This is a genomic window from Gilliamella sp. Pas-s95 (genome assembly GCF_009795795.1).
Lineage (GTDB): Bacteria > Pseudomonadota > Gammaproteobacteria > Enterobacterales > Orbaceae > Gilliamella > Gilliamella bombicola.
The window spans coordinates 1-57,398 of the sequence record NZ_WTFC01000015.1 but is presented as its reverse complement, the minus strand read 5'-3'; the positions used below and the strand labels follow the sequence as shown (position 1 = coordinate 57,398).

Genomic DNA, 57,398 nt, shown 5'->3' with positions numbered 1-57,398 from the left:
TTAAAGTTGTTTTACCATGGTCAACGTGGCCGATTGTACCAACGTTAACGTGGGGTTTTGTACGTTCAAATTTTTCTTTAGACATTTATCGTCCCTCAATGTAATACAAATCGGTGGTGAGTCACCACATTAACCAAGTATCATATTCAATATCAACATAATACTAACTTAAAATTAGCTCTGAATAATAACAGATAAAGCTACCAAGTGACAAGCTTTAAAGCAGCCAAATTTGATATTTTTAGAAGTTTAGGAAATTAACAAGAATGGTGCTGATAGGCAGATTTGAACTGCCGACCTCACCCTTACCAAGGGTGTGCTCTACCAACTGAGCTATATCAGCAATTGGAGCGGGCAGCGGGAATCGAACCCGCATCATCAGCTTGGAAGGCTGAGGTAATAGCCATTATACGATGCCCGCATGTTCAAACTCGGCTACCTAAATGCTTCAATTAGCTATTGCTAATATTAGATGATGGTGGTGGGGGAAGGATTCGAACCTTCGAAGTGTGACACGGCAGATTTACAGTCTGCTCCCTTTGGCCGCTCGGGAACCCCACCCCGAATCTTTATAAACTGTTTACTTAGGAATATGGTGCCGGCTGCCGGAATCGAACTGGCGACCTACTGATTACAAGTCAGTTGCTCTACCTACTGAGCTAAGCCGGCCTAAGTGCTGCGCATTATGGACTAGAACATTTAACCTTGCAAGCAAAAAAAACGAATTTTATTTTGTTTGATTAAAAAAAAGTCAAAAATATAAAAAAGACCTGAAATATGAGCTATTTCAGGCCTTTTTTTAATCAAAAAAAATTAATTTAGATTATTTCTTTTTAGCGACTTTTTTCTTAGGGGTCTCAGCACCTTTTGCTGCGGTATGTATAGCAACATCCTCATTAATGTCCCCTTTGTCTTGATATGCACGACCATAGTAGGTATCAAGCAAAATTTGTTTTAACTCTGCAATTAAAGGATAACGAGGATTTGCACCTGTACATTGGTCATCAAAAGCATCAACCGCTAATTGATCGACTTGAGCCAAGAAAGTTTTTTCATCCACACCAAATTCTTTGATAGAAAATGGAATATCAAGATCTTTTCTAAGTTGATCTAACCAACCAATTAATTTCTCGACTTTCTTCTCATCTTTATCAGTAGCAGCGGTTAAACCTAAATGATCAGCAACTTCTGCATAACGGGTAATTGCTTTAGGATAACCATATTGGCTAAATGTGCCTTGTTTAGTCGGTTTGTCAGTTGCATTAAAACGCACAACATTACTAATTAACATCGCATTTGCCACACCATGTGGAATATGGAAAGCCGCACCAATTTTATGCGCCATTGAGTGACAAACACCAAGGAATGCCTGAGCAAAAGCAACACCAGCTAATGTCGCTGCACTATGCACTTTTTCTCGAGCGATAGGGTTTTTAGCTCCTTCCCGATAGCTTGCAGGTAAATAAGTTTTAAGTATGCTTAGAGCTTGTAATGCTTGTCCATCAGAAAACTCACTAGCCATAACTGATACATAAGCCTCTAATGCATGCGTCACTGCGTCATAGCCACCAGCAGCACAAAGTGAGCGAGGCATATTCATAACTAAATTAGCATCAACAATAGCCATGTGTGGAGTGATTGCATAATCTGCTAATGGGTATTTTTGACCCGTTGCATCATCAGTAACAACAGCAAATGGCGTCACTTCGGAACCAGTACCTGATGTAGTTGTTACACAAATTAATTTTGCTTTTTGACCCATATTTGGGAAGTGGCAAGCACGTTTACGAATATCCATAAAGCGCAGTGCTAATTCTTCGAATTTAGTTTCAGGATGCTCATATAAAACCCACATGATTTTAGCCGCATCCATTGGTGAACCACCACCTAATGCAATGATAGTATCAGGTTGGAATGCTCTCATAGAATCCGTTCCTTTATGCACAACACTTAAAGTCGGATCTGCTTCTACATCAAAGAAGGTTTCACAAATAACGCCTTGAGCTTCCAATTGATCAGTAATTTGTTTTGAGTAACCATTATTAAATAAGAATTTATCTGTTACCAAAAATACACGTTTTGCGCCTTGCTCAATCACTTCACTTAAAGCTACAGGTAGTGAGCCACGTTTAAAATAGATAGAACTTGGTAGTTTATGCCATAACATATTTTCTGCTCTCTTAGCGATGGTTTTCTTATTAATTAAGTGCTTCGGTCCAACATTTTCAGATACCGAGTTACCACCCCAAGAGCCACATCCTAATGTTAAAGATGGAGCTAAATCAAAATTATACAAATCACCAATACCACCATGAGCTGCCGGTTGGTTAATTAAAATACGACAAGTTTTCATTTTACTACCAAAATAAGCAATCCGTTCACGGTTACTATCTTGATCAGTGTAAAGCACAGAAGTATGCCCCATACCACCCATTTCAACTAATTTTTCTGCTTTATCAACCGCTTCAGAAAAATCTTTCGCTTTAAACATGGCTAGCGTTGGTGAAAGTTTTTCATGAGCAAATGGCTCAGACAAATCGACTTTACTTACTTCACCAACAAGTACTTTTGAACCAGCTGGTACTTTAAAGCCTGCCATTTCAGCAATGTTTGTTGCTGGTTGACCAACAATATTGGCATTTAATGCGCCTTTATCGTTTAAAATAATACCTTGTACTGATTTGGTTTCTTTAGCATTTAAGACATATGCACCATATTGGGTTAATAAACGACGCACTTCATCATACACAGAATCAACCACGACAATTGCTTGTTCTGAAGCACAAATCATACCATTATCAAAAGTTTTAGACATAAGTACAGAAGCCACAGCACGCTTTAAATCAGCTGTTTCATCAATAACAACAGGCGTATTACCGGCTCCAACACCTAATGCTGGTTTACCTGAACTATAAGCAGCTTTAACCATACCCGGTCCACCAGTCGCTAAAATAGCAGCCACATTATCGTGATGCATTAACGCATTAGATAATTCGATAGATGGCTCATCAATCCAACCAATAATATCTTTTGGTGCACCTGCTTTTATTGCAGCATCTAACACAATTCGAGCAGCTTCAATCGTTGATTTTTTGGCTCTAGGATGTGGAGAGAAAACAATTGCATTACGTGTTTTTAGACTAATTAAAGATTTGAAAATTGCGGTAGAAGTTGGATTAGTGGTAGGAACAATTCCACAAATAATACCAAGTGGTTCTGCTATAGTAATAGTACCAAATGGTTCATTTTCAGCCACTACGCCACAAGTCTTATCGTGACGATATTTATTTAAAATATACTCTGCAGCAAAAAGGTTTTTTATGACTTTATCTTCAACAATTCCCATTCCTGACTCAGCAACAGCCTGCTGTGCAAGAGGGATACGTGCAGCAGCAGCGGCGGTTGCTGCTGCTACAAAGATTTTGTCAACTTGCTCTTGAGTATAAGTTGAATAAGTCTCTTGTGCTTTTTTGACTCGAGCCATTAACTCATTTAACTCATTCATATTAGTTACTGCCATAGATTTCTCCTTGAAATTAAAAAATAAACCGGGATCGTTTGGCGTCTTCCATGAAACAATTTAATGCTTAAGCATAATAACAAAACGAAATTGACGTTATCGTAAATCAGATTTTTACTTTATACAATAATATATTGAATAAAAAAAAGCATGTTAATAAAAGTAACTAATTTATTTATATTTTGAGCTACTGAAAAAGAAGAGAAGCCATTAAACAGTAAACGAAAGAGTAGCTACTTGTAATAAATAGTTATCTTTAATTCGATTTATGATAAAGAAAAAAGTGATTAGCTCTAAAATTCTATATGTTACACAATTTATTCAACACATAACTAACAGCCACAAAGCCAAAGGTAGCTGTAACTGTTGTAATAGCTCCAAACCCCGACTCACAGTCCATTTTTTTAGGTCCCTCTGCATCACTTTTTGTAAAGCATATTTGCCCATTTTTAGCTGGATATGTTAATTGTTCCGTCGAAAATACACAAGGAATGGCATATTTACCTTTACTATCTTTGTTCAATTTATAATTATGCTTTAGCCTTTCACGTAATTTGGCCGCTAATGGATCTTGAATGGTTTTTGCTAAATCAGCAATTTTAATTTGTGTTGGATCTTTTTGCCCACCAGCCCCGCCAATGGTAATTACTTTTAATTTTTGTCGCTTACAATATGCAAGTACCGCTGCTTTATCATGTACACTATCAATTGCATCGATAATATAGTTATACCGTGGTGATTGATTTGTTCCTAAATATTCACTGACATTATCTATATTAATAAAGTCATCAATTTCATTCACTACACATTCAGGGTTAATTTGTAAAATACGTTCTGCCATCACGGAGGTTTTAGCTTTGCCTATATTAGATTTTAAAGCATGAATTTGACGATTAGTATTTGTCACGCATACATCATCCATATCAATTAAGGTAATTTGACCAATACCACTACGCACGAGTGACTCTGCAACCCAAGAACCGACACCGCCTACACCAATTACACAAATATGTGCTTGCGAAAAGCGTTGCAAAGCCGACTGACCATAAAGTCTTGCAATACCACTAAAACGTTGAAGATAAGATTCTGTATTCATCGATTGTAATTGATGGTGCTTATAGTCAAACACCTACTCTCCTGAAATTTTTTACAAATTATAACTGCAATATTATTTTATAAACAAGTTATTAATAAGTATTAGTGTTACTATACCTCTTCAAGAATAAAACACTAAATTTCTAGCTCTCATAAAGATCAACTAAATCATCCCGATGATGCGCAATAAGTAGGATATTATTTGTCATTAATTGTATTCGTTTGAGTTATTAATTTTCCCTACAATAAATGTTGTTAACTATAATAAAAGAGGAAATAAAGAATGCGCAAACCCAAAAAACTACTTAATGATCCAAATAATGTAAGACAAGAAGTCATGCAGGGATTACTCTATGCCTATCAGGGTAGATTAACTGCAATTTCAGAACATTGTGCCGTTTATGGTAACCATATTGCTAGCGATCAAGTTGTCATTGTCTCGGGTGGTGGCAGTGGTCATGAACCAACCTTTGCTGGATTCATAGGTAAAGGAGGTATTGATGGCAGTGCACTTGGCGAAGTTTTCACCTCACCATCTCCAGATCAAATTATTGAAGTAACCAAAGCTATAGAAAAAGGAAAAGGCGTACTATTTTTGTTTGGCAACTATTCTGGTGACGGAATGAATTTTGATATTGCAGCCGAAATATTAGGAGAAGAAAATATTGTCATCAAAACGATTCGAGCAACTGATGATATTGCTTCGGCACCATTATCTAAGATTTCCGATCGCCGTGGCGTTGCTGGTATTATGTTTTTATACAAAATTGCGGGGGCTGCCGCACAATTTGAAAAATATGATCTTGAAAATCTCTACCAAGTAGTATCAAAAGCAAACAACAATGTGCGTACCATCGGTGTCGCCCTAGATGGATGTGCATTACCTCAATCAAATCATTTCAATTTTGAATTAGATGATAACGAAATTGAAATTGGTATTGGTATTCATGGTGAAGCGGGGTTGCGTCGACAAGCTATAACGTCATCTGATGAAGTTGTTAAAGAGATGATAGACAACCTGTGTGATGACTTACCGTTTAAAAAAGGCGATCGTGTGTGTGTATTAATTAATAATTTAGGCGCACTGAGTAATGCCGAACTGTTCATCGTAACACGTAAAGTCGGTATTGAGCTGGATACACGCGGTATAGTCAGCCACGATGTCGTTGTTGGCCATTTTTGTACCTCCCTTGAAATGTCTGGTTTTTCAATTAGCTTAATGAAATTAGATGAAGAATTACAACATCTTTATGATTTACCTTGCCAAACACTAGGATGGAGAAAATAGAATGAATTTATTACAAGTTCGTAAAATGATGTTATTTACCGCCCAAAAAATGATCGAAAGTGAACCAACATTAACCGCTTTAGATCAATTAGTGGGCGATGGCGATCACGGCATCGGTATGAAACGTGGATTTACGGCTATCATGGTGCTACTACAAGACGAAAAATTTCAACCAACTAATATAGGTGATTTTTTTACGCAAATTGGTACAAAATTAATGATAAGTATGGGCGGAGCTTCTGGTGCTATTTTTGGTACTTTATTTAGAGCGGGCGGAAAAAGTATTACAGGCGTAACAGAGTTTGATTCTGATACATTATCAAAGCTCCTTAACGAAGGTTGGCAGGCAGTCTATCAACGCGGAAAAGCCAAACCAGGGGATAAGACTATGGTTGATGCCTTAGCCGCTAGTGCAACAACCGCAAGTCAATTAACATCTTCGAAGTTAATCGATGCGCTCCCTAAAATAGCACAATCTGCTATGGAAGGCGCAGAAAAAACGAAACAGATGATCGCTGTATTTGGACGAACTAAAAATTTAGGCGAACGCGCAATTGGTCACATGGATCCGGGAGCGGCTTCAATGGCGTATATCTTAAAATATATGAATGAATATATCCAAACCCAATAAAACAATAAATCCGCCGATATCATCGGCGGACATCATCATCGCAATATCGATAAAAGAATATTCTGAGTATTATTGATAAAATGTCTAAGTATTCAAACAACATCTAATTTTTTAAAATAAAATTTTTTACTGATTCACTATTTTTCTATTAATTGACTAAAATTAATAGACTAAAAATTATTTTTTAAATTTAATTTGTGAAGGATACGCCCAGCTTTGTAACTCCTGTGAAGGAAACCCTCCGGGATCTTTGCCACCATTAATAAGTAGAGCGTGATAGTAAATTTCAGCCATTTCTTCAATATATGCAGCTTTTAATACAGCTTCATAAGGGTCTTTGTCTACGGCAATAGCACCATGCTTTTCCATTAAAATGGCATCAGCTCGTTTTATGGGTTCTATAACGCTATTTGAAAGGTCTGGAGTACCTGGTCGTCCATAGGGTGCAACAGGAATCACACCATCTTTTAAATTAAGAATTGCACACTCATAAACAACGGCAGGAATAGGTTTTGCTAATACAGCAAATGTCGTTGCAAAAATAGAATGCGTGTGTGAAATAGCAAAAACATCTGGACGAGCTTTATAAATCTCAAGATGCATTAAACACTCACTGGTTGGTCTCAATCCTGAATCAGCTTCAATAACGTTAGCTTCAAGATCCATCACAACAATATCCCGAATTGTTAACAACTTTTTATCAATTGTTGTTGGCGTGACAAGAACATACCCCGACTCTTTATCACGAACGCTAGAATTACCTGCTTTATGTTTACAAAGCCCCCACTCACTCGATTTTTTAGCCATATCGACCACATATTGTTTTTGTATCTCTAGCATTTTATAGCTCCTATTTTGATAAGATATTCATTGATAATTGGCAAACAATTCCCAAATTTCATTGCTATTTTTGGCATTTCGTATGCGAGTTGCGCCTTCGTGAAATTCTAGTAATTCATTTAATTGGGCAAGTGCTTTAAGGTGTTTTTGTGGATTATTTGTTGCTAAAACAACAATTAAATCAGCTTGCATATAACCACAAATAGTGATTCTTTCAGATAGTTTAAGTAAAGACATAGCGACTTTATTTACACCGTCATCAATACCAGCATGGGCAATAATTAACCCATCGACCAGCATAATATAAGGTTGTTCAAGTTGGATTTTGTTAACCATTCTTTCAAGATAACAACTTTCTATGGATTGGTTGTTTAACAGTGGTTGTGCGGCTAATGCCAGTGCATCTTGCCATGTTATTTCAACCTGTTCGATAATATGAATATGTTCTTTTTGCATTAAATCGGCTAATGAAGGAATTTCCTGTTGTGTTATTAGTATGGGGTTATCATTCATTTCATCGTTATAAAGGTATGCAGTTAACTCCCTTTGGAGTGCTTTTGGATCTTTGATATTGCTATATTTTTCAATAATTAACATAAGCTCATCAACTTGAATAATACTAGGATCAATACCTTGTAAAGTGCCAATCACTTGATTACGAAAAGCATTTTTATGAAAATTATTCAGTGAAGGATTAACAATAAATAACAACTTATCGGTAGATAAATGTGAGGTAGAAAAAACAATATCGTAATAATGATGATATTTTTCAAACTCACGTTTAGACATGGCATCAGAAAAATGTAATTCTGGAAGCAATACTTGTAAAGTCAGGTAAAGATAAGTTGAGACAGTTGCACTATTTTCACAAACAAAAATAGCGATCTTCTTTGTTTTAATTCGATTAATCAAACCTTCTCGAGTTAACCAACCGCCCAATAGTACCGTAATAAAAGCGACTTCTTCATCTGGCATATTACAATGCAATATTTTTTCAAAAGGGGAAATTGCTTTTCGTACCATTTCATGTAAGTGACCAAATTCTTGCAATACGATGTCATATACACTGTTGATATTAGAAATATGATATCGAATACGATAATAAGCAGGTTTCCAATGCTGATAAATACGTTCAATCAGTTCGCTCTTATCTTTAAAGGTGATACAACTAATCTGTTCAAAATTAGCAATAACCTCAACGACACTTTCTAATAGCACCGCATCTAAATGGAAATATTTATCGGATAGCGTTTGTATATTAGAGCTTTGTACTAATACCATTAAAAAAATTTGCTCATTAAGATCAGTGATACCAAATTTTTCAATGAGCTTTTTCAATAATTGAAAATCACGACCATTTGCAACTTCAGTATAATTTTCAGGCAAATGCTCAATTTTTTTATCGGTTTCTATGCGCTGTAACATAAAACAAATAAAGTAAGTCAGCTCTTGCAACTGTTCATCAGTAAAAACAATTTTTAATTTCTTTTCTATTTCACAAAAAACCTGCCCTACTTGTTCTAAACGACCTTGGGTAATAATCTCATTTTCTCTAAAAATTTTGTCAGCTATTGGCATACTAATAATTCGACGAATTAATTTTAGCAACAAATAACGTTTGTCAATTTCATTACCGATAATACGATAACCATTCTCGCGGTCATAGTTGATTTGTAAATGATATTGAACAATCATTGCTTGTACTTTTTTTATATCATTGATAACGGTGTTTTGACTGACAGTAAGCGAAGAAGAAAGATGTATTAACGACATCCTTTCCGTTCTAATTAACAGAAAAAAGAGTAGTAAATGAACTCGTTCATCTTCAGAATAAATATAACGTCCAATAGCAAGCGATACAGGCTCATCCCTAAAGGTTTCGATCACTAATTTAGGAACACTAAACTTACCTGTTTTAAATCGTTTAATTAATTCAAGATTAGATGATTCAAGAAAGTCATTAATTTTCTTAATGGTATAACTAAGCTGTTTACGAGTTAACCCAAATTCAGATTGAAGCTCAACGCCACTCATATTTGGATTATGAATTAATGCTTTTAAAACAGCATGAATTCGCTTATCGACAACCATATAATAATTACCTTATTGTTCGTTGTCTGATGGTAATTAACATTACCATCAGATTTACGGCAAAAGATGTTCAACGAATACTTTATAACTCATTTATTCATTATTTTTTTCCGCTATATCCTGCATGGTCTCTTTACGCAGTTCACGAGCATAAAAGAAATATCCCGTACACCAATAAATAGCGAAAAACAACGGTACAAAATAGCCTTGCATGCATTGCCAAATAAATGAAAATGCATAAGTAAAAATAGGTGCATCGATAGAACTATTTGAAATTAACTGATGGTCTGGAATATCAATAGCCTTAGTTGTTAATCCTAAATCGGTAATAATCGGTGCAAATTGAGTTCCAACAAATAAGAAAAATGGCACACCAATAATGGCTAAAATCACCATTCTTAATGTGTTTCCTTTAGTTAAAATATATGCAGGAACAATAAGAGCCAAATTGATAATGCCAGCAAAAGGGAGAAGTTTGTTACCTGGTAAAATAACAGCCCAAATTAAGGTAAAAGGAATAGCAACAATTACTGTAAACCAAATCTCGCTCGACCCCCCCATAAATGGCCAGTCCAAACCAACAAATAATTTACGCCCAGCAAATCGTTTATTCATATAATCACTAATTGCTTCAGAAATTGGCGATAATGCCTGCATAAATAACTTAGAGATCATTGGGAATAACATAAGCGCAGTAGCGGCTTGTACACCTAGCATTAAGATAGCGGCAACATCATAACCAGCAATGATCCCGAAAATCACACCTAATAAAAAACCAATCACATGATTTTCAGCAAATATACCAATTTTGGAACGTAATGTTGCTGCGTCCATTGGTTTATTTAAAATAGGTATTTTGCGAAGAAGAAGATCAAAAGGATAATAAATCGCACTGAAAAACAACATTCTATGAGTACAAGTAACCCCCGGAATACCTGTGAGTTTTTCAATTCGATGTTGGTTAATATCCCCCGAATTAAGCTCTAATATGATCTGCAAAGTAGCAATAACAAAGGCAAGAGGCAAAGCCGCAACAGCACCTAAAATTGGGGTAGCGACGGCAACCACAATAAATGCGGTAAAAATTTTTCCCCACACATTCCATAAGTCTGCATTAAAGGTATCAGTCTTTTTTAATACCAACATTAAAATATTGACCCCCACTTGCAAAGGAAACATAAGAAAAGCATATGGCCAAGCCCAAGATACATTCGCCATAGTTGTCCAACCGCCATCGATAATACTCAATTCAATCCCTGTTCGCTCCATCATAGTTTGCGCAGCTAAGCCAACAGCACCAACCATAAAGCCAATCAACATACTCATACCAACAAATGCCACACCTAGCGTAATGGCGGCTGAAGCGCCATCTCTAAATTTCATGCGTACAATTAAACCGGCAATTAGCATAATGAATGGTACAAAAACTGGCGCACCTAAATTCAAAATATAATTTATAATTGTTCCTAGAAATTCCATATTTGTACTCCTATTTACAGGCATCAATAATTTTTTGTAGCTCCGCTTCCATATTTATTCCTGTTAGAAACGCAATACCATTGATGACAGGAATAGGGTACTGTTTTTCAATTTTAGTTATCGCTATATAAGCAGCACTATTTTTAATGTGAGTATCGACAGATTTCAGATCCACAACTTCTACTTTTATCTCATCAAGATTTCGTTCTTTTAATAAACGAGTAACCTTGCTGGCGACGGTTTGTGATGTGGCCACTCCGCTGCCACATGCAACAATAACTTTTTTCATAATGCCTCCTTATAAATTGATATTGGATGTCAATAGTGTAAAAATTTCATGTTCAGTTTTTGCGTGATAAAGTTCTTCTAAAAAACGCGAATTCACAAAGCAGGACATCAATTTTTGCAATAAATCAATATGTCCATCTTTTTGGTTAAACCCTAGCAAAAACACAAAATTAGCCTTTAACACATGGTCATTATTTGCCATTTCACGCCATGGAATAGTTCCTTTGGCTCGAGTAAAAAAGATAAACGGTCTAATAACATGTTCGACATCAGTATGTGGCATCGCAACCACATAAGGCTCGGTGGGTAATGCGGTAGGAAATGAAGACTCTCGTTGTTTAATTGCCTCTAAAAAGGAATGATTCACATAACCACCACTTTTTAAAATAGGAAAAGTAAAATCGAAAAATTGATTTGTATTTTGAAAGTCTTTATCTAAAAGAATCAAATCTTCAAAAAACATTTGGTCGTTAGATTCATTTCCCATTTCATCCCCCATCATGATGTGATCAGCAAACTTTTAGAAATATTGTTAATTTGCTATTGCCAGAATTAAATCAACACTAATTTGATAGCATCAATTGTAGGAAATTAGGATAAAAGAAACGAATGGATTTGATACCAAATAATATCCATGATATTGCTCATCATAGGGACAATGATGTAGCTCTCCCTTAAACTATTGCAATTCAAAAGTAGCAATTCGCTATTATAAAAACAGAAGGAGGTAAACGAGAAAACTATGATAAAGCACCAAACTGTATCAATATAAAAAAGCAAGCGCAGGCATTCAAGTTAAATCACTATGCTATGGAGTGGCCTCTAAATAATTTAAATAAGGTGCGTTAATCAACGGCATTGTTAATGATAACAAACTGTTGCTTGACAACGACCTTAAATTTAGTAAGGATATTATTTGACTTTGTACTATTTTATTTTAACGGAATTTTTCTAAAAAGAATTTAATACATTGAGCCTAAGGAAACTACTATTACCAACTGTCGCTATATAGAAAATATAGCTCGTATTGATAAAAAGATTAAGGATTGTTTTATGACTTGGATAACCGTAAAATCCGTCACCTATCCCCGTCAATCCTCAAAAGTAATTGCCAAAGTCAAGGCGGGAGTGAGGCCATTAGAAAAGATTTTAATTCGAAGAATACCCGTTAATTTGCTGGTATTTGAAGTTGGACATTTTTGGATTGAATTTTTACATGAAGACGAATCTGAAATAGATGAAGTAATGAAAAATTCACGTGAAAGGGGATTAAAAGAAAAAGATCTTGTTGATAACGATGAAAATCCATTACAAAGCTCAAGTAAAGCCAATGGCTTTCGGGAAAGTTATGGTTGGTATCCTGTAGGAATGCCTTTCCAACCTATAAATATTTTTAATGACAAAAGCATTATATCAAGTGATGGTATTTTAAATGGCGACCACACACAAAGGCGAAAAGCAGATAAAAACAAAAAAGTAACCGAATTAACTCATACAGAAAACCGCAAAGCTGGGCGGAAATCCAATCATAATGAATATTCTAGTCGAGCCTTTGACCCACATCAAAATGGTCGTTTTCATCCTAATAAAATTAAATTTACCACTCATCCCTATGTTTTGCCGAGTGATACGCGAACTGATGAGGAGATATTTAATGATATTAGAGCATTTGCGCAGAAGTTTGAAGATGAGTGGAGTTGGACCAATGATAGTTATAAGGAAACCAATTGCCATACCCTTTTATTTCTTTTATTAGCTAACTGTAATTTAGCAGATCCTGACTGTATTGGGCTAAAGCAAGATAGGCATTTTATTCGTTATAAAAAATCTTTAGATAACCTTCCTGAAAACACAACAGAAAAAAATATAATAAGAAAAATACTAATAAAAAAACTATCAGATATATCTAAAAAAGCAAAGTCAGAATAATGCAACAGGTAAACCTAAATTTAAAGGAGTTAATAATGACATGAAACATTTAATAAAAATATGTTTATTTTCTTTTGTATTATGGATAGCAACTTTTCAATCTGTTTTAGCCGAGGTAAAGATGCAAGACCAACAAGCACAACTAGTCAAAAAACTAAAAACACAGGGCATTATCCCCAATAAAGTCTATTTTCAACGTGATTTTGATATTTTTATTGATAAAAAATATAGCGTTCCTGAAGAAGATTTATCCACATCGGTAATTAGTTTAGAAAACCATCCTGATATGTATGAAATCGCAACTCAAAGTATTGCTCAGGTCAAATTAAATCAGAATTATCAATATAGTGATATATGGCAACGTAAACGCAATATTATTGAAATATTATATCCGACCGATTCTTTTCAATCGCTAGAGGATGGTGTTTATTTTTATACCTTAGATGAGCATAAACAATTACAACAACACGCTTCATTTGAAGAAGTTTTTGAATTACCTTGCTATCTGCGGGTTGAAAAAAAGCACGGTATTGTGGTCAGTATTCAAAAAAGACCTTTAGCACTAATTAGCCATTATCGTTATGATTATTGGGGTAATAACAATTTAAAGCAACTTAAAATAGTAAAATATGATACAGAGCATAATATTATTTACACCTCTGAAGTCCTTTTTGATGAAAATACGGGGCTAATGACTCAAGCAACGAGAAAAAACCCGATAACGGGGCGCTATTCAATTGAAAATTATATTAGAGAGATTAATCTTTATAGCATTGCAGACTACTTTGACAAGCAAGGCATAAAAACTAATCATGTCATTCATCATAACCAGTCCCTAATACATGCAGAAAACCAAATACTTAATAAAGCAGGTCAAGTTATAAAAACAAAAAATAGGGAGCCTGAAGACATCTTTGATTTTGAAAAAGATTTACCCGAACCCTATCCTTACAATAAATTAATGATAGATGTAAAAAAAGCCCATATGTTATTTACGGATTCGTTGTTTGAACAGGGTCTGGATGATAATAGTAAATACGATAGTGAGGCGATTAATAGAGCACAATATTTAGGCATTAAACCTAAGCAAGTTTATTACCATCAATTACCTTTTCCCGGTTTTATGGCAGAGCGATACAAAAACTTCCCCCATCAAGCCCCATTAACTTTAATTCAAGCCGAAAACCAATCTCCTCATGATAAATATAGCGATTTAATCCAAGTAGAAATAGGTGATAATTATCAGTATAAAAAAATTAATAAAACAAAATGGCAACAATCGCCAATTTCACTACCTTTAGCGCAGTTTAAATCATTAGAAAATGGTGTGTATTTTTATACGCTAACAGATAAAGACCAATTAACGCCATTAGATAGCATTGAGCAGGCTGTTAGCTTACCCACTTATATCCGTGTTGAAAAAGAAATGGGCAAAATCATATCAATATTACAAAAAAAACGAATACAGTGGTTATCCACCGAATTTGAATATAAAAAGAATGCCCCTATTAGCAGTAAATTGACCGTACTTGAAAGCCTAGTGATACCTAAATTAATGATAGAAACCAAGTATGAAAAAGGTAGTTATATACCGTTATCTCAAATTATCAAAAATGAACAAGGAACCACTATCAGAACATTTATACATTGTAAAAAGAAGAATATTACTGCGATATTAGAAAGATTTAATGAGCAGGGTATTAAAACTAACCATATTGAAATATCAAATGAAGGAGATATCCTGAACCAATATCTTGATAATAAAGGCAATGTGTTATTTACCACTCATGAAATTGAAGACCAAAATAATCCTCAACTCTATGATAATTTACCTTTTAACCCTGATGGTTTTGAAATGATACTATTTGAACATGTTTAATAAAAAAATAATAACTAAATAATTTAGATAACTTAAATAAGGTGCGTTAATCAACGACATTTTTCTAAAAAGAATTTAATACATTGAACCTAAGGAAACTACTATTACCAATTGTCACTATATAGAAAATATAGCTCGTATTGATAAAAAAATTAAGGATTATTTTATGACTTGGATAACCGTAAAATCCGCCACCTATCCACGTCAATCCTCAAAAGTCATTGCCAAAGTCAAGGCGGGAGTAAGACCATTAGAAGAGATTTTAATTCGAAGAATACCGATTAATTTGCTGATATTTGAAGTTGGGCATTTTAGGATTGAATTTTTACATGAAGATGAATCTGAAATAGATGAAGTAATGAAAAATTCACGTGAAAGGGGATTAAAAGAAAAAGATCTTGTTGATAACAATAAAAATCCATCACAAATCTCAAGTAAAGCCAATGGCTTTCGGGAAAGTTATGGTTGGTATCCTGTAGGTTTTCCTTTCCAACCTATAAATATTTTTAATGGCAAAAACATCATTTCTAGCGATGGTACTTTAAATGGTGACCACTCCAAAAGACGAAAGAAAGATCACAACAAAGAATTAACTGAATTAACGCCAACAAAAGATCGAAATGCAGGGCGCAAAAAAAATAATAATGACCATTCTTGCCGAGCCTTTGAGCCGCATCAAAATGGTCATTTCCATTTGGAGAAAATCAAATTTACAACATCGCCTTATTTGTTGCCTAATGATACGCGAAATGAAGAGCAGATATTTGATGCAATACAACAGGATGGGACACATGAAGAATGGAGTTGGACCAATGACAGTTATAAGGAAACCAATTGCCATACTTTTTTGTTTTTATTATTAGCCACCTGTAATTTAGCTAATCCTGATTGTATTGGGCTAGAGCAAGATAGGCATTTTATCCGTTATAAAAAATCTTTAGATAACCTTTCTAAAAAAAACAACAGAAAAAAATATAATAAGAAAAATACTAATGAAAAAACTATTAGATATATCTGAAAATGCAAAGCCGGAATACGACAACTAGTAAATCTAATTTGAAAGGAGTTGAAGACGATATGAAAAACTTGGTAAAGATATGCTTAATCCCTTTTTTATTATGGGTGGGAACTTTTCACTGTGTTTTAGCAGAGGTAAACATAAATAATCAACAACAAATGATACAAAAATTAAAAGCTCAGGGCATTGTACCTGATAATGTCTATTTTCAACATGATTTTCTAAACTTTCTTAATAATAAATACAGTGTCCCTGAAAAAGAGCTATTCTCGTCATTAGTTAATTTAGAAACAAAACCCAAAATGTATAAAATGGCTATTCAAAATATAGCTCAGGTAAAATTAAATAAAAACTATCAATACAACGATGTATGGCAGCGTAAGCGTAATATTATCGAAATATTATATCCAACTGATTCCTTTCAATCGCTAGCTGATGGTGTTTATTTTTATACCTTAGATGAACATAAGCAATTACATAAACAAGCCTCATTCAAAGAGGTTTTTGAGCTACCTTGCTATTTACGGATTGAAAAAAAACATGGCATAGTGGTCAGTATCCAAAAAAGACCTTTATCAACAATTAATCATTATCATTATGATTATTGGCAAAATCATAATTTAAAAAACCTTAAAATAGAATTATATGATAATGATCACAATATTATATATTCTTCTGAGGTATTTTTTGATGAAGATACGGGATTAATGACCAAAGCAATTAGAAAAAATATAAAATCAGGAAATTCAGTCATTGAATCCTATATTAGACAAGATGGTATCTACGCAATTGATGATTATTTTGATAATCAAGGAATTAAAACTAATCATGTGATTCGTTATGAAAAACCCAAACATATAGAAAATCAAATTTTAAATAAAAATGGCAAAGTAGTTAAAACTAAAAAATACGAGCCAGAAGAAATCTTCGATTCTCAAAAAGATTTAGATGAACCCTATCCTTATAATAAATTAATCATGAATGTACAAAAAAGTAATGCATTATTAACCGATACGATGTTTGAACAAAGTATTGGCGATAATACGATAACCATTCTCGCGGCCATAGTTGATTTGTAAATGATATTGAACAATCATTGCTTGTACTTTTTTGATATCATTAAGAACTGTATTTTGATTGACGGTAAGGAACGAAGAAAGATGTATTAACGACATCCTTTCCGTTCTAATTAATAGAAAAAAGAGTAGCAAATGAACTCGTTCATCTTCAGAATAAATATAACGTCCAATAGCAAGCGATACAGGCTCATCCCTAAAGGTTTCGATGACTAATTTGGGAACACTAAATTTACCAGTTTTAAATCGTTTAATTAATTCAAGATTAGAGGATTCAAGAAAGTCATTAATTTTCTTAATAGTATAACTAAGCTGTTTACGAGTTAACCCAAATTCAGATTAAAGCTCTACACCACTCATATTTGGATTATGAATTAATGCTTTTAAAACAACATGAATTCGCTTATCGACAACCATATAATAATTACCTTATTGTTCGTTGTCTGATGGCAACTAATATTACCACCAGATTTATTGCAAAATATGTTCAACGAATACTTTAGATCTCATTTATTCATTATTTTTCCGCTATATCCTGCATAACTTCTTTACGCAGTTCACGAGCATAAAAAATACCCCACACACCAATAAACAGCTAAAACCAATGAAACAAAATAGCCTTTTAAGCATTACCAAATAAATAAGTTGATTCCCCTGTATTCCGCCTGCTTTAGTGCAGACGGAATAAGGAAATAACGAGATCATTAAAAATTGATACATTAATTTTTAAATGAATGAATTGGAGCAGGAATTCGCCCCCCACGGTTGATGAAATCACATGAACCAAATTTGCTTACCGGCATAACTGGTGCATGACCTAATAAGCCACCAAATTCGATATTATCGCCGACTTTTAAACCCACCGCAGGAATAATTCTTACCGCCGTTGTTTTATGGTTAATCACCCCTATTGCAGCCTCATCAGCAATAATTGCTGAAATAGTTTCAGCTGGCGTATCACCGGGGATTGCAATCATATCGAGTCCAACTGAACACACACAAGTCATCGCTTCAAGTTTTTCAAGATTTAGTGCACCGTTATTGACAGCATCAATCATCCCAGCATCTTCAGAAACAGGGATAAATGCTCCGCTTAAACCACCGACATGACCACATGCCATTACGCCACCTTTTTTAACAGCATCGTTAAGCATAGCCAGTGCCGCTGTTGTACCATGTGTGCCAACTGCTTCTAACCCCATTTCTTCTAAAATATGGGCAACCGAGTCGCCAATGGCTGGCGTTGGCGCTAACGATAAATCGACAATGCCAAATTTAACACCTAAACGTTCAGAAGCCTCTTTACCAACCAGTTGTCCCATTCGTGTAATTTTAAATGCGGTTTTTTTGATGGTTTCAGCAACAATATCAAAAGGTTCACCTTTAACTTTTTCCAACGCTCGCTTAACTACACCAGGTCCACTAACACCCACATTTATAACACAATCAGCTTCACCTACACCATGAAAGGCACCGGCCATAAATGGGTTATCTTCAACTGCATTGGCAAACACAACTAACTTAGCGCATGCCATACTGCTATTATCTGCAGTTAATTTCGCCGCTTCTTTGATAATATGCCCCATTTGCTTTACAGCATCCATGTTGATCCCTGTTTGGGTTGAACCAACATTAACTGATGAACAAACTCGTTCGGTTTGTGCTAGTGCTTGAGGAATAGATTTAATTAAAATTTCATCGCCTTTATGATAGCCTTTTTGCACCAGTGCCGAAAAGCCACCAATAAAGTTAACACCTACCGCTTTGGCCGCTTCATCCAGTGTTTTGGCAAACGCGATATAATCTTTATCATCGCTTGCACCAGCAATCAAGGACATTGGTGTGACAGAAATACGTTTATTAATAATTGGAATACCAAATTCTGATGTAATCTCATCGCCAACTTTGACCAAGTTTTTAGCTAATCGTGTAATTTTGTCATAAATTTTTTGCCGTGCTTTTTCACCATTACTATCTATACAATCAAGAAGAGAAATACCCATGGTTATTGTGCGGATATCAAGCTTTTCTTCCTCAATCATTTTAATGGTTTCGAGGATCTGTTTTGTTTCCATTAGAACTATCCTTTAAAATAAACAACGAATTAATATTACAAACGATGCATAGCATCAAAAATTTCTTCACGTTGTAAGTTGACCTTGACCTTAAGCTTATCGCCTGTTTGGATAAGAGTTGTTTTTACCTCATCAAATGACACTTTAATTTTAGATAAATCAAGTAGCATAATCATCGTAAAATATTCATCCATAATGGTTTGGCTGACATCTAAAATATTAATATCTAATTCATACAATTTTTGGCTAATACCGGCAATAATTCCCGTTTGATCTTTACCGATGACTGTTAAAATAGTTTTCATAATACTCTCCGCACAAATTTTAGACAGTTAAATAGTATTTATTGAGCTAACTATAATAGCATCTTCAAAAATTATCGAAATAGGAGTAGATTGTTTTTTTTATTAAAACAAAAAATTATCAAAATAAATAGAAAGGGCGATATTATGGTGAATTTCCAAAAATCCAATAAATTGGAACATGTTTGTTATGACATTCGTGGACCAATTCTTGAACATGCAAAGCGACTCGAAGAAGAAGGTCAAACTATTCTTAAACTCAATATTGGAAATCCCGCTCCTTTCGGTTTTGCTGCCCCTGACGAATTATTAGTTGATGTAATTAGAAATTTATCTTCTTCACAGGGTTATTGTGACTCCAAGGGTCTTTATTCTGCTCGAAAAGCAATCATGCAACATTATCAAGCCCGGGGAATTAATAGTTTAGATGTTGAAGATATTTACATTGGCAACGGTGTATCAGAACTAATAGTGCAATCTATGCAAGCATTACTTAATAGTGGTGATGAAATACTCGTTCCTATGCCTGATTATCCATTATGGACGGCAGCAGTTAGCTTGTCTGGCGGTAATGCTGTGCACTATCTTTGCGATGAAGAAGCAAACTGGTCACCAGATTTGGAAGATATTAAACAAAAAATCACTCCAAAAACGAAAGGAATAGTGATTATTAATCCCAATAACCCAACTGGCGCTGTTTATAGTAAAGATGTGTTACTTGAAATCGCGGAAATTGCTAGGCAACATAATTTGATTATTTTTGCTGACGAAATTTACGATAAGATTTTATATGATGATGCAGAGCATTATTCTATCGCCGCATTAGCACCTGATTTATTTGTTATTACCATGAGTGGTCTATCAAAAACTTATCGAGTTGCAGGATTCAGACAAGGCTGGATGGCACTTTGTGGCCCTAAACAACACGTAAAAGGTTACATTGAAGGCTTAAATATGTTGGCTTCAATGCGTTTATGTGCCAATGTGCCATTACAACATGCAATTCAAGGTGCGCTAGGTGGTTACCAAAGTATCAACGAATTTATTGTGCCGGGAGGACGACTATACGATCAGTGTATGTTGGCCTGGAGACTGCTTAATGACATACCCGGCGTTTCATGCACAAAACCACAAGGTGCTTTGTATCTATTTCCAAAATTAGATCAGAAAAAGTTTAATATCCATAACGATCAAAAATTAGTGTTGGATTTTTTATTGCAAGAAAAAGTGCTACTTGTACAAGGGACCGGATTTAATTGGCATAAACCAGATCATGTCAGAATTGTTGCATTACCTCATTCCGGTGAACTTGAAGATGCTATTGGGCGATTTGCTAAATTCTTATCTTCTTATAAACAATAAATCGATAATTCATTTATTCCCAGTTTTTACTGGGGATAAATTTAATAGTTCAATCAAGATATCTATAAAATGACATCAGTGCCTTCAAATAATTTTTCAATTTTTTAGTACTTGAATCTAATGCTAGTAAAAGATCTTTTTCAACTCTTTCTATCTGTTCTTGTAGTTTGGTAACATCAATCAAAATAGCCATATTACCTTTAACTATTTCATCATGAAGACAAGCAACCTCACAATAAAACGTTGAGTTGTTAGCGTTGTTGACGAACACTTCACTTCATATTATCCCAAACAAATGTATAAAATTTAAAGGCTAACTGCGTGCCCCAAAATAGCAATATTATCAGTTAATTCAAATTGCAAAGATTTCTGAAAGTAGGAGTTTTTTTATAACTTCTCATGTTTTCGAATTGTACAGCTTGTTTATAACCTTGATTTGCTGCTAAGCAGCCCCCACAACTGTTGCGTTCAGAATAAAAAGTTGACTAATCCAAAAAAACGGCTTTTTTATTTCATCAATTTTATCTATCTTAGAGTTTGACATTATTTTATCAGATTGCATTTTCTTTACTCCCCGAGCCAACAATTGATAAATAGCAAAAAAAGCGCCATGAATGGCGCTTTAGACTAAGAATAATTTTTATTTTTTTAGTTCAGCTAGTTTTTTACGAATGTTTTTAGCGCGATCTGATGAAGATGGATGACTACTTAAAATTGAAGCATCACCGCCACCTAATTTATCAAATGCTGTTGCAAGACCTGCTGGATTAATTTTTTTCTTAACTAAGTAATCGAAAGAGTAATTGTCTGCATCTTGTTCTTGTTTTTGTGAAAACTGAGAATTAATCACAGCTGATGCTAAAGCACCTAATTTAGATTTAGATAATGAAGCTACTGCTGCATTACCTGATGCTGCCGCAGCATCACGTGCGATTTCAGTTGCATAAGCAACTTGCATTGCTTTTTTACTATGACCTAAAGCAACATGGCCTAATTCGTGACCTAAAACACCTTCAATTTCATTATCAGTCATCATGTCCATTAAACCACTATAGACACGAACGCAACCATTAGCCATTGCCCAAGCATTAACATCTTTTGTAATATATACTTTATAGTTAATTGGTGTTCCATCTAAGTTATTACCAAGCGCTTTAGCAATTTTATTTAATCGTTTAGCATAAGCACTTTTTGCTGGAGCAATTTTTGATTGTGCATCCATTTCAGCACATGATTTTTGGCTTAATGCTTTCACATCATTATCACTTAGAGTTGCCGCTTTCAAACCTTTCATACCAAGACTCGTTAAATCATCTACACCCATATTTTTACAACCAACGAGTGACATCGCAGCGACTAAAGGCAATGCAACCAACAATGTTTTTTGATGTTTTTTCATATTATTTTCCTTATATTAATATAAATTTTAATGTCTAAATTTTGTTAGACAATCGAAATTTTAACGTAACCATCATAATAATCAATAAATAATTACTTGATTAGACATTATGGGAGCTTTAGACTAACGCCTCATTTTTTGAGGAAAAAAAATTATGCAACTATCCGATTTTGATTTTTATCTTCCTAAAGAGCTAATTGCTAAACACCCTAAAAAAACCAGAAGCGCGTGCCGACTTTTATCTCTTAATAGCCATACAGGTAAAATTGAAGATAAGGTATTCACTGATATTGTTGATAAAATCAATCCTGGAGATTTACTTGTTTTTAATGACACAAAAGTTATTCCTGCTCGCTTATATGGGAAAAAAGCATCAGGAGGAAAAATTGAAATACTAATTGAAAGATTATTAGATGGTAACCGTGCTCTTGCACATATTAAAGCATCGAAATCCCCAAAAGCAGGTGCTGAACTGATACTAGGGGAAGATACCTCCATTAGTGTTATTATGTTAGCACGCCACGATGCGTTATTTGAATTGCAATTTCCTGATAATGTACTTAACATTTTAGATAAAATTGGTCATATTCCATTACCACCTTATATAAATCGTCCAGATGATGAACAAGATCGTGAAGTTTATCAAACAGTTTATAACAGAGTACCTGGTGCTGTTGCTGCACCAACGGCAGGTCTTCATTTTGATAAACCTCTATTAGAAAAATTAAAACAAAAAGGGGTTGAAATGGCATTTGTCACCCTACATGTTGGTGCAGGAACATTTCAACCAGTTAGAGTTGAAAATATTGAAACACATGTTATGCACTCCGAGTATGCCGAAGTACCTGAATCTGTTGTGGAAGCAGTGTTAGCGTGTAAAGCAAGAAACAATAAAGTTATCGCTGTCGGGACAACATCTGTTCGAGCTTTAGAAAGTGCAGCTCAAAAAACAGGTAAAATAGCACCTTTTTTTGCTGATACTCAAATTTTTATATATCCGGGCTATCAATTTAAGGTTATTGATTCACTGATAACTAATTTCCATTTACCTGAATCAACGTTGATTATGCTTGTTTCTGCATTTGCTGGTTACAAAAATACCATGGATGCCTATCAACATGCAGTTAATGAAAAATATCGATTTTTTAGTTATGGTGATGCAATGTTTATCACCACTCAGGATAACCAATCTTAAAGGCATGTTCAATAAATAGCCAAATAAAGTTAAACTAAGCTTTAGTAGCTAAAACTTGTTTGGCTATTTTAAAACTATCAATATAAATACTTATTTACTGCTTAATCTATCTAAAATACGATCAATACGTTTTGTATTTGATGGATGTGATGTTATTTTTTTTGTTGAATGAATCGGCATCTTTTTTAACATAGTGACAAGCCCCATAGGGTTAATATTTTCGCGTATTAATAAATCTAAAGCATAATGATCAGCTTCAAACTCATATTGTTGAGCAATATCTTCTTTAATAAGAACAATGATATCGTCATTAACTATTTCAACATAAGGGGCGAGTCTGAATGATTTTATAGCATGTTTAAGGGCAATATGAGCTTGTTCATGAGCTAAAACCGCCTGTAGCTCATTATCACTCAGTAATTTCATAAGCCCACTATTTATACGAATACAACCATTAACTGTAGACCAAGCATTAGGATCGGTATTTAAATAAACTTTGTAAGTTACTTCAATATTATTAACCTGTTTAGGTAATGTTTGGGTTAGCATTTCAAGTTTTTTATAAAGCCAACTATTTTCATTAGCAATAACAGATCGTTTATCTGATTGAGCACACGATTGAGCCCCAATAGCCATAAGATCTTGTTCAGATAACTGTTTAATTTGTTCTGAAGTAATAATAAATGTAGTTTCATTCTTTTGGTTTTGACAACCAGCCAGTAAACTAAATAAAAAGCATAACATTAAAAATGAAATAATATGTTTCAAAGGTCTTAACTCCTTTCAATATTGTCTATTGCGCCCTAGCACGATAAACTATGCCCCCGCAAATGAATGATACAGCTACGTATTATAACAATGATTGGCGCCAAACTGTTTATTTGGTCGCAAGAGGTTAATAAAAAATGAAATTTGAATTAGATAATACTGACGGGTTAGCACGTCGAGGTCGCATGAAATTCGATCGACGAGGGATCGAATATACTGTTGAAACTCCAGCATTTATGCCGGTTGGTACTTATGGAACCGTAAAAGGTATGACACCTGAAGAGGTTTCAGCAACCGGAGCTCAAATCTTACTTGGTAATACATTCCATTTATGGTTAAGGCCTGGGCAAGAAATCATGCGCAAACATGGCGACTTACATGATTTTATGCAATGGCATGGCCCAATTTTAACCGATTCTGGTGGATTCCAAGTTTTTAGTTTAGGTGATATTCGCAAAATAAAAGAAGAAGGCGTCTATTTCCGTAATCCAATCAATGGGGATTCAATTTTCTTATCCCCCGAAATTTCAATGGAAATTCAATACGATTTAGGTTCAGATATTGTCATGATTTTTGATGAATGTGCACCCTTTCCAGCAGACTGGGATTACGTCAAAAAATCAATGGAGATGTCATTACGCTGGGCCAAACGAAGTCGCCAGAGATTTGATGAATTAGGCAACAAAAATGCGCTATTTGGTATCGTGCAAGGCGGTATACATCAGGAATTACGTGATATCTCAATTAAAGGATTAACCGAAATTGGCTTCGATGGCTATGCGGTTGGGGGATTGGCTGTTGGAGAACCTAAAGCGGATATGCACCGAATTTTAGAAGGTACTTGTCCACAATTACCTGCCGATAAACCTCGTTACCTAATGGGAGTAGGTAAACCTGAAGATTTAGTTGAAGGAGTACGCCGCGGAATTGATATGTTTGACTGTGTAATGCCAACCCGAAATGCGCGTAATGGCCACTTATTTGTTACCGATGGTGTGATAAAAATCCGGAATGCTAAATATAAAGACGACATCACACCACTTGACCCTCATTGTGACTGTTATACGTGTAAGAATTATACAAAATCTTATCTTCATCATTTAGATAAGTGTGGTGAGATTTTAGGTGCGCGTTTAAATACCATCCACAATTTACGTTATTACCAACGCTTAATGGCAGAAATTCGTGAAGCTGTTGCTAACAAACGTTACGAAGATTTTGTTGTCGAATTTTATCAACGCATAGGTAAAACACCGGCACCTTTATCAAAATAAACATGTAATGGGCATAATTTTTTGCGGTAAGTATTGACACTTTTTAGTTAGCGCAGTATTATGCGCATCCTAACGGCGAGTAGCGCAGCTTGGTAGCGCAACTGGTTTGGGACCAGTGGGTCGGAGGTTCGAATCCTCTCTCGCCGACCAATTTTATTAGAAAAGCCTGCTCACATGAGTAGGTTTTTTTATTATCTCTATTTCAAAATGATAACAACCGATTTATATTTCAAACATAACTTAGCAAAATAACGTTGCATTAACAATGCAACTAAAAACTAGCATCTAATATCGTCTTTATTCTATCTAACCTTTATCAAAGCTATAAACTGGCACGGGATTTAATGACAGGGAGTAATGTCGATAAATCTGACTTATACTGTTTTACTATGTTTTTTAGCTTATTTAATAATAAAATTGCAATATATTCCCCTATTTGTTTGGATTGCAATGCCACTGTTGTCAAAGGGGGAAAGCTAACTTGACTAAACTCATTATCACCAAATCCGCTCACAGCTAATTGATAAGGAACACGAATATGTCTCCGCTGACATTCATACAGTACACCACAGGCTAATTCATCTGTAGTACAAATTAGAGCATCAAGTTCGGACCAGTTCAAAAGTATATCGGGTAACAGTTCTGCGCCAGTACTGAAATTAGCAGGTTTTGCAGCATTAACTATCCGATGAGAAGGTAAATGATAAGTAAGCATCGCTTTGTGCCAACCATGCAAACGTTGTTGAAAAAGATGATATTGCTGATTGGCACACAGTAATCCGATATTTTGGTAACCTTTTTTAATTACATGCTCGGTTAATTTATACATTGCAAGACTATCATCAAATTCAACATTAATGTCTATCAATTCTTCATGTTTTTTCCCAATATTCATAATCGGTACTGTTTTATTTTGAATAATTTTTTCTATTAGATCATCATTTTCAATATAAAAGAGTAATATTGCCTCAAGATTATGACTGTATAGTGTGTCTAACAATTGTGATTCACACTTATGGTAATGATAAGATTCGATGATTAATGTCGTATAACCTTCCTTTGCGAGATGTGTTTGCAGTACATCTAGCAATATTTGTGCTGAATGGTCATAAATTTTTGTTGTAATAACTGCAATAACGCGATTAGCAGAAGCGGATGCCAATAAACTTGCAGCTATATTGGGTTTATATCCTAACGTATCAACAGCTAATTGGATCTTTTGACGAAGCTTATCAGAAACTTTTTCTGGCATGCGTAAAGCTCTTGATACTGTCATTGTTCCCACACCAGCATATTTAGCGACATCAAATAAGGTAATTTGCCCTGTACCTCTGCGTTTTTTCGTATCCTGCATCTTTCATTCCGATTGAATTTAACTTAGTTTTTTTATTTATGCAAACCTTGCTTTAAAAATAGCAAAGTAACAGAAGATGACTTATTAACTATGTCTGGTATAACGAGTTTTAAACTACCACTTTCTGTATAATATTATTATGCCAATATTAAATTATTTTAGAATTAATTCTTTAAAATGTTATCTATATCACACAATAGGTAACATTTTTATCTACTTTTGATAGCGCTATCACATTTCTACCATTTTTTAATTCCTATTGTTACTCAGTATGTTAACTTGCTTAATGACAATCAATAATAACAATTTTAATGGAGGTAGAATGTTAAAAACATGGTTAACCTGTAAAACAGTTAATGTTGTCGATTCTGTCAGTGATTGGAAAGAGGCAATACAACTTTGTGCTGTGCCATTATTAGAAAATAATACCATTACACCAAGTTATATTAAGGCTATTTTTGAACTGCACGAATCTATAGGGCCTTATTACGTATTGGCACCGGGTATTGCGATGCCCCATGCTAGACCAGAACAAGGTGTAAATCAATTAGGCTTATCCATGTTATTAGTCAAGCAAGGAGTTAAATTTAACTCTCAAGAGAATGATCCTGTCTATTTAATTACTTTATTAGCAGCCAATGATAGCACCAGCCACATTGAGATGTTAACACAATTGGCAACACTCTTCGGTGAATCAAACGATATCCAAACAATTTTTAATTCACAAAATCGTGATGAAATATTAGCTGTTATCGAACGTTATTAAATTCAATTAAAATCAACAAAAGGATAAACAAAATGAAAATTATGGCAGTTTGTGGTTCAGGCCTTGGCAGTAGTTTTATGGTTGAAATGAATATTAAAAAAGTCATTAAAAAACTAAATATTGATGCAGAAGTCACTCACGCAGATCTTGCATCTGCAACACCCGATCAAGCAGATCTATTTGTTATGACAAAAGATTTAGCCGCCAGTTCAGGCATTCCAAACGATAAATTGGTCATTTTAAACAACATAATAGATATCAATGACTTAGAAGCAAAGCTCGTTGAATATTTTGCAAAGCATTAGTCAAATTATGAGGTATTGCTATGATTCAAGAAATAATAAAATTTATTGTTGATATTCTAAAAGCACCAGCTGTATTAGTTGGGCTTATTGCAATGGCAGGGCTTATCGTTCAACGTAAATCATTTGCTGATACAGTAAAAGGTACTGTTAAAACCATTTTAGGATTTTTGGTATTAAGCGGTGGTGCTACTGTACTTATTAGCGCAATTACACCGTTAGGCATGATGTTTGAGCAAGCTTTTAAATTGCAAGGTATTATTCCGAATAACGAAGCAATTGTCTCTCTGGCATTAAACAAGTATGGCACTGCAACTGCCTTAATTATGGCATTTGGTATGGTTGCCAATATTGTCGTTGCGCGGTTTACCCGTTTGAAATTTATATTCTTAACAGGACACCATACTTTTTATATGGCTTGTATGATTAGTATTATTCTAACTGTAGCTGGTTTTGAAAGCTGGCAATTAGTGTTGACTGGTTCATTAGTACTTGGTCTTATTATGGCTTTCTTCCCTGCTTTAGCTCAACCACAAATGCGCAAGATTACAGGTAATGATGATGTAGCATTTGGTCACTTTGGGACTTTAGGATATGTTCTAGCTGGTTATCTTGGTAAATTAGTGGGTAAAAATTCTCGTTCAACTGAAGATATGAATTTACCTAAAAATTTAAGCTTTTTAAGGGATAGTTCAATTTCTATCTCACTAACGATGATGATCATCTATTTAATTCTTGCCATATTTGCTGGTTCTGCTTACGTCGAAACCTCTTTAAGCAAAGGAGATAATTATCTCGTTTATGCAATCATTGAAGCAATTACCTTTGCCGCTGGTGTTTTTATTATTTTGCAAGGTGTTAGACTAATTCTTGCGGAAATCGTACCTGCATTTACCGGTTTCTCAGAAAAATTAGTTCCAAATGCCAAACCTGCATTAGATTGTCCTGTCGTTTTCCCGTATGCACCTAATGCTGTTTTAATTGGCTTCCTATTTAGTTTTCTTGGCGGATTAGTTGGCCTATTTGTTTTGGGCCAATTAAATACAGTACTTATACTACCTAGTGTAGTTCCTCATTTTTTCTGTGGTGCAACAGCTGGGGTATTTGGTAATGCAATGGGAGGACGTCGTGGTGCAATGCTTGGCGCCTTTGCTAATGGTTTATTGGTCACATTTTTACCCGTTGTGTTATTGCCTGTATTAGGATCATTAGGTTTTGCAAATACGACCTTCTCTGATGTCGACTTCTGTGGCATTGGGATCATCCTTGGAAATATGGCTAAATGGTTTAATAAAGATGTAATAATGGGGATTATTATCGCCATTTTTGCCATATTAGTGATTTATAATTATATTGCTAAACCTAAAGTTGATACAAAAAATTAAGCATACTTAATATAAACGCTAATCATATTAGATATGCTAATTGTAGAAAAACCCTCGATATAATCGGGGGTTTATTTTTTTATTTAGCAAAAAATAAGCTTTTTAATTCTGCTAATAAAGTTTCTTTTACTGATACTTTAAAATAGCATCAAACAAACTATTTAATCAGTAATCAAGGTGCTATTATCTAGCCATACTGCCATACATGATTAACAAAACAACAACGCCGATTGCCAATATCGCTGTAGTGTATTGTGTTTTGATACGATACTTTTTCACTTCACCAACTGACAGATCTCTATTTTGGTTCTTACGTTGATAGTAATAGTACATTGGTAAACCAATTAATGTCAGTACGATTGATGCAATACCATTTTCTGTCTGATGAATCAGCATTCCATAAATGACATAAATAGAACCTGCAATGGCAATAATAGGAATAAGTGGGTAACCAATTACTTTATAAGATCTTGGTATATTGGGGTATTTTTTTCTGGCTATAATAACACCAATAAAAGTTAATAAATAAAAAACCCAAATCGAAAACATTGAAATTTCAGACAAACGATCGGCATCTAATAATACCGAGTATAAAAATGAAAAAACGACAAGCACTAAAATTGCATTTACCGGTGAACGGCTGTCTTCATCTATTGTGCTTAAATAACGCGCACCAACAATATTGCCTCGCTCAGCCATACTAAAAATAGTACGTGATAATGTCATGATATAGCCATTAATTCCGCCCAAAATTGAGACCATGATACCAACTGCAACCAGATTACCACCTAAATGTCCAAACAGACGTTGCGATGCAACAGAAGAAGCCTTATGTCCTAATGAGACCATCTCTTGAACTGGAAAGATTTTAAATAATGCAATATTGATACAAGCATAGACAATGACTAAAAATATAATTCCCAAAATAATTGCTTTAGGCAATACTTTAGCTGGGTTATTAATTTCACCCGCAACCGATGCTACTTGAGCCCAGCCATCATAAGCAAATAATGTAGCTAAGATCGCAACAGCAAAAGGGGCATACGTCTCAATACCCTGACCACTAGCACTAAATAATGCAACTTGCCCATTACCTTTACATAATCCAAATATCGCTAGTAACAGTATTGGGATCAATTTACAAGCTGTCGCAATAGTTTGCAGATAGCCAGCTTGTTTAACACCAATTGCATTAATAAAAGCAATAAAACCTAATGCTCCAGCTCCTACTGCCATTTTGTATGTACTTTCAATTTTAAATAATGAACAAAACACCGAACTAAAATAGCCTACTAGTGCACCAATTAAAGCAGGCGAAAAAATGACTGTCATCATCCAACCATAAAGATGAGAAATTTTGGCACCATAGATTTTTTCTAAATAAACGAGCATTCCACCAGTTTTTGGAAACATTACACCTAGTTCACAAAGTGTTAACCCACCACAAATAGAAATAACACCACCAATTATCCAAGCTAATAGTGCATAATGATAATCACCGGCTACTTCTAGTACTGCAGGGGGTTTCATAAAAGCACCTGCCCCTAAAACCATGCCCACAACCAGTGATAATGCAGAAACTAAACCAAGATCTTTTCTCAATTTATTTTCTAAATTATGTTCTGACATAAAGATTCCTTTAAACATATAAATAAACGTGAAAAATTTATTCATAATAGGGGTTTATTTATAAAATACAAGAAAGATTCACTTTACCTAATTAAAAACTTAAAAAATAAGTATGATAAAATAAATAAAAAGTCAGTAAAAGCTTACTTTTTATTCGTTATATTTTTGAAAAATTATTCATTTTTCTTCGTTTCCATATCAACAACCATACGACCTCGAATTTTACCAGCCTACATTTTCTCAAATCATATCATTGATATTTCCCTATATAACTAAATAATAATTAAAGTTCCACGATCAGTATTTATTATGCAATATCTTTAGCAATATACTTTTGACTGTTATTATTAATTAATAAAAATAACCCAATCAATGCACCAAATCCAAATAATCCAATAACATAAATGGCAGGCGCCATTTTGCTCACAAAATCACTCAAAAAGGAGATCAACAAAGGGGTTAATCCGCCGGTAATGGCGTAAGCCATATTAAATGAAAACGATACCCCACTGTAACGAATCTGAGTAGGAAACACGGTCACCATAAAATAAGCAAAAGAACCAACAATACCGACGACAAAACCCGTTAATGAATAAGTCACAAATAAAAGGTACGGATTATCTAATGAAAGATAAAAAATAGCGATAACAATGGTTGCAATAGTACAACCTATAAATATCACTTTCCCCATAGCAAATTTATCCATCATCATGCCATAAAAAGTACAACTTATAATGAGCCCAATAATTGCTAATATATTCCCTTGCAACGCATCGATCGGCGAGTAGCCAAATTGCTTTTGTAATAAAATTGGCGTCATTAGCATAATGACCATAATACCCGCAGACAGCACCCAAGTAAGTAACATTGACAAAATAGTCTGAGGTAAATACTGCGTCAACACAGTGATAACCGGTATTTTTTTAGCCAATTCTTGTTGTTTACGCTTTTGCATTTCCAGAAAAATTGGTGTTTCTTTTAACCAACGACGTAAATACATTGCAATCAATCCAAAAACACCACCAATAATAAATGGCATACGCCATCCCCAATCAATGAGTTGTTCGGATGATAGGAATTTATTCATAGCCGTTGAAACTAACGAACCGAGTAAAATACCTAGGCTTAATCCACTGGTTAAAATGCCACATGCCAATCCAATTTTATTTTTCGGCACATGCTCAGCAACAAAAGTCCAAGCCCCTGAAACTTCACCACCAACCGCTAATCCCTGACACAATCGCATTAATAACAATAATAGAGGAGCAAAAATACCAATATGCGTGTAAGTAGGTAAACAACCTATAAATAGTGTTGGTAATGCCATAAGTAATATACTTAACGTAAACATTTTTTTGCGACCGAACAGATCGCCAAAGTGTGCCATTACAATACCGCCAAATGGGCGAATCAAATATCCAGCAGCAAAAATACCAAAAGTTTGAACTTGACTAAGCCAAGCCGGCATATCATTTGGAAAAAAAAGATGACTAATGGTTATTGAAAAAAAGACAAAAATAATAAAATCATAAAATTCTAATGCTCCACCTAATGCGGAAAGAGCTAATGTTTTATAGTCCTGAGCATTTAGAGTTCTTGTCGGTGTATGGGTTACTACATCTTGCATGTGGATCCTTGTAAATTATTGTTTACAAACAGTTTAACATTGTGAACTACTATACCCTAACGCTTATTTTTTTAAAGGAAATCTTTGCTCGCACGATGATGCAAACTCAATCATCATCGCATTACATAATAATTGAGTTGGCTTTAATTAAGTATAGTGCTAAAACTAGCACGAATGATTAATAAATAGTCAAACAAAAAAACTACAATGGTACATCTTACTAAATGGAGAGCTATAAAATGGCTAAAAAATGTATTTCTCGTGGCAAATTCACACGTATGCAACAATTATCAAACCAAGATGGCGTTATCGCTGCATTAGCGATCGATCAACGAGGTTCAATGGTTAAGATGATGGAATCGGCCGTTGGTAAAGATCGTTATCATATTGATATGGTGTATGAATTTAAGGAGCTTGTTTCTCAAGAGTTAACTAAATATGTCAGTGCAATTTTGTTAGATGAAGAATATGGCTTTAAAGGCATGGCTGCCAAAAACAGCAATGCTGGATTAATCATGTCGTACGAAAAAACGGGATATGACGCCAATACGCCAGGACGATTACCCGATATTTTGCCCGAAGATTCATTACAACGTTTAATAAAAAAAGGTGCGGATGCCGCAAAAGTATTGGTTTATTATAATCCTGATGATCCTCAAGATATTTTAGATAAAAAGCACGCTTTTTTAGAACGTTTAGGCAATGAGGCAAGAGCAGCTGATATTCCAGTTTTTGTTGAACCTATTGTATATGATAACGTGATAACTGACGATAAAAGCCCAGAATTTGCAAAAATCAAACCACAAAAAGTCATTAATACCATTAAAGAATTTACTAAAGAGCAATATTACATTGATATTTTAAAAGTCGAAGTTCCTGTTCTCTTTAAAAATGTAGAAGGCTTTAACGATAACAACGTCGTTGTCTACACGCAAAAACAAGCAGCAGACTACTTTAAACAAGCAAGCGATGCCGCAACGCGCCCTTTCATTTATTTAAGTGCTGGCGTGCCAACAAAAACTTTCCACCAAGAACTGATTTTTGCTGGTGAAAATGGTGCTAAATATAGCGGTATTTTAGGTGGTCGTGCAACATGGTTTGAAGGAGTTGCAGCCTATGCAAATGGTGGTAAAGAGGGCTTAAAACGTTGGTTAGATCAAACTGGTCGTGAAAACGTTGAACAGCTTAACAAAATATTAAAACAATACGCTACACCTTGGTATGATATCTATGGTGGTAAAAATAATATTGAAGTGATTGATATTAAATTAAGTAATTAACATAACCATCTAATATAATTAATAACAATAAGTTATTAATAAATCAAAAAAAACAAACGGGGGTTATTTTTATTTCCCCCGTTCTTTATTATGATGTAACGTTTTATAACAATGGCTTAACATCCAAAAAATAGTAAAATCGACATTCCTGATTATTAAATGGCTCTATCAAAAAACAGATCAACCTTCGTGCGGTCTGCCATTGATTGAATATAGGCCTTAATTTTAGGTGGAAAAGTTAAAGTTTTTACACACGTCAAATTTCGTAAAATGGGAAACAAACAGATATCATCTAAAGACAATTGACCATTACACGCATTTGGCGAAACAATCAATGAATCAAGTTTATTTAATACATCTGAAACGGCAGACACTAACGAATCGGTTTGCATCAAACATTCATCAAACGAACCCATTTTCTTCGATTTACTAGTGACAAAATAATCAATAGCACTTTGTGTTGCAAATTCGGCTAAACCCAGTTTTATATAACGTGGACACACTAGCTTATAATCATATTGTTGTAACTGTTTTATTTTCTTTGCAATATTTAAAGATCTCAAACCAGTTAAAATCGGACTACCGCCATAATTGGTATCAACATAATCAACAATATCTAGGCTTTCTGGCATATAACTGCCATCATCTTTTTGTAAAATAGGTGCCATTTTTTCACCAATCATACGCTCTGGTAATGCAAAATCATCGCTCAGTAATACCTGCTGCTCAACCGATACATTTTTTAAACCAAAAATCATTCTAGCCCTGACACAAAAAGGACAATGTTCATAAATATACAGTTTCATTTTCGACTCCTTAAGCAGTCAATTGTCCAACATAAAAAAGCTAATCCCAAAAAGAATAAAAAAATCTTACTCACAGCAAATAGCGCTTTAAAATAACCAACCTGCACAACATTAATAAAAGGATAAGGATATTGATTAGTATAATAACCTCGAATAAAAATATAAACGCCATATCCAATCATCGATAATATTGATCCAACGATGACCTTAACATTAATTCGTCGAAATGGTCCCCAAATAAACCAACTTAATACTCCCAAAATAGGGATGACAACATGTAAACTTTCATTAGCTATTTTCAACAGAGTATTAGGTGGATTATGAATACTTCTTAACACTAAGTTATATATAATAATGGTGATAATCACACCAACTAACCCATTCAACCGAATAACTTTAAAACTATACCGGTGACAATTAGGATTGACTGCTAGCCAAAAACAACTCAATGCCAACATTAAATTCGATAAAACAGTAAAGAAACTATAATAATAAACTAATCGCCCTATTGGAGAACTTGGTTGCCAAGGACGAAATTGAGTATGACAATAAATATAAGTTTCCATGGCAATAATAAAGATAGCAAACAGCGCAATAAAAAGATTAACACATCGCTTTAACATAAATAATATTAAAATAACCAAAACCGCAGTATATAGTAATTAATAAAGAAAATAAAAAAATAAGCTACAGCTGTTATAAAAGAAACTTATTGACAAATAGTATATAATGTAACGAATAAATGTAATGTAGAGATGATTTTGATGTCTAATCAAGACACGCCAACCCAAAATAAACGGTTAATAGAACGTTTTCTAGATTCATTATGGCTAGAAAGAAACTTAGCTGAAAATACCATTGAATCTTATAGGCTTGATTTGTTGGCATTAAATCAATTTTTACAACAACAAAATGTCACCTTTCTGACTGCACAAACACATAATTTACAAGAATTTTTAATGCAACGCGTAAAAGATGGGTATAAAGCAAGTAGTTCTGCACGTTTACTTAGCGCAACTAAACGTTTTTTTCAGTATTTATATCAGGAAAATTATCGTACCGATGATCCCTCTGCGGTGCTATCATCCCCTAAACTTCCCAAAAAATTGCCTAAAGATTTAACCGAATCACAAGTGAGTGCGTTACTTGAATCCCCTAGTATCGAAGATCCTATCGAACTAAGAGATAAAGCCATGTTAGAAGTACTTTATGCAACAGGCTTGCGCGTGTCCGAGCTAGTAAATTTAGAAATTAGTGATATTAGTTTACGACAAGGCGTCGTAAGAGTTATAGGAAAAGGAAACAAAGAACGCCTAGTACCACTGGGAGAAGAAGCCATTTATTGGCTTGAATATTATTTTAAATATGCCCGAAACGATCTTCTAAAAAACGGCGCTATTGACGCTCTCTTCCCAAGCCGATTAGGTAAAAAAATGACACGACAGACGTTTTGGCATAGAATAAAATATTATGCCATACTGACCGGCATCAATATTGAGGCACTTTCGCCCCATGTGCTTCGACATGCTTTCGCAACCCATTTACTTAATCATGGAGCGGATTTGCGTGTTGTACAAATGTTGCTTGGACACAGTAGCTTATCAACTACACAGATTTATACTCATGTGGCAACAGAAAGATTAAAACAATTACATAGTAAACATCATCCTCGAGCATAATACTCGAAAAAATAAGGATAATTAAATGAAAAAATTAGTTTTAGGTTTGGTATTAATATCAACTACAGCGCTAGCAAGTAATACCGATATTATTAATTCGATGGGTAAATTAGGCTACAACGAACAAAATATCAAAATTACAACTAGCCCCATAAACGGTTTAAAAAGTGTCAAAACACCTGATGGTATTTTTTATGTTACTGATGATGGAAAATACCTAAGTCAAGGTCCTATTTATGACGTTCAAGGCGATCAACCTGAAAATATCGCCAATAGCTACAATCTTAGCTTAATAAAATCAATTGAAAACGATGCTATCGTTTATAAAGCTAATAATGAAAAATACATCATTTCAGTTTTTACTGATTACACTTGCCATTACTGTCAATTACTACATGAAAATATCAATAAATATTTAGACGCGGGTATTTCTGTACACTATTTTGCTTTCCCTCGCGCAGGCGCTGACAGTGATGTTGGTAAAAACATGCAATCCATTTGGAGTGTAACTAACCGTAAAACAGCATTTGAGAATGCTTATAAAGGCAACACTATTCCTAAAGCTAACAGTATGGTGCCTTACGTAACACAGCAATTCAATATCGGTAGAAAAATCGGAATTAATGGTACACCAGCGATTATTTTACCTGATGGAGAATTAGTTTCTGGTTATGTTCCAGCAGATAAATTAATTGAAACTTTAGATAAAAAAGTAACTAAATAACAATTAACAAATTATTTCTGTTAAAAATTAAAACATAATACATGCTAGCGCCAACACGCTAGCATATAAAATATGAAAAAAAATAAATTAATACACCGTAGATTAGTTGAAGTATATCCAGAATTTACTAATGATATTCCGCTATTATTGCAGCGAATTTATGCCTTGCGTGGCATTACTAGCATGCAAGAGCTTGACTACAGCACGCGCAATCTTTGCAATTACAATAAATTAGAAGGTATTGAAAAAGCCGTTGAAATTCTTTATTCAGCAATGAAGAATAATGAACACATCATGATTGTTGGCGATTTTGATACCGACGGCGCTACAAGCACAGCCTTAACAGTTAGAGCACTTAAAAATATGGGCTGTCAATTTGTTGATTACATCATTCCAGATCGCTTTGACGATGGGTATGGATTAAGTATATCGGTTGTAAAAAAAGCTATTCTACAAAAAGCCCAGCTCATTATTACCGTTGACAATGGAATTTCTGCCACTGAGGCTGTTGATTTTGCCAAACAATCAAATTTATCGGTAATTATTACCGACCACCATTTATGCCCCGAGCAATTACCTAATGCCGATGCAATAATCAACCCTAATTTACCTAATTGTAGTTTTCCATCCAAGCATTTAGCCGGAGTGGGTGTAGCTTTTTATTTTATGCTAGCTTTACGCGCAAAATTACGACAAGAAAACTGGTTTGCTGACAAAAATTTGACCGAATATAATGTGGCAAATTTATTAGATTTAGTTGCTTTAGGTACTATTGCTGATGTGGTTAAACTTGATCACAATAATCGTATTTTAGTTCACCAAGGTATAAACAGAATTCGATCTGGATATTGTAGTGAAGGTATCAAAGCCTTATTACATATCGCTAAAAAAGATCAAGCTTCTTTAACTTCAACAGATTTGGCTTTTTATATAGCGCCAAGATTAAACGCTGCAGGTAGAATGGACAATATGGCATTGGGCGTTCAATTATTACTTTGCGATAATTATGATTCAGCTATCAACAAAGCCACAGATCTTGATAATCTCAATAACGATCGAAAGCTCATTGAACAAACGATGCATGAAGAAGCTTTATCATTTATTGAAGAAGTTGAAAAACAAAACACCTCCATTCCTAACTTACTTGTGTTTTATCACCCTGAATGGCACCAAGGTATTATTGGCATTTTATCGGCACGTTTAAAAGATAAATATTATCGGCCAGTTATATCATTTGCCTCAACGCAAGACGGTTTTTTAAAAGGCTCTGGTCGCTCAATTAAAGGGCTACACCTGCGAGATCTTATTGATGAGTTAAATCAGCAACACCCTGATTTAATAACCAGCTTTGGTGGCCACGCAATGGCGGTTGGATTAACTATTCGCGAAGAAGATTTAGAACGTTTTAAAATCAGCATTGAAGCACTCTTAGACACACGATTAAAACCCGATTTACTAGAACAGGTTATTGAAACCGATGGTGAAATAGATAGCCAAGATTTTACTTACGTAATTGCCAAGCAAGTAAAAGAATCGGGCCCATGGGGCGAAGGGTTTTGTGCTCCTATTTTTGATGGTGAATTTATTATTCATCAACAACGATTATTGGCCGACAAACACCTTAAATTAGTATTGGAGCCCCAAAATGGAGGTCCACTTATTGAGGGGATATTTTTTAATGTGAATAGACAGCAATGGCCAGATCAATCGATAAAAAATGTAAAAGTAATTTATCATTTAGATGTTGATGAATTTCGCGGCAACCAAGCACTAAATTTAGTCATTAAGCATCTATGGCCTATCGCATAAGCAACTAGGATCGATTATAATTGCAAAATTGCGCTGAATATTCATCTAATTGCTGACCAGATCGACAATGGTACCCAACGTCATCAATATAAAATTTATACAACATTAAGGATACAAAATGCACATTCATATTCTTGGAATTTGTGGCACATTTATGGCAGGGATTGCATTAATAGCCCGTTCTCTAGGTCACAAAGTAACAGGCTCAGATAAAAATGTTTACCCACCAATGAGCACACTTTTACAAAAAGAGCATATTGATATCATTGAAGGATATGAACCATCACAACTAACATCTACACCAGATTTAGTCATCATCGGCAATGCCCTATCACGAGGGAATCCTTGCGTTGAATATATTTTGGACAATAACATTCCTTATATTTCAGCACCACAATGGCTACATGATAATGTATTACGTGATCGTTGGGTGATTGCTGTGGCTGGCACACATGGCAAAACCACAACTGCAGGAATGGTTAATTGGATTTTGGAAAAACAAGGTTATAAACAAGGTTTTGTGATTGGTGGCGTACCTGGCAACTTTGATGTTTCAGCAAGATTAGGTGAAGGTAATTTTTTTGTTATTGAAGCGGACGAATATGACTGTTCATTCTTTGATAAACGTTCAAAATTCATGCACTACTGCCCTAAAACATTGATCATGAACAATTTAGAATTTGATCATGCAGATATTTTTGATGATTTAAGTTCAATTCAAAAACAATTTCACCATCTAGTTCGTTTAGTACCAAGTAAAGGACTAATCATCTCGCCACAAGAAGATGTAAATTTAAAACAAGTATTGGCTAAAGGCTATTGGAGCGAACAAGTATTTACTGAATCAGAAACAGGTTGGTTAGCACAACGCATCAGCAATGATGCAAGCCATTTTGCTGTTCTCTATAAGAATAAAAAAGTAGGTGAAGTCAAATATTCATTAGTAGGCGAACATAATATGCATAATGCAGTAATGGCGATTGCAGCCGCTCATAATGTGGGTATTGAACCGGCTGACGCCTGCTTAGCATTAGGTTCGTTTATTAATGCAAAAAGACGTTTAGAGCTCTATGGTGAAGTTAATAACATCGAAATCTATGACGACTTTGCACACCATCCAACAGCCATTTTAGCAACATTAGAAGCTTTACGTAGCAAAATCGGCTCTAATCGCCGCATTTTAGCAGTTCTTGAACCCCGGTCAAACACAATGAAATTAGGCATATCTAAAGATGAGCTAGCCCCATCGCTTGGACGTGCAGACGAAATTTTCATCTTCCAACCAGAACAACTACCTTGGTTAGTTGCTGATGTGGTAGATGCTTGTATTCAACCAGCTTATTGGACTGGCGACCTTGATTTACTGGTTGAAATGATCACAAAATCAGCCCGACCAACAGATGCAATTTTAATTATGAGCAATGGTGGCTTTAATGGCATACATAACAAAATTGTAGAAAGTCTAGAAAAAAAACAAATAAAAGATCAAGAAGAGCAACCATTAAGTTAATAACGATATATTAATAGCAACATATTATGATATGCCTATCACAGGGCATATCATACAAACAGAATATATCATGAATGAAGCAATCGACATAATAGCTATATTATGTCGCAGAATAAAATTGACAAGAATTGAAAAAGTGTTATCTGATAACACCAACTAATTACAGTGAACCGTAATTGCTAGCCCACCGCGTGATGTTTCTCGATATTTTGCATTCATATCTTTTCCTGTTTCATACATAGTTTTAATCACCTTATCTAACGATACTTTTGCCGCAGTAATTCGCCTTAAAGCCATTCTCGTTGCATTAATTGATTTTACAGCAGCGATGGCATTACGCTCAATACAAGGTACCTGAACTTGACCAGCGACAGGATCGCAAGTCAATCCTAAGTTATGTTCCATCGCGATTTCTGCAGCCATGCAAACTTGCTCAGGATTACCCCCTAAAAGCTCAGCAAGCCCTGCTGCAGCCATAGAACAAGCAACACCAACTTCACCTTGACATCCAACTTCAGCACCAGAAATAGACGCATTGATTTGATAAAGTTGCCCTATCGCACCACAAGTTAGAAAAAATCGAATATAAATATCTGGTGTCACTTCGTTAATAAATTTATCATAATAAGCTAGCACCGCTGGGATAATACCACACGCACCATTTGTTGGCGCCGTCACCACTCGACCACCGGCAGCATTTTCTTCACTAACGGCAAGCGCAAACATATTTACCCAATCAATAACCACCATAGGATCACTAATAATTTTATCTTTGGTTGTAGATAATTGACGATATAACGAAAACGCACGACGAGGGACTTTTAGAGGTCCAGGCAATAATCCTTCTGTATTCATTCCACGCTTGATACATTCCAAAATAGTTTTTCCAACTCGCGAAAAATAATCTTCAATTTCTTCATAAGTGTGTAATTGCAGCTCATTTTTCATCATAATACTGGAAATTGACAATGAATTATCTTCACAATGTTTTAGTAACTGTTCGGCTGAAGAAAATGGATAAGGAAGTTTTACTGAATCTTGCTCTTGTTGGCCAAATTTTTCCTCTTCAACAATTTGACCACCTCCAACAGAATAATACGTTTTTTGAAATAGTAATGTATCACCATTATAGGCACTCAACGTCATGCCGTTTTCATGTAATGGCAAAAATTTGGAATGAAACACCATACAACTATCCAAAGGAAAGTCGATTTCGTAACGATTATGATAAATCGGTAAACGATGAGTTTGGCTTAATTTTTCGATAAAAATAGGAATATTATCAATATTAACAGTATCAGGTTTTTCACCCGCTAACCCCATAATGATAGCAATATCAGTTTGGTGCCCTTTACCTGTTAACGACAAAGAACCATAAACATCAGCAACAATTTTAGTAACCGACGACATCATATCATTGCTAATTAGTTGATCAACAAACGCCTTCCCAGCTCTCATTGGTCCAACTGTATGCGAACTTGAAGGACCAATACCAATTTTAAATATTTCAAATACTGAGCTCATTTTACTCCTTGAAATTATTATCTTTTATTTTTAAAGTAAATACACATCTATTCATAACAGGAAAACACTATGCGCGTCACCATAACATAATTAAGCTTGGAATGAATATTTAAATAATTTTGGCAAAAAACGAGTAAGAAAATTTCAAATAAACGGTATTTTTTAGTAAAAAAGACATAAACAATATAGCGATTATACCTATTGAAATTTAACATTTTATAGTGAAAAAAATAATGTTAAAAATCCCAAAATTATAAAATAACTAATTTTAAAGGCTTAATTATTAAAGATTGTATTTCAATCAAGAATTGAATCATAATAACAAATTATTCCTGTTTCTAAATGCTCAATTTCTAACTCGCCACCTGTTAAAATTTCATCACCAGAAAAATAACTTGGCTTTCTTTTTAGGGTCACTTTTCCCAAAAGCTCATCATTGTAATAAAAATACCCTTCATCACTAATTTTATTATAAGGATCATCCGATTCCATCAATCCTGTACCACAAGGACAATCGATAGAATCAATCCTATGACCATCTTTAGTTTCGCACCCATCTCCTCGCCAGCCAAAATCCAAAATTTCATCATAACTTAAATCCATTAAATAATATTTGGTTATTTTCACAGGATAATAGAGTATAGCAAAGACTAATAGCACATAAATAATATGCGATATTTTTAATTTTTTGAGTTTCATTATTTTCTTATTACTTATTACTAAATTACTTATATGAATAAAAGGCACAGGTAATGCCTGATTCAAAATCCTTAACGTACAGTTCCCCACCAGTAAATCGTTCTAAAGGAATGTAATCAGGTTTTCTTTTCAAATAAACTTTTTTCATCAGATCACTACCAATAATATAGCCATTTCCATCTTTGATATAAATACCGTTACTGTTATACGGATTCAACATGTATTCTCATTCACCCACATAAGCTCCATCATTTCTTCATAACTAAAATCAGTTAAATAATAGATAATAAATTTAACTGATTGGTATAATACCAAAACCACAAAAAAGGCTGCCACCAAGCGTGATAAATTTAATTTATTCATATCGATTTTTCCTATTACTCATGCTGATAATTTACAATTAATCTTTATGATTCACAATAATTATCAATAAAATTGCTTTAGTGTTGCGTTTGGTACTGCTAAACTAGCTCACATTTTTATTATATTTATAAATAAATTATTTTCGGGATAAATTTATGCGAACCAGTAAATATCTTCTTTCAACGTTAAAAGAAACCCCCGCTGATGCAGAAGTCATTAGCCATCAATTAATGTTACGTGCCGGCATGATCCGTAAAGTGGCTGCGGGTTTATATACTTGGCTTCCCACTGGTTACCGAGTACTAAAAAAAGTAGAAAATATTGTTCGTGAAGAGATGAACAAAGCAGGGGCAATAGAAGTATTAATGCCGGTCGTACAGCCTGCTGATATTTGGCAAGAAAGTGGTCGTTGGGAACAATATGGCCCAGAACTATTACGCATTAAAGATCGTGGTGATCGTGATTTTGTATTAGGACCAACTCACGAAGAAGTCATTACTGACTTACTACGTAATGAAGTAAGTTCATACAAACAATTACCACTTAATGTCTATCAAATTCAAACTAAATTTCGTGATGAAGTACGCCCACGTTTTGGTGTGATGCGTTCGCGTGAATTTATTATGAAAGATGCATACTCTTTCCATACCACACAAGAATCATTGCAGGAAACTTATGATGATATGTACAAAGCCTATAGCGCTGTATTTACACGCGCAGGTTTAAACTTTAGAGCAGTGCGAGCTGACACAGGATCGATTGGTGGTAACTGGTCACATGAGTTCCAAGTATTGGCCGACAGTGGTGAAGACGACATCGTGTTTTCAACAGAATCGGACTATGCTGCTAATATCGAAATGGCACAAGCACAAGCGCCAACACAAAAACGCTCAGCGCCGACTAAAGCAATGGAACTGGTTGATACACCAAACGCCAAAACGATTGAAGAATTAGTTGAACAATTCAATTTACCAATTGAAAAAACCGTGAAAACCCTAATGGTGAAAGCCACAAAAGAAAGCGGTCACCAACTTGTTGCGCTATTAGTCCGTGGAGACCACACCTTAAACGAAATCAAAGCCGAAAAAATCGATATCGTAGCCTCACCACTAGAATTTGCAACCGAAGAAGAAATCCGTGCGATTGTGAATGCAGGGCCAGGCTCATTAGGACCAATTAACTTAAATATGCCAATCATCATCGACCGTGATGTTGCAGTCATGAGCGACTTTGGTGCGGGTGCAAATATTGACCACAAACACTACTTCAATATTAATTGGGAACGCGACGTTGCCCTGCCACGTATTGAAGATATCCGCAACGTGGTTGAAGGTGACATCAGCCCTGATGGCAAAGGCACATTACAAATCAAACGAGGGATTGAAGTTGGGCACATATTCCAACTTGGAACCAAATACTCTCAAGCTATGAAAGCAACAGTTCAAGGCGAAGATGGGCAAAATCACGTCATGATCATGGGTTGCTACGGTATTGGGGTTAGCCGAATTGTGGCAGCAGCAATTGAACAATGCCATGATGAACGTGGTATTGTTTGGCCTGAAGCCATTGCGCCATTTAGTGTCGTGATTATTCCAATGAATATGCACAAATCAGAAAAAGTCCAAGCCACGGCCGAAAAACTTTACGCTGATCTACAAGCTGCTGGCATTGAAGTTCTCTTTGACGACCGAAAAGAGCGCCCAGGAGTAATGTTTGCTGATGCGGAACTAATTGGTATTCCACACACAATTGTTATTGGTGAGCGTAACCTTGAAAACGGCGAGGTTGAATACAAACATCGCGCTGGTGGCGACAAACAAATGGTAAAAACAGATAACATTATCGACTTTATCAAACATCAAACTCAATTAGCTTAACGTTCAAATAACTTACTAAATAGCCTAAAAGCACAACTGCAATAAACCAATTACTGTTGTGCTTTTGCATTTTTTATCGTACTCCAAACCACCATCAACTAAGCAACCGCTAAAAAGCTAAATTCGATTACAAATTCAAAGTGATATTGTGTTTTTTTTCAGCTAAAATAAATCAAAATAAATCTTATCTCAATGGGTTGAAATAATGTTAAAAAAAGTCATGGCATTTACACTATCTGCCTCGTTATTATTACAAAGCACACCTATCGTTTATGCTGATAACATCAACCTACCAGACATGGGTACTGCCGCGGCCACAACCCTCAGCATTGGCCAAGAAATGGAAATGGGCGATTACTACGTACGAATGTTACGTGCCAGTGCACCAATTATTAACGATCCAGTTTTAAACCAATATATTAATGATTTAGGCAAAAAATTAGTCACTAAATCAGAATCAGTAAAAACCCCTTTTCAATTTTACATTATGAAAAGCGATGTACTTAACGCCTTTGCTTTCTTTGGTGGGAATGTCGTCATTCATTCACAATTGATATTAGATACTGACAACGAAAGCCAATTAGCTTCAGTCATGGCGCACGAAATTGGACACGTCACCCAACGCCACTTAGCCCGAGCAATGGAAAACCAAAACCGCAACAGCCCTTATGTATGGGGAGCAACATTAGGTTCTATCTTACTGACTTTAGCAAATCCCGAAGCTGGAATGGCGGCAATAACAAGTACTATGGCAGGTTCGGCGCAAAATATGATTAGCTTTACACAAAGTAACGAACAAGAAGCCGATCGAGTTGGTCTTAGAACACTATCAAAAGCAGGATTTGATCCTTATGCTTCATCGGAGTTTTTACAAAAACTAGCCGATCAAAGTCGTTTTAGTAGCAAACCACCCGAAATATTACTCACTCACCCACTCCCTAACAGCCGAATAACCGACATTCGCAACCGCACATTACAATACGACAAAAAGAACGTAACACCTTCATTAAACTATTATTTAGCAAAAGCACGATTAGCAATTTTAATCAATAACAAAAAAAATGCCGGTAAACTACTAATACAGGATTACAAAAAGCTAAACAATGAACAAAGTAACATTGCCGCTATTTATGGCAACGCATTAACTGACAACGTAAGTGGTAACAACCAAAAAGCTAAACAACAATTACAACCGTTACTAGACAGTGACCCTAATAATATTTGGTATATCGACTTAATGACAGATATTGATTTAGCGCTCAATAATAACAATGCAGCCATTGCTCGCCTACAAGCGGCGTTAAAAAAAGCACCCGATAGCTCGGCATTGCAATTAAATCTAGCAAATGCGTACATAAAAAACCAAAATTATCAACAAGCGGTGAGTTTATTGCATCGTTACACTTTCGACCATAATGACGATATCAATGGTTGGGATTTACTTGTTACTGCTTATGGAGGAATACGTTCAAGAGCGCAAGAAATGAGTGCACAAGCAGAAATCAGCGCATTAAGAGGAAATTTTAAACAAGCAATCACAATATTACAAAATGCGAAAAACCAAACCAAAGGTAATCAAACGATGGTTTCGAAAATTGATGCAAGAATCAACCAATTACAACAACTGCAAAAACGTTATGCAGCTTACGCACGATAACGGGGTTAAATTGTAACAATATCGCCTCGACCCATGATAAAAATACTCATCAGTCGAGGTATAAAAGGCCTTTATTCTTGGGTCAAATGATCTACGTTATTATAGAATTTCACCGTAAATTTGCCTGCTGACTGGCCATCATCTTGCTTATAGTTAACTACACTAATGCTCGTATTCAACATCCTTGGAAAATAATCCTCATCACGATGTAAACGCCAATCGCCACCATTTAAAACACAAAGCAATATACGCAATACCGTACCATGCGACACAACTAAAATGTTCCCAGAATCTTGAGGTGCATTTTGCACAATAGTATTTAGCCCTTGCTTCATACGAGCTAAAATATCGGGGTAACTTTCGCCTTGGCTAACAGAAGAATCAAAATTAGCCGGATCAGTTAAATAAACATTAAATTCAGGCACGTCTTGTTTTAAAGTAGGCACATGCTTACCTTCCCAAAGGCCAAAATCCATTTCACGCAGATCCGCAAGCTCAAAAGTAGGAATAGCCATATTATTTTCATTCACAATATAATTACGCGTATCCATTGCACGTTTTTGAGGACTTGAATAAGCTTGCATAAAAGGCACATCTTTTAAATGTTGCCCAGTTAATTTAGCACCTGAAATACCTTGTTCGGTTAACGGAGAATCTTTTGACCCTTGCATCTGATCTTTAACATTCCACTGCGTTTGACCATGTCTAATTAAATATAAATTTAAATCCTTCATTCGTACTAACTACCTTTTCTATTTAAAATTCTGTTTGCTGATATTTATCTTTTCTAAGATAGGTTAAACAGCCCTGTAAAGCATCATCCATAGGTGCATTTAATTGCATCTCTTGCCCAGTTTTAGGATGAATAAATTTGACGCTAGCGGCATGTAAAAACAACCGATTAAGCTTAGTACCAGCTAACAATACATCAAACTGCCTATCACCATAACGATCATCAAAAGCAATTGGATGATTAGCATATTGCGTATGGATACGGATTTGATGGGTACGTCCAGTCACAGGGCTGGCTTTAATCAAAGTGGCAAAATCAAAACGCTCTTCAACTTTAAACCGTGTTTCCGATGGCTTACCATCTTTATCGACTTTCACCACTCGCTCGCCGCTTTTCAATACGTTTTTAAGTAATGGAGCCTGAATCACCTTACATTCAGAAGACCAATTTCCCTTAACAAGCGCCAAATAATTTTTTTGCATTTGTTTAAGGCGCAACTGTTCATGTAACGCTTTTAATGTAGAGCGTTTTTTAGCGATCAACAACACACCCGATGTCTCGCGATCAATACGATGCACCAACTCCAAAAACTTGGCCTCGGGTCTTAGCGCGCGTAAACCTTCAATTACACCAAAACTTAAACCACTACCGCCATGAACGGCAATACCCGATGGTTTATTAATCGCTAATAAGACATCATCTTCATAGATAATGGACTTTTCTAAATCAGCGACTTTATTAAGCTTGGTTGAAATTTCTGGCGTGGCTTTTTCAGCTACGCGAATAGGAGGGATACGAATTTCATCGCCAATATTTAATTTATATTCAGGTTTAATTCGCTTTTTATTAACACGAACTTCGCCCTTTCTTAAAATACGATAAATCATACTTTTTGGCACACCCTTTAAATAGGTGATTAAAAAGTTATCAATTCGTTGTGTCGCATTTTCCTCTGAAATGGTAACAAATGAGACTTGTAACTTGGTTTGTGGAGCATTTGAGTCCATAAAAAATGATTAATCCGCCATCAATAAATAAAGTCGTTTACATTATTCAAAAATAAATTACACTATCGACATTAAAGAATCACGATAGATGATATCCAATATAATTAAAGTAAAATGATTATAACGGAATATGGAGGAATAAAATAGTATGTTGTCACTGCTTAATCAATACTCACAAAGCAGATTCGCTTGGTTCTTATTGTTCTTTTCCACGCTTATTTTTGAAATAACCGCACTTTATTTTCAACATGGTCTAGGGCTGGCACCTTGTACACTTTGTATTTACCAACGTTGTGCCATATTTGGCATCATGCTAGCTAGCATCATAGGACTGATTGCACCTAAAAGCATACTTGCACGATTAGTGGCCGTTTTAATTTGGCTTTTTAGCGCCTATAAAGGATTTGCTTTAGCAACATTTCATGCCCACCTACAATTCGAACCAAACTTAAGTGACACTTGCTCACTCAGTCCTCAGTTTCCAGCTTGGTTACAATTAGACTCATGGTTACCTAGTTTATTTAATGCTTACGGATCTTGCGCTGATAAGATATGGACATTTTTAACTATCGAAATGTCACAATGGATGATCATCATCTTTGCTTGCTACCTTATTGTCGGTTTAGCCATATTAGTATCACAGCTATTTTCAGCCCCTAAAAGCTCAATGTGGAGCAAGTAACGCTATTTATAAAGCTAGCACTTTTTGTTGATTTTGTTAGAATGTGTGACAATTTTATTTTACAAATTGTCACACACAAATGCTTTTGGAATATCACCCACCTATCGAACCTTGGCTGTCTATTTTATATCAAGATGATCACATTGTCGTTGTCAACAAGCAACCCGGTATCTTATCGGTTTCAGGGAATAAACCTCAATTTATTGATAGTATTATTCACCGTTTGCAACAAAAATATAGCTATGTCGAATCCGTACATCGACTAGACATGGCAACCAGTGGCATCATGGTTGCCGCCTTATCGAAACTTGCCGATCGTGAAATAAAAAAACAGTTTCGGGAACGCATTCCCAAAAAAAACTATATCGCCGTTGTTCATGGGCACCTTGAGCAAGACACTGGCCGTGTTGAATTACCCCTAATTTGCGACTGGCCCAACCGCCCAAGACAAATGGTCGATTTAGAAAATGGCAAACATGCACTGACTGAATATCAAGTTATTGCTCGCAATCCCGACAATACAACACGAGTAAAATTATTTCCTTTTACCGGACGCTCGCACCAATTGCGTGTTCATATGCAAGCCATTGGCCACCCAATTTTAGGCGATAAATTTTATGCGCATCCCGAAGCATTTTCTATGTCTAAAAGACTGCTATTACACGCTCAATTACTCACGATTAATCACCCAAAAACAGGCGAAAGTATGACGTTTAGCTCTGAACCAGATTTTTGAAATACAAAACCGGTTTATATCAATAGCTAAAACTCATTAAAATAAAGGAAATTAAAATGCAAAAAATTGTATTAGCAACAAACAACCAAGGTAAAGTGAATGAATTGCAAAAATTACTCGCCGATGCCGGTTTTGATATTATTGCACAAAGCCAATTTAACGTACCTGATGCCGATGAAACAGGATTAACATTTATTGAAAATGCCATATTAAAAGCAAGGCATACTGCCAAATTAACAGGACTGCCTGCCATTGCTGATGACTCAGGCTTAGCGGTCGATGCGCTGGGTGGACAACCGGGGATCTATTCAGCGCGTTATGCGGGTGAACATGGCAACGACAAAAGCAATAATCAAAAACTTCTTACAGCATTACAAAACGTCCCCAAAGAAGCCCGCACAGCCTACTTCTATTGCGCGCTTGTCTTTATGAGACACGAAGCCGATCCAACTCCCATCGTCTGTTTAGGCAAATGGAATGGCTTTATCTTAAATGAAGAACAAGGTGAAGGCGGGTTTGGCTACGATCCACTTTTTTACATCCCAGAATTAGGCTGCACCGCAGCACAACTCACCAAAGAACAAAAAAGCCAAATATCACATCGAGGCCAAGCACTTAAGCAACTTATTGCCAAAATTAAAACTGATTATTAATGATTAACAATATTATTTATATTCAAAATTGTATATCCAGAAACAAACAGTATATAATTAATGCATCAATGAGCGTGGAGTTAATATTGTGATTCTACTGATAGTAAGTGGTCGCTCCGGTTCGGGCAAATCAATAGCCCTACGAGCGCTGGAAGATATGGGATTTTATTGTGTTGATAATATCCCCGTTGCGTTATTACCACAATTAGCCAATTCATTAAAAGACAACAACACACCTGTGGCAATTAGCATTGACATACGGAACTTACCTGAAAATTTTGACTTCAATAACGACATTTTTCAACGCTTACCACAATCAGTAACGCCAGAAATCATCTTTTTCGACTGCAGTCGCAACACCCTAATTCGACGCTATAGCGAAACAAGGCGCATCCACCCATTAACTAATCAACACTACTCTCTTGAAGAAGCCATCGACCTTGAAGAAGCTTACCTAGAGCCATTAAAATCGCACGCAAGCCTCATCATCAACACCGACAACCTTTCAGTCCATGAACTATCCGATATTTTAAGATCACGTATTTTAGGTAAAAAAGAGCGCGAATTAACCATCATATTTGAATCATTCGGCTTTAAACATGGCTTACCGGTTGATGCTGACTTTGTCTTCGATGTCAGATTTTTACCCAACCCACATTGGGATATTAGTTTGCGCCCACTAACAGGGCTTGATGCACCTGTCAAAGAGTACTTACTAAAACATGACGAAGTATCCCACTTCATCTACCAAACAGCCAATTACTTAAATCAATGGCTACCATTGTTAGAAAAAAACAACCGCAGCTACTTAACCATTGCCATTGGTTGTACAGGTGGACAACATCGTTCGGTCTTTATTGTTGAACAATTAGCATCGTTTTTTAAAGCACAAAACAAACAAGTACAAATACGTCACCGAACGTTAGAAAAACGCTAAAAAAACAGAGCTACTCATCAACCAGCTTAAGGTTTACGATTTCCTCAAGTCGGCGTTCGCATTTTTTAATAATTTCTTTCAACGTTATTTTAGGTTTATGGTTTACAGAATCTGACACCGATGTAATTAGCTGACTGAGTTTAACCAACTCAATATCTGCAGGTAAATTAGCTAACTTAGTTCTTAACACATTAACCGTCTGCGGATGTGGATGACCAATAGCAATCGCAACACCATTTTTACGAGCCAATTTCACGGCCAAATCAAATTGCTGACTAATTGCGCTTTCGGTTTGCTTATCATCTAAAAAAACATCACGCGTTAACACAGGTATATTATAGTCCAGAGCAGCTTTTTTAACTTGGGTTTTACCGATAGTTTTACTATCCAAAAAAAACATTGAATAACGACTCAGCGCTTTCATCACATTTATCATACCGCTTAGATTAGAAGTCATCAAACTACCCATATGGTTATTAACCCCAACGGCATAAGGCACCCGTTCAACAGCATTATCGACAATGACTTTAACTTCGCTTTCATTCATCGAAGGAAACAAAGTATCCTTTTCTAACGGTTGTTTATTCATTGGCGCCATAGGCAAATGGATAATCACATCATTACCATGCTCATGAGCCATCGTAGCAATACGTTTAGCATTAGGCGAGTGTGGCAAAACAGCAATGGTAATAAAAGGCGAAAACCCAATAATCTGCTCCTCATTATGTTGACGATAGCCAAAATCATCAATAACCAGCACCAACTGCCCCGCGTATAAAACGGGCGAATTTAGCACCAACAAACTAATAACCAGCAGACCAATAAAACAGCGCATTACTTTAACCACCCACTTGGATCAAGTGCCTTACCATCACGGCGAATTTCAAAATATAAAGCAGGCGTATTTTGCCCCCCACTCGAACCAATCAACGCAATGGCTTGCCCGTTTTGAATCTTATCGCCCACCTCAACTAAAATACGTTGATTATAGCCATACAAACTCATATCGCCCTTACCATGCTCAAGCGCCACAACAAAACCATAACCTTGCAACCAACTCGCCAATATCACCCGTCCATCGGCAATAGCTCGCACCTGAGCACCATCTTTAGCATTAATGACCATCCCCTTCCAATGTAACTCACCTTGAAGCGATTCGCCAAAACGGTGAGCAACACTACCGCTAACAGGCCAATTAAACTGATGTTTCGGCTTACCAATACCACTCACCCGCGCCATCAATGCCCGCTCATCAGGGTTAAGGGTATAGCTTGTATTTTTTTGCTTTTCTTCAATATGTTTTGCCTGCCTTGCCTCTTCTTCTGCTATGCGTCGGCTTTCCTTTTCTGCTTGGGCAATTTTGGCTTGTAATTTGGCTTCATTGTTACGCAAACTGGCTAATTTTTGTTGATTTTCTTGCATTGACAATTCAAGCGAAGATATTGTCTTTTGCCGATTTTGACGGTTCTTTTCAAGCCCAGCTTGCTGTTCTTTTTGCTTGCTTTGCAAGGCTTTATGGGTTTCCTGCTTTTTTTGCAGTTCTTGCTTTTTATTGGCTAATTGGGCTTGCGTATCTTCAAGCTCCGCAATCAGTTGTTGTCGTGCATTATTAATATAACTGAAATAAGTAATAATGCGATCATTGCGCTCACTCTTCTCGCCCGAAAAAACAAGTTCAAACCCCGTCGCATTACCCAGTTTAAATGCACTTTCTAACTGTTTTGCCAGCACAGCTCGTTGCTGTTTTTGTTTTACTGTTAGTAAATCAATTTGTTTAACTAAGTTATTGATGTCTTGATCAAGTTTTCTAAGTGATAAATCGTTTTTTTCAATCGAAGTTAACAATTTCGCGATTTCGGTTTCTTGCTCTTTAAGATCATTAACCAGCTCGGTACGTTCTTTTTTTTGTTGTGCTAGGCGTTTTTCTTGTTCTTCGATCGAATGACGTAGGGATTGGAGTAGCTGATTGTCATCAGCGTATGAAAAGTTAACTTTCATTAACCCCACAAGAACAATAATTGCAATTTTTTGATAAATGGACATGGTGTTGTATTTGTGATTGATAGCCGAGCAATAATGATGATGTCACTATACCGATAATTAGGGCAAGATGCAAAATGAAAACCAATTGTAATGTGGGGGGGAGATTGTTTTTTTTAGAAAAAACACTCAAAAAAACTTTAATAAAATCAATACCTTTTCTGACTGATTTTTGGGCAGAAAATCAGGCCTTTTTTGGGTTGGTGAATAGAATAAATTGGGTGCGCAGGTTTCGGACGTTTTGACCTTGGGTGGACAAAATAGCTATCGTGACCACGTCCGATTTAGGGGATTTTTTTGCGAAATCCCCTAAAAACCCCGCGCACGGCTGCAGAATGTGCCGACAACAGAGCGAGGTTAGCACGCCAAACAGGGATGTTTGGCGAGGCTATGCTTCGCCGGGAGCGAATCATAGCCGGTGCGTTAAGACCGAGCGGCGGCGGAGGGCAGCCGTAGGCCACATTCTGCAGCCAAAGCGTGGGTTGTCAGGGAATTCGCTTTAATTCCCTGACTCGGACGTGGTCACGATAGCTATTTTATTCACTAAAGATCAAAACGTCCGAAACCTTGCCGAACTATAAATAGACCACAAATTTAAACCACTCCAGCGTAATCACCAGAATTGCCAACCACGCTTTCAGCGTCGGCGGCGGGGGCGGCGCGATTGTGGCTTCGCCGCAACAGCGCAACCCTAAGGGAAATGCCCCAACTTACGCGGGGGCGTTATTCTTTGTTAGATTGTCCTCTCAGGCACCATAATCTCCCCCGCGGCCCAAGGATTAAGGACTAAACGCTAAAAACTAAGGTGCGGTGCAAACAGCATAGTTGATGTAGGAAACACGGCGGCTGTTAACGCCGCCGTTGTCCGAGTAGACAGCGAAGCCATTGCTACCTGTTGCGTCACTCGTCCAGTAGTTGATGACGGCGAAGCCCGCATTACCGTAGTAGTACATGTAGCCCCACTCCGTGAAAAAACCTGCACCTATGTGACGCATATAACTATTATCAGATGAATGAGGCAAGGCGCCAGAAATAGGATTACCACCAGTTCTGACTGCATTGGTTAAATCACTTACCCTAGCAAGACGATAACCCAAACCACGACACCAAGATTTTTGATTAGACTGAGTATCCTCTTCTCCACCCCGATTGACGAACCACTGCTTTAAGACAAACCCATACCTCACCTCATTACCACTTCTTCTATCCCTACCGACCAACTCAAATCTCTGTGGCAAAGATGGGACGGTTAAAGGACTAGGATTATTTGAGCGTATTTGAGTATCATCAGCCCTAGGACCGCTTAACCTAACATGTGCGACAACTTTTCCCCTATCAACACTAGGAATCCATGGCTCATTAGCTGTTACACTTGTCACCGTAGCCGTTATTCCACCACGAGTAACTGGAGACCATGTCAACTGACTTGCATCGACACCACCTATGAGCAAATCAAAATACAACCCATCTGAACCTGTAGTTGGAAAATTTCGGTCGTAAGATGATGAATTTGTAGACTGAACTAAAAAACCCTTTGTAGGAGACCATATGCTAGCTGGGCCTGCGGTATTGCCTGTGCCACGTTCAAGATTCGGCCTTGCGTGACACACAACAGGACTACTGTCATACGGATTGATATAATAGTCCACCGTAGCTCCACTAAAACTAGTTCTACTAGGAACACCGTACTGGGTCTGTAAATATCCCCCTGAACTACTTAATCTTACCCTATAAGGAGCCTTACATATATCCAATGCACCGTTACTACTAACTGTATTGCCATCCTTATCCGTAAACGATACCGATATATTCCCCGATGCGGTAACTCCATTACCACCCTGTCCATCACCATCATCATCACGCCAATAATTATATCGAGTGACTAAATCACTTAAACTCACTGAATTAGTTGATGATGGGACTATCATTTCTATATGACTTAAATTACTCCCAACGTACGGCAAACTGATTGGATTTGTTGCACTTGATGTATTACTAGATGGCGTGATTACCCGACCATCCTGCAACCGAATAGACAACAATTTATCCGTTGATGTGGCTTTTGTTCGACCATTGTCGAATGTTAAATATGGCGCACTACCCACGATATATTTTGATGTATAAGCCGTTAATGCCGCAGAACTCTGTGAATACGACAACAACAATACCACGAAGAACAACGCCGATTTAGAGAATCTAAATAATCTAAGTAAACCTGATAAGCTTGGTAAACCTGAAAATTTAGATAGAAGAGGTAAACGCCTCGACCCCGGCGATAACCCTGCCGATAACGTCTCCGATTTCGCTACGCGAAATGACCTCGGTGATGAAAATAAGAATTGAGCTCGGTTTTGAATACCGTGAAAATTAAAAAGTTTTAGGGCGTAGGTTTGGCAGGCCAGATGCCAGATGCCAGATGCCATAAATGGTAACGCATTTCGATCATCCTGTCAAGTAAATTTTTGTTTTATTTCGATTTTTTATAACTGACTGCTCTAATAATGAGCACTCCCTTGCTTTGTAAGCGATTAAATTATAACCGCTTGACCAATAATGCGCTACCTTTTTTGTTAAAAATTTGTAAAGTTTTGTTAAAGGATGAGTCAACCTACGTTTGTATGCTTTGAGGAATAGTTTTGGGTGGTGGTTTTTGGTTAAAAACTAACAAATAAAAACTTCAATAAAATCAATACCTTTTCTGACTGATTTTAGCGAAAAATCAGTCCTTTTTTGTTTTGGTGAATAGGATGGATTCGGTGTGGTGGTTTCGGACGTTTTGACCGTTGGTGAACAAAATAGCTATTGTGACCACGTCCGAGCTAAGGGAATTAGAGCGAATTCCCTTAGCTGTAGTAGCACAAAATAAATTCTCCAATTGCTTTTTCTTAACCAACTCTTTTGCTCTACTCCACGTTTGCCATGGTATCTTCCCATAATATTCCACAATGGCTGATTTTAGTTTGGTAATGAGGTGAAATCAGGGAAAAGAGCCGATTAACATTTTCATTATTTTTAATATTTATGATGTCGAAATTATTGCTACTTTCCAGAGCATTAATTTTAGTGAAAGTAAGTAAAGCATCTATGTGTTTTAACCCATCATATATATGGTCTAAGTGTATATTTGACTCTCTACCATCACGGCCTGTTTTAACCAAGAATCCGCGTGACGGAGATAGTTGACATTTACTCCCGTAATTATCTATATGTATTTCATACTCATCACTCATCATAAATATTGCTGCGTCAAGTAACGTTACTCCTGGTATTGGTGTAGAAGGAAAAAAATCACCCAAATCAACTGCTATGATATTTACATCATTCTTATTTACAATACCTTTTTTGAACCAACGTTCGTATTGCTTTATTTTGTCCAGTATCTTTGAGGTTAGTTGTGTTTTGGGCTTATCTGTAACTGCATGTTCTTTTGCATTGATACTTTTATATTGGAATCTTTCATCTTCTTGGGTCATTAACGTCACTTCAAAATTAAAGCGAACTCTATTCATTTTCATTACAACATCGGGGTGATTTTCTCCTGTTTGCTCCATCAGTCGGGCTTCTTTACCTATACATTTTTGCAGAGCAGCAGCCAAAAATAACTCGGAATAAAATGATTGCCGCTTATTAATATCATTCTTAAAATCAATTGCTTGAGTAAATGAGTCCTGACGCTTACCAAGATATTTTTTTACCTGTTGATATTTCAGTTCATAATCTAAACTCACATCCATCTCCTAATTCGAAGCTTTACAGGATCTAAAACCGCAAGCGTACGAGAACGTACGCTAAGTATGTTTTTTATACGGGACATCAGTTAGTAAGCCAATTATCCCATTTTAGATTTTTAATTAAAATAGCTTTTGCTAAATTTCTCACATCAGAAATAATTAGCTCTCTGGCACTTACTTCTAATTTACGATTAAGAGTACCTACTGGGCCGTGGGTTGAAAGCCATTATCGATAATGACACTCATTACAGCATAATAAAAAATATTGATTTTATTAAAGTTTTTATTTTATTGTTCCTGGATTCAAATATGAAGTGCAATTTTAAACACGGTGGAGTGAAGAAAGTAGAAAGGTGATTTATACTAGCACCTTCGCACC

Annotated in this window: 51 protein-coding genes and 5 tRNA genes; 24 read left to right on the top strand and 32 right to left on the bottom strand. The window is 35.8% G+C overall.

The window, feature by feature from the left end:
• The 7 genes from GQ598_RS05755 to tcdA form a co-directional block, all read right to left on the bottom strand.
• Positions 1 to 85 (bottom strand): GTP-binding protein (locus tag GQ598_RS05755; RefSeq protein ID WP_010312103.1); only part of this gene is annotated, 85 nt, incomplete at its 3' end.
• A 182-nt stretch (positions 86 to 267) separates the two neighbouring features.
• Positions 268 to 343: transfer RNA gene (locus tag GQ598_RS05750), tRNA-Thr, on the bottom strand.
• 3 nt (positions 344 to 346) lie between these two features.
• A tRNA-Gly gene (locus GQ598_RS05745) sits at positions 347 to 421 on the bottom strand.
• 55 nt (positions 422 to 476) lie between these two features.
• Positions 477 to 561: transfer RNA gene (locus tag GQ598_RS05740), tRNA-Tyr, on the bottom strand.
• 32 nt (positions 562 to 593) lie between these two features.
• Positions 594 to 669, bottom strand: a tRNA-Thr gene (locus GQ598_RS05735).
• 154 nt (positions 670 to 823) lie between these two features.
• Positions 824 to 3,520, bottom strand: coding sequence for a bifunctional acetaldehyde-CoA/alcohol dehydrogenase (gene adhE, locus GQ598_RS05730; protein WP_160402819.1), 2,697 nt, complete (start codon positions 3,518 to 3,520; stop codon positions 824 to 826).
• A 301-nt stretch (positions 3,521 to 3,821) separates the two neighbouring features.
• Positions 3,822 to 4,616 carry a tRNA cyclic N6-threonylcarbamoyladenosine(37) synthase TcdA gene (tcdA, locus tag GQ598_RS05725; RefSeq protein ID WP_160402821.1) on the bottom strand — a complete coding sequence of 265 codons (795 nt, stop codon included), beginning with the start codon at positions 4,614 to 4,616 and terminating at the stop codon, positions 3,822 to 3,824.
• 282 nt (positions 4,617 to 4,898) lie between these two features.
• Between tcdA and GQ598_RS05720 the strand changes: the two genes are divergently transcribed.
• Complete coding sequence (locus GQ598_RS05720; RefSeq protein WP_160402817.1) at positions 4,899 to 5,903, top strand: dihydroxyacetone kinase subunit DhaK; 1,005 nt, start codon at positions 4,899 to 4,901, stop codon at positions 5,901 to 5,903.
• Between the two features lies 1 nt (position 5,904).
• Positions 5,905 to 6,534: a dihydroxyacetone kinase subunit DhaL gene (dhaL, locus tag GQ598_RS05715; protein ID WP_160402815.1), complete on the top strand. Its 630-nt coding sequence runs from the start codon at positions 5,905 to 5,907 to the stop codon at positions 6,532 to 6,534.
• Positions 6,535 to 6,711: 177 nt separating this feature from the next.
• Here the strand turns inward: dhaL and GQ598_RS05710 are convergent, their stop codons facing one another.
• From GQ598_RS05710 to GQ598_RS05690, 5 genes are all read right to left on the bottom strand, one after another.
• Positions 6,712 to 7,374, bottom strand: a complete 663-nt coding sequence (locus GQ598_RS05710) for a class II aldolase/adducin family protein (protein ID WP_160402813.1) — start codon at positions 7,372 to 7,374, stop codon at positions 6,712 to 6,714.
• A 27-nt stretch (positions 7,375 to 7,401) separates the two neighbouring features.
• Positions 7,402 to 9,465 carry a BglG family transcription antiterminator gene (locus GQ598_RS05705; protein WP_160402811.1) on the bottom strand — a complete coding sequence of 688 codons (2,064 nt, stop codon included), beginning with the start codon at positions 9,463 to 9,465 and terminating at the stop codon, positions 7,402 to 7,404.
• A 93-nt stretch (positions 9,466 to 9,558) separates the two neighbouring features.
• The gene (locus GQ598_RS05700; RefSeq protein WP_160402809.1) at positions 9,559 to 10,944 is read right to left on the bottom strand and encodes a PTS galactitol transporter subunit IIC; all 1,386 of its coding nucleotides are present in this window, start codon (positions 10,942 to 10,944) and stop codon (positions 9,559 to 9,561) included.
• Positions 10,945 to 10,954: 10 nt separating this feature from the next.
• Positions 10,955 to 11,233, bottom strand: coding sequence for a PTS sugar transporter subunit IIB (locus GQ598_RS05695; RefSeq protein WP_065566501.1), 279 nt, complete (start codon positions 11,231 to 11,233; stop codon positions 10,955 to 10,957).
• Positions 11,234 to 11,242: 9 nt separating this feature from the next.
• Positions 11,243 to 11,719 (bottom strand): PTS sugar transporter subunit IIA, encoded by a 477-nt coding sequence (locus GQ598_RS05690; protein ID WP_160402807.1) that lies wholly within the window; start codon positions 11,717 to 11,719, stop codon positions 11,243 to 11,245.
• 566 nt (positions 11,720 to 12,285) lie between these two features.
• Between GQ598_RS05690 and GQ598_RS05685 the strand changes: the two genes are divergently transcribed.
• From GQ598_RS05685 to GQ598_RS05670, 4 genes are all read left to right on the top strand, one after another.
• Complete coding sequence (locus tag GQ598_RS05685; RefSeq protein WP_160402805.1) at positions 12,286 to 13,161, top strand: hypothetical protein; 876 nt, start codon at positions 12,286 to 12,288, stop codon at positions 13,159 to 13,161.
• A gap of 40 nt (positions 13,162 to 13,201) precedes the next feature.
• Positions 13,202 to 15,040 carry a hypothetical protein gene (locus tag GQ598_RS05680; protein WP_160402803.1) on the top strand — a complete coding sequence of 613 codons (1,839 nt, stop codon included), beginning with the start codon at positions 13,202 to 13,204 and terminating at the stop codon, positions 15,038 to 15,040.
• 166 nt (positions 15,041 to 15,206) lie between these two features.
• Complete coding sequence (locus GQ598_RS05675; protein WP_160402802.1) at positions 15,207 to 16,058, top strand: hypothetical protein; 852 nt, start codon at positions 15,207 to 15,209, stop codon at positions 16,056 to 16,058.
• 38 nt (positions 16,059 to 16,096) lie between these two features.
• A complete protein-coding gene (locus GQ598_RS05670) occupies positions 16,097 to 17,137 on the top strand; it encodes a hypothetical protein (RefSeq protein WP_160402800.1) in 1,041 nt (346 codons plus the stop codon).
• 716 nt (positions 17,138 to 17,853) lie between these two features.
• On the opposite strand, the gene GQ598_RS05665 is transcribed toward GQ598_RS05670, so the two are convergent.
• Positions 17,854 to 19,209, bottom strand: a complete 1,356-nt coding sequence (locus tag GQ598_RS05665; protein WP_160402798.1) for a PFL family protein — start codon at positions 19,207 to 19,209, stop codon at positions 17,854 to 17,856.
• Positions 19,210 to 19,244: 35 nt separating this feature from the next.
• Entirely contained in the window at positions 19,245 to 19,514 is a 270-nt protein-coding gene (locus GQ598_RS05660; protein ID WP_091350381.1) for an ACT domain-containing protein, read from the bottom strand.
• Positions 19,515 to 19,658: 144 nt separating this feature from the next.
• Between GQ598_RS05660 and GQ598_RS05655 the strand changes: the two genes are divergently transcribed.
• Complete coding sequence (locus GQ598_RS05655; protein WP_160402796.1) at positions 19,659 to 20,873, top strand: pyridoxal phosphate-dependent aminotransferase; 1,215 nt, start codon at positions 19,659 to 19,661, stop codon at positions 20,871 to 20,873.
• Between the two features lie 49 nt (positions 20,874 to 20,922).
• On the opposite strand, the gene GQ598_RS05650 is transcribed toward GQ598_RS05655, so the two are convergent.
• Positions 20,923 to 21,144, bottom strand: a complete 222-nt coding sequence (locus GQ598_RS05650) for a hypothetical protein (RefSeq protein WP_160402794.1) — start codon at positions 21,142 to 21,144, stop codon at positions 20,923 to 20,925.
• Between the two features lie 369 nt (positions 21,145 to 21,513).
• Positions 21,514 to 22,272 (bottom strand): M48 family metalloprotease, encoded by a 759-nt coding sequence (locus GQ598_RS05645; protein WP_091350371.1) that lies wholly within the window; start codon positions 22,270 to 22,272, stop codon positions 21,514 to 21,516.
• Between the two features lie 154 nt (positions 22,273 to 22,426).
• On the opposite strand from GQ598_RS05645, the gene queA reads away from it, so the two are divergent.
• Positions 22,427 to 23,467 (top strand): tRNA preQ1(34) S-adenosylmethionine ribosyltransferase-isomerase QueA, encoded by a 1,041-nt coding sequence (queA, locus tag GQ598_RS05640; RefSeq protein ID WP_091350368.1) that lies wholly within the window; start codon positions 22,427 to 22,429, stop codon positions 23,465 to 23,467.
• Positions 23,468 to 23,557: 90 nt separating this feature from the next.
• On the opposite strand, the gene GQ598_RS05635 is transcribed toward queA, so the two are convergent.
• Positions 23,558 to 24,235 (bottom strand): M48 family metalloprotease, encoded by a 678-nt coding sequence (locus tag GQ598_RS05635; RefSeq protein WP_160402792.1) that lies wholly within the window; start codon positions 24,233 to 24,235, stop codon positions 23,558 to 23,560.
• A gap of 137 nt (positions 24,236 to 24,372) precedes the next feature.
• Between GQ598_RS05635 and tgt the strand changes: the two genes are divergently transcribed.
• Together tgt and GQ598_RS05625 are read left to right on the top strand one after the other, a co-directional pair.
• A complete protein-coding gene (gene tgt / locus GQ598_RS05630) occupies positions 24,373 to 25,509 on the top strand; it encodes a tRNA guanosine(34) transglycosylase Tgt (RefSeq protein ID WP_160402791.1) in 1,137 nt (378 codons plus the stop codon).
• Between the two features lie 73 nt (positions 25,510 to 25,582).
• A tRNA-Pro gene (locus GQ598_RS05625) sits at positions 25,583 to 25,659 on the top strand.
• Positions 25,660 to 25,831: 172 nt separating this feature from the next.
• Here the strand turns inward: GQ598_RS05625 and GQ598_RS05620 are convergent.
• A complete protein-coding gene (locus GQ598_RS05620; RefSeq protein WP_160402789.1) occupies positions 25,832 to 26,863 on the bottom strand; it encodes a LacI family DNA-binding transcriptional regulator in 1,032 nt (343 codons plus the stop codon).
• A 322-nt stretch (positions 26,864 to 27,185) separates the two neighbouring features.
• Between GQ598_RS05620 and GQ598_RS05615 the strand changes: the two genes are divergently transcribed.
• From GQ598_RS05615 to GQ598_RS05605, 3 genes are read left to right on the top strand one after another with little or no spacing between them, the layout of a single operon-like run.
• Entirely contained in the window at positions 27,186 to 27,629 is a 444-nt protein-coding gene (locus GQ598_RS05615; RefSeq protein ID WP_160402787.1) for a PTS sugar transporter subunit IIA, read from the top strand.
• A gap of 32 nt (positions 27,630 to 27,661) precedes the next feature.
• Positions 27,662 to 27,934 (top strand): PTS sugar transporter subunit IIB, encoded by a 273-nt coding sequence (locus GQ598_RS05610; RefSeq protein WP_091350357.1) that lies wholly within the window; start codon positions 27,662 to 27,664, stop codon positions 27,932 to 27,934.
• Positions 27,935 to 27,954: 20 nt separating this feature from the next.
• Positions 27,955 to 29,316, top strand: a complete 1,362-nt coding sequence (locus tag GQ598_RS05605) for a PTS ascorbate transporter subunit IIC (protein WP_160402785.1) — start codon at positions 27,955 to 27,957, stop codon at positions 29,314 to 29,316.
• Positions 29,317 to 29,499: 183 nt separating this feature from the next.
• Here the strand turns inward: GQ598_RS05605 and GQ598_RS05600 are convergent, their stop codons facing one another.
• Positions 29,500 to 30,945 (bottom strand): APC family permease, encoded by a 1,446-nt coding sequence (locus tag GQ598_RS05600; protein ID WP_160402783.1) that lies wholly within the window; start codon positions 30,943 to 30,945, stop codon positions 29,500 to 29,502.
• Positions 30,946 to 31,252: 307 nt separating this feature from the next.
• Complete coding sequence (locus tag GQ598_RS05595; protein ID WP_160402782.1) at positions 31,253 to 32,572, bottom strand: MFS transporter; 1,320 nt, start codon at positions 32,570 to 32,572, stop codon at positions 31,253 to 31,255.
• Positions 32,573 to 32,811: 239 nt separating this feature from the next.
• On the opposite strand from GQ598_RS05595, the gene GQ598_RS05590 reads away from it, so the two are divergent.
• Positions 32,812 to 33,852: a tagatose 1,6-diphosphate aldolase gene (locus GQ598_RS05590; RefSeq protein WP_160402780.1), complete on the top strand. Its 1,041-nt coding sequence runs from the start codon at positions 32,812 to 32,814 to the stop codon at positions 33,850 to 33,852.
• A gap of 155 nt (positions 33,853 to 34,007) precedes the next feature.
• Here the strand turns inward: GQ598_RS05590 and grxB are convergent, their stop codons facing one another.
• Both grxB and GQ598_RS05580 read right to left on the bottom strand, forming a co-directional pair.
• Positions 34,008 to 34,658: a glutaredoxin 2 gene (grxB, locus tag GQ598_RS05585; protein ID WP_160402778.1), complete on the bottom strand. Its 651-nt coding sequence runs from the start codon at positions 34,656 to 34,658 to the stop codon at positions 34,008 to 34,010.
• Positions 34,655 to 35,281, bottom strand: coding sequence for a Pr6Pr family membrane protein (locus GQ598_RS05580; RefSeq protein ID WP_160402776.1), 627 nt, complete (start codon positions 35,279 to 35,281; stop codon positions 34,655 to 34,657). The genes grxB and GQ598_RS05580 overlap by 4 nt, the downstream gene beginning before the upstream one ends.
• Before the next feature lie 141 nt (positions 35,282 to 35,422).
• On the opposite strand from GQ598_RS05580, the gene xerD reads away from it, so the two are divergent.
• The 4 genes from xerD to mpl all read left to right on the top strand — a co-directional run bounded on the left by xerD (position 35,423) and on the right by mpl (position 40,380).
• On the top strand, positions 35,423 to 36,337 hold the full coding sequence (xerD, locus tag GQ598_RS05575) for a site-specific tyrosine recombinase XerD (RefSeq protein ID WP_160402774.1): 915 nt from the start codon (positions 35,423 to 35,425) through the stop codon (positions 36,335 to 36,337).
• Positions 36,338 to 36,362: 25 nt separating this feature from the next.
• On the top strand, positions 36,363 to 37,061 hold the full coding sequence (gene dsbC, locus GQ598_RS05570; protein ID WP_160402772.1) for a bifunctional protein-disulfide isomerase/oxidoreductase DsbC: 699 nt from the start codon (positions 36,363 to 36,365) through the stop codon (positions 37,059 to 37,061).
• A gap of 72 nt (positions 37,062 to 37,133) precedes the next feature.
• A complete protein-coding gene (gene recJ / locus GQ598_RS05565; protein ID WP_160402770.1) occupies positions 37,134 to 38,870 on the top strand; it encodes a single-stranded-DNA-specific exonuclease RecJ in 1,737 nt (578 codons plus the stop codon).
• Positions 38,871 to 38,988: 118 nt separating this feature from the next.
• On the top strand, positions 38,989 to 40,380 hold the full coding sequence (gene mpl / locus GQ598_RS05560; protein ID WP_160402768.1) for a UDP-N-acetylmuramate:L-alanyl-gamma-D-glutamyl-meso-diaminopimelate ligase: 1,392 nt from the start codon (positions 38,989 to 38,991) through the stop codon (positions 40,378 to 40,380).
• 156 nt (positions 40,381 to 40,536) lie between these two features.
• Here mpl and GQ598_RS05555 read toward each other — a convergent pair whose 3' ends face one another.
• The 4 genes from GQ598_RS05555 to GQ598_RS05540 form a co-directional block, all read right to left on the bottom strand.
• Complete coding sequence (locus GQ598_RS05555) at positions 40,537 to 41,904, bottom strand: L-serine ammonia-lyase (protein ID WP_160402766.1); 1,368 nt, start codon at positions 41,902 to 41,904, stop codon at positions 40,537 to 40,539.
• A 297-nt stretch (positions 41,905 to 42,201) separates the two neighbouring features.
• Positions 42,202 to 42,669, bottom strand: a complete 468-nt coding sequence (locus GQ598_RS05550) for a hypothetical protein (protein ID WP_160402764.1) — start codon at positions 42,667 to 42,669, stop codon at positions 42,202 to 42,204.
• Complete coding sequence (locus GQ598_RS05545) at positions 42,629 to 42,823, bottom strand: hypothetical protein (RefSeq protein WP_160402763.1); 195 nt, start codon at positions 42,821 to 42,823, stop codon at positions 42,629 to 42,631. Before GQ598_RS05545 ends, GQ598_RS05550 begins: the two co-directional genes overlap by 41 nt.
• On the bottom strand, positions 42,817 to 42,966 hold the full coding sequence (locus GQ598_RS05540; RefSeq protein ID WP_160402761.1) for a hypothetical protein: 150 nt from the start codon (positions 42,964 to 42,966) through the stop codon (positions 42,817 to 42,819). Before GQ598_RS05540 ends, GQ598_RS05545 begins: the two co-directional genes overlap by 7 nt.
• A gap of 155 nt (positions 42,967 to 43,121) precedes the next feature.
• Between GQ598_RS05540 and proS the strand changes: the two genes are divergently transcribed.
• Positions 43,122 to 44,843 carry a proline--tRNA ligase gene (gene proS / locus GQ598_RS05535; RefSeq protein ID WP_160402759.1) on the top strand — a complete coding sequence of 574 codons (1,722 nt, stop codon included), beginning with the start codon at positions 43,122 to 43,124 and terminating at the stop codon, positions 44,841 to 44,843.
• Between the two features lie 205 nt (positions 44,844 to 45,048).
• Positions 45,049 to 46,500 (top strand): M48 family metalloprotease, encoded by a 1,452-nt coding sequence (locus GQ598_RS05530; RefSeq protein WP_091350312.1) that lies wholly within the window; start codon positions 45,049 to 45,051, stop codon positions 46,498 to 46,500.
• A 71-nt stretch (positions 46,501 to 46,571) separates the two neighbouring features.
• Here GQ598_RS05530 and GQ598_RS05525 read toward each other — a convergent pair whose 3' ends face one another.
• Together GQ598_RS05525 and rluC are read right to left on the bottom strand one after the other, a co-directional pair.
• A complete protein-coding gene (locus GQ598_RS05525; protein WP_160402757.1) occupies positions 46,572 to 47,234 on the bottom strand; it encodes a histidine phosphatase family protein in 663 nt (220 codons plus the stop codon).
• 22 nt (positions 47,235 to 47,256) lie between these two features.
• Complete coding sequence (rluC, locus tag GQ598_RS05520) at positions 47,257 to 48,240, bottom strand: 23S rRNA pseudouridine(955/2504/2580) synthase RluC (RefSeq protein WP_160402755.1); 984 nt, start codon at positions 48,238 to 48,240, stop codon at positions 47,257 to 47,259.
• A gap of 148 nt (positions 48,241 to 48,388) precedes the next feature.
• On the opposite strand from rluC, the gene dsbB reads away from it, so the two are divergent.
• From dsbB to rapZ, 4 genes are all read left to right on the top strand, one after another.
• On the top strand, positions 48,389 to 48,922 hold the full coding sequence (gene dsbB, locus GQ598_RS05515; RefSeq protein WP_160402753.1) for a disulfide bond formation protein DsbB: 534 nt from the start codon (positions 48,389 to 48,391) through the stop codon (positions 48,920 to 48,922).
• A 79-nt stretch (positions 48,923 to 49,001) separates the two neighbouring features.
• Positions 49,002 to 49,658 carry a bifunctional tRNA pseudouridine(32) synthase/23S rRNA pseudouridine(746) synthase RluA gene (rluA, locus tag GQ598_RS05510; protein WP_160402751.1) on the top strand — a complete coding sequence of 219 codons (657 nt, stop codon included), beginning with the start codon at positions 49,002 to 49,004 and terminating at the stop codon, positions 49,656 to 49,658.
• A 56-nt stretch (positions 49,659 to 49,714) separates the two neighbouring features.
• Positions 49,715 to 50,311: an XTP/dITP diphosphatase gene (locus GQ598_RS05505; protein WP_160402750.1), complete on the top strand. Its 597-nt coding sequence runs from the start codon at positions 49,715 to 49,717 to the stop codon at positions 50,309 to 50,311.
• Between the two features lie 88 nt (positions 50,312 to 50,399).
• Positions 50,400 to 51,248 (top strand): RNase adapter RapZ, encoded by an 849-nt coding sequence (gene rapZ / locus GQ598_RS05500; RefSeq protein ID WP_091350295.1) that lies wholly within the window; start codon positions 50,400 to 50,402, stop codon positions 51,246 to 51,248.
• 10 nt (positions 51,249 to 51,258) lie between these two features.
• Here the strand turns inward: rapZ and GQ598_RS05495 are convergent, their stop codons facing one another.
• The 4 genes from GQ598_RS05495 to GQ598_RS05480 all read right to left on the bottom strand — a co-directional run bounded on the left by GQ598_RS05495 (position 51,259) and on the right by GQ598_RS05480 (position 57,022).
• The gene (locus GQ598_RS05495; protein ID WP_160402748.1) at positions 51,259 to 52,083 is read right to left on the bottom strand and encodes a divergent polysaccharide deacetylase family protein; all 825 of its coding nucleotides are present in this window, start codon (positions 52,081 to 52,083) and stop codon (positions 51,259 to 51,261) included.
• Complete coding sequence (gene envC / locus GQ598_RS05490) at positions 52,083 to 53,291, bottom strand: murein hydrolase activator EnvC (protein WP_160402746.1); 1,209 nt, start codon at positions 53,289 to 53,291, stop codon at positions 52,083 to 52,085. The genes GQ598_RS05495 and envC overlap by 1 nt, the downstream gene beginning before the upstream one ends.
• A 797-nt stretch (positions 53,292 to 54,088) precedes the next feature.
• Positions 54,089 to 55,711, bottom strand: coding sequence for a hypothetical protein (locus GQ598_RS05485; protein WP_160402744.1), 1,623 nt, complete (start codon positions 55,709 to 55,711; stop codon positions 54,089 to 54,091).
• 480 nt (positions 55,712 to 56,191) lie between these two features.
• Complete coding sequence (locus GQ598_RS05480; protein ID WP_160402742.1) at positions 56,192 to 57,022, bottom strand: hypothetical protein; 831 nt, start codon at positions 57,020 to 57,022, stop codon at positions 56,192 to 56,194.
• Positions 57,023 to 57,398: the final 376 nt, after the last annotated feature.

Bases quoted from the DNA above. Each gene is read 5' to 3' on its own strand.
- GQ598_RS05685 (WP_160402805.1), top strand. From the start codon at position 12,286: ATGACTTGGATAACCGTAAAATCCGTCACCTATCCCCGTCAATCCTCA.
- GQ598_RS05710 (WP_160402813.1), bottom strand. From the start codon at position 7,374: ATGCTAGAGATACAAAAACAATATGTGGTCGATATGGCTAAAAAATCG.
- rluC (WP_160402755.1), bottom strand. From the start codon at position 48,240: ATGGACTCAAATGCTCCACAAACCAAGTTACAAGTCTCATTTGTTACC.
- GQ598_RS05525 (WP_160402757.1), bottom strand. From the start codon at position 47,234: ATGAAGGATTTAAATTTATATTTAATTAGACATGGTCAAACGCAGTGG.
- tgt (WP_160402791.1), top strand. From the start codon at position 24,373: ATGAAATTTGAATTAGATAATACTGACGGGTTAGCACGTCGAGGTCGC.
- GQ598_RS05690 (WP_160402807.1), bottom strand. From the start codon at position 11,719: ATGGGAAATGAATCTAACGACCAAATGTTTTTTGAAGATTTGATTCTT.
- GQ598_RS05610 (WP_091350357.1), top strand. From the start codon at position 27,662: ATGAAAATTATGGCAGTTTGTGGTTCAGGCCTTGGCAGTAGTTTTATG.
- GQ598_RS05620 (WP_160402789.1), bottom strand. From the start codon at position 26,863: ATGCAGGATACGAAAAAACGCAGAGGTACAGGGCAAATTACCTTATTT.
- GQ598_RS05505 (WP_160402750.1), top strand. From the start codon at position 49,715: ATGCAAAAAATTGTATTAGCAACAAACAACCAAGGTAAAGTGAATGAA.
- GQ598_RS05665 (WP_160402798.1), bottom strand. From the start codon at position 19,209: ATGGAAACAAAACAGATCCTCGAAACCATTAAAATGATTGAGGAAGAA.
- GQ598_RS05720 (WP_160402817.1), top strand. From the start codon at position 4,899: ATGCGCAAACCCAAAAAACTACTTAATGATCCAAATAATGTAAGACAA.
- GQ598_RS05540 (WP_160402761.1), bottom strand. From the start codon at position 42,966: ATGAATAAATTAAATTTATCACGCTTGGTGGCAGCCTTTTTTGTGGTT.
- dsbB (WP_160402753.1), top strand. From the start codon at position 48,389: ATGTTGTCACTGCTTAATCAATACTCACAAAGCAGATTCGCTTGGTTC.
- GQ598_RS05675 (WP_160402802.1), top strand. From the start codon at position 15,207: ATGACTTGGATAACCGTAAAATCCGCCACCTATCCACGTCAATCCTCA.
- mpl (WP_160402768.1), top strand. From the start codon at position 38,989: ATGCACATTCATATTCTTGGAATTTGTGGCACATTTATGGCAGGGATT.
- xerD (WP_160402774.1), top strand. From the start codon at position 35,423: ATGTCTAATCAAGACACGCCAACCCAAAATAAACGGTTAATAGAACGT.
- GQ598_RS05545 (WP_160402763.1), bottom strand. From the start codon at position 42,823: ATGTTGAATCCGTATAACAGTAACGGTATTTATATCAAAGATGGAAAT.
- GQ598_RS05530 (WP_091350312.1), top strand. From the start codon at position 45,049: ATGTTAAAAAAAGTCATGGCATTTACACTATCTGCCTCGTTATTATTA.
- GQ598_RS05580 (WP_160402776.1), bottom strand. From the start codon at position 35,281: ATGTTAAAGCGATGTGTTAATCTTTTTATTGCGCTGTTTGCTATCTTT.
- GQ598_RS05595 (WP_160402782.1), bottom strand. From the start codon at position 32,572: ATGCAAGATGTAGTAACCCATACACCGACAAGAACTCTAAATGCTCAG.
- proS (WP_160402759.1), top strand. From the start codon at position 43,122: ATGCGAACCAGTAAATATCTTCTTTCAACGTTAAAAGAAACCCCCGCT.
- GQ598_RS05645 (WP_091350371.1), bottom strand. From the start codon at position 22,272: ATGAAAAAACATCAAAAAACATTGTTGGTTGCATTGCCTTTAGTCGCT.
- GQ598_RS05485 (WP_160402744.1), bottom strand. From the start codon at position 55,711: ATGGCATCTGGCATCTGGCATCTGGCCTGCCAAACCTACGCCCTAAAA.
- recJ (WP_160402770.1), top strand. From the start codon at position 37,134: ATGAAAAAAAATAAATTAATACACCGTAGATTAGTTGAAGTATATCCA.
- dsbC (WP_160402772.1), top strand. From the start codon at position 36,363: ATGAAAAAATTAGTTTTAGGTTTGGTATTAATATCAACTACAGCGCTA.
- GQ598_RS05705 (WP_160402811.1), bottom strand. From the start codon at position 9,465: ATGGTTGTCGATAAGCGAATTCATGCTGTTTTAAAAGCATTAATTCAT.
- GQ598_RS05555 (WP_160402766.1), bottom strand. From the start codon at position 41,904: ATGAGCTCAGTATTTGAAATATTTAAAATTGGTATTGGTCCTTCAAGT.
- grxB (WP_160402778.1), bottom strand. From the start codon at position 34,658: ATGAAACTGTATATTTATGAACATTGTCCTTTTTGTGTCAGGGCTAGA.
- GQ598_RS05695 (WP_065566501.1), bottom strand. From the start codon at position 11,233: ATGAAAAAAGTTATTGTTGCATGTGGCAGCGGAGTGGCCACATCACAA.
- GQ598_RS05660 (WP_091350381.1), bottom strand. From the start codon at position 19,514: ATGAAAACTATTTTAACAGTCATCGGTAAAGATCAAACGGGAATTATT.
- GQ598_RS05495 (WP_160402748.1), bottom strand. From the start codon at position 52,083: ATGCGCTGTTTTATTGGTCTGCTGGTTATTAGTTTGTTGGTGCTAAAT.
- rluA (WP_160402751.1), top strand. From the start codon at position 49,002: ATGCTTTTGGAATATCACCCACCTATCGAACCTTGGCTGTCTATTTTA.
- adhE (WP_160402819.1), bottom strand. From the start codon at position 3,520: ATGGCAGTAACTAATATGAATGAGTTAAATGAGTTAATGGCTCGAGTC.
- GQ598_RS05700 (WP_160402809.1), bottom strand. From the start codon at position 10,944: ATGGAATTTCTAGGAACAATTATAAATTATATTTTGAATTTAGGTGCG.
- GQ598_RS05680 (WP_160402803.1), top strand. From the start codon at position 13,202: ATGAAACATTTAATAAAAATATGTTTATTTTCTTTTGTATTATGGATA.
- GQ598_RS05655 (WP_160402796.1), top strand. From the start codon at position 19,659: ATGGTGAATTTCCAAAAATCCAATAAATTGGAACATGTTTGTTATGAC.
- queA (WP_091350368.1), top strand. From the start codon at position 22,427: ATGCAACTATCCGATTTTGATTTTTATCTTCCTAAAGAGCTAATTGCT.
- GQ598_RS05590 (WP_160402780.1), top strand. From the start codon at position 32,812: ATGGCTAAAAAATGTATTTCTCGTGGCAAATTCACACGTATGCAACAA.
- envC (WP_160402746.1), bottom strand. From the start codon at position 53,291: ATGTCCATTTATCAAAAAATTGCAATTATTGTTCTTGTGGGGTTAATG.
- GQ598_RS05480 (WP_160402742.1), bottom strand. From the start codon at position 57,022: ATGGATGTGAGTTTAGATTATGAACTGAAATATCAACAGGTAAAAAAA.
- dhaL (WP_160402815.1), top strand. From the start codon at position 5,905: ATGAATTTATTACAAGTTCGTAAAATGATGTTATTTACCGCCCAAAAA.
- tcdA (WP_160402821.1), bottom strand. From the start codon at position 4,616: ATGAATACAGAATCTTATCTTCAACGTTTTAGTGGTATTGCAAGACTT.
- GQ598_RS05615 (WP_160402787.1), top strand. From the start codon at position 27,186: ATGTTAAAAACATGGTTAACCTGTAAAACAGTTAATGTTGTCGATTCT.
- GQ598_RS05600 (WP_160402783.1), bottom strand. From the start codon at position 30,945: ATGTCAGAACATAATTTAGAAAATAAATTGAGAAAAGATCTTGGTTTA.
- GQ598_RS05605 (WP_160402785.1), top strand. From the start codon at position 27,955: ATGATTCAAGAAATAATAAAATTTATTGTTGATATTCTAAAAGCACCA.